The organism is Kitasatospora sp. NPDC093550 (genome assembly GCF_044764985.1).
Classification (GTDB): Bacteria; Actinomycetota; Actinomycetes; order Streptomycetales; family Streptomycetaceae; genus Kitasatospora.
Genome location: NZ_JBIWJF010000023.1, coordinates 1 through 54,173, shown reverse-complemented (window position 1 = coordinate 54,173; position 54,173 = coordinate 1). Strand labels below are relative to the sequence as shown.

General features: G+C 73.9%; 58 protein-coding genes (1 of these 58 running past the window's edge). 31 read left to right on the top strand and 27 right to left on the bottom strand.

From position 1 onward, the window contains the following. A protein-coding gene (gene ctaD / locus ACIRD3_RS30055) for a cytochrome c oxidase subunit I (RefSeq protein WP_402222907.1) crosses the window boundary here: on the bottom strand, positions 1 to 1,595 show its 5' portion. The gene continues 112 nt to the left of window position 1, outside the view; the window shows 1,595 of its 1,707 coding nt (coding positions 1-1,595); the start codon lies at positions 1,593 to 1,595; its stop codon lies beyond the left edge, outside the window. A 168-nt stretch (positions 1,596 to 1,763) separates the two neighbouring features. Continuing rightward, positions 1,764 to 2,405 carry an L-threonylcarbamoyladenylate synthase gene (locus ACIRD3_RS30050; protein WP_402222905.1) on the bottom strand — a complete coding sequence of 214 codons (642 nt, stop codon included), beginning with the start codon at positions 2,403 to 2,405 and terminating at the stop codon, positions 1,764 to 1,766. Positions 2,406 to 2,611: 206 nt separating this feature from the next. On the opposite strand from ACIRD3_RS30050, the gene ACIRD3_RS30045 reads away from it, so the two are divergent. Both ACIRD3_RS30045 and ACIRD3_RS30040 read left to right on the top strand, forming a co-directional pair. Beyond that, entirely contained in the window at positions 2,612 to 2,953 is a 342-nt protein-coding gene (locus ACIRD3_RS30045) for a hypothetical protein (protein ID WP_402222903.1), read from the top strand. Between the two features lie 79 nt (positions 2,954 to 3,032). Beyond that, positions 3,033 to 3,326 (top strand): helix-turn-helix transcriptional regulator, encoded by a 294-nt coding sequence (locus tag ACIRD3_RS30040; protein WP_402222901.1) that lies wholly within the window; start codon positions 3,033 to 3,035, stop codon positions 3,324 to 3,326. 62 nt (positions 3,327 to 3,388) lie between these two features. On the opposite strand, the gene ACIRD3_RS30035 is transcribed toward ACIRD3_RS30040, so the two are convergent. Both ACIRD3_RS30035 and ACIRD3_RS30030 read right to left on the bottom strand, forming a co-directional pair. Then, a complete protein-coding gene (locus ACIRD3_RS30035; RefSeq protein WP_402222899.1) occupies positions 3,389 to 3,544 on the bottom strand; it encodes a DUF6131 family protein in 156 nt (51 codons plus the stop codon). 137 nt (positions 3,545 to 3,681) lie between these two features. Further along, complete coding sequence (locus tag ACIRD3_RS30030) at positions 3,682 to 5,199, bottom strand: threonine/serine exporter family protein (RefSeq protein WP_402222897.1); 1,518 nt, start codon at positions 5,197 to 5,199, stop codon at positions 3,682 to 3,684. A 247-nt stretch (positions 5,200 to 5,446) separates the two neighbouring features. Here ACIRD3_RS30030 and ACIRD3_RS30025 point away from each other — a divergent pair, with 247 nt between their 5' ends. The 3 genes from ACIRD3_RS30025 (at position 5,447) to ACIRD3_RS30015 (ending at position 8,705) form a co-directional block, all read left to right on the top strand. Beyond that, positions 5,447 to 5,860 (top strand): nuclear transport factor 2 family protein, encoded by a 414-nt coding sequence (locus ACIRD3_RS30025; protein WP_402222895.1) that lies wholly within the window; start codon positions 5,447 to 5,449, stop codon positions 5,858 to 5,860. An 83-nt stretch (positions 5,861 to 5,943) separates the two neighbouring features. Further along, positions 5,944 to 6,900, top strand: a complete 957-nt coding sequence (locus ACIRD3_RS30020; RefSeq protein WP_402222893.1) for a TIGR03557 family F420-dependent LLM class oxidoreductase — start codon at positions 5,944 to 5,946, stop codon at positions 6,898 to 6,900. A gap of 17 nt (positions 6,901 to 6,917) precedes the next feature. Continuing rightward, complete coding sequence (locus tag ACIRD3_RS30015; protein ID WP_402222891.1) at positions 6,918 to 8,705, top strand: glycoside hydrolase family 15 protein; 1,788 nt, start codon at positions 6,918 to 6,920, stop codon at positions 8,703 to 8,705. A 157-nt stretch (positions 8,706 to 8,862) separates the two neighbouring features. Here ACIRD3_RS30015 and ACIRD3_RS30010 read toward each other — a convergent pair whose 3' ends face one another. The 4 genes from ACIRD3_RS30010 to ACIRD3_RS29995 are packed head-to-tail and all read right to left on the bottom strand — an operon-like array spanning position 8,863 to position 14,542. Then, positions 8,863 to 9,957 carry an enolase C-terminal domain-like protein gene (locus tag ACIRD3_RS30010; protein WP_402222889.1) on the bottom strand — a complete coding sequence of 365 codons (1,095 nt, stop codon included), beginning with the start codon at positions 9,955 to 9,957 and terminating at the stop codon, positions 8,863 to 8,865. Further along, the gene (locus tag ACIRD3_RS30005; protein WP_402222887.1) at positions 9,954 to 12,299 is read right to left on the bottom strand and encodes a GMC family oxidoreductase; all 2,346 of its coding nucleotides are present in this window, start codon (positions 12,297 to 12,299) and stop codon (positions 9,954 to 9,956) included. The genes ACIRD3_RS30010 and ACIRD3_RS30005 overlap by 4 nt, the downstream gene beginning before the upstream one ends. Beyond that, positions 12,292 to 12,750: a hypothetical protein gene (locus tag ACIRD3_RS30000; protein WP_402222885.1), complete on the bottom strand. Its 459-nt coding sequence runs from the start codon at positions 12,748 to 12,750 to the stop codon at positions 12,292 to 12,294. The genes ACIRD3_RS30005 and ACIRD3_RS30000 overlap by 8 nt, the downstream gene beginning before the upstream one ends. Continuing rightward, a complete protein-coding gene (locus tag ACIRD3_RS29995; protein ID WP_402222883.1) occupies positions 12,737 to 14,542 on the bottom strand; it encodes a thiamine pyrophosphate-requiring protein in 1,806 nt (601 codons plus the stop codon). The genes ACIRD3_RS30000 and ACIRD3_RS29995 overlap by 14 nt, the downstream gene beginning before the upstream one ends. 181 nt (positions 14,543 to 14,723) lie before the next feature. Here ACIRD3_RS29995 and ACIRD3_RS29990 point away from each other — a divergent pair, with 181 nt between their 5' ends. Both ACIRD3_RS29990 and ACIRD3_RS29985 read left to right on the top strand, forming a co-directional pair. Continuing rightward, the gene (locus ACIRD3_RS29990) at positions 14,724 to 14,903 is read left to right on the top strand and encodes a hypothetical protein (RefSeq protein WP_402222881.1); all 180 of its coding nucleotides are present in this window, start codon (positions 14,724 to 14,726) and stop codon (positions 14,901 to 14,903) included. Between the two features lie 72 nt (positions 14,904 to 14,975). Next, the gene (locus ACIRD3_RS29985) at positions 14,976 to 15,995 is read left to right on the top strand and encodes an SDR family oxidoreductase (RefSeq protein WP_402222879.1); all 1,020 of its coding nucleotides are present in this window, start codon (positions 14,976 to 14,978) and stop codon (positions 15,993 to 15,995) included. 56 nt (positions 15,996 to 16,051) lie between these two features. On the opposite strand, the gene ACIRD3_RS29980 is transcribed toward ACIRD3_RS29985, so the two are convergent. Beyond that, on the bottom strand, positions 16,052 to 16,696 hold the full coding sequence (locus ACIRD3_RS29980) for a TetR/AcrR family transcriptional regulator (RefSeq protein WP_402222877.1): 645 nt from the start codon (positions 16,694 to 16,696) through the stop codon (positions 16,052 to 16,054). Positions 16,697 to 17,061: 365 nt separating this feature from the next. Between ACIRD3_RS29980 and ACIRD3_RS29975 the strand changes: the two genes are divergently transcribed. The 9 genes from ACIRD3_RS29975 (at position 17,062) to ACIRD3_RS29935 (ending at position 22,042) form a co-directional block, all read left to right on the top strand. Beyond that, positions 17,062 to 17,235: a CsbD family protein gene (locus ACIRD3_RS29975; protein ID WP_402222875.1), complete on the top strand. Its 174-nt coding sequence runs from the start codon at positions 17,062 to 17,064 to the stop codon at positions 17,233 to 17,235. A gap of 92 nt (positions 17,236 to 17,327) precedes the next feature. Then, entirely contained in the window at positions 17,328 to 17,501 is a 174-nt protein-coding gene (locus tag ACIRD3_RS29970) for a hypothetical protein (protein WP_402222873.1), read from the top strand. A 290-nt stretch (positions 17,502 to 17,791) separates the two neighbouring features. Then, positions 17,792 to 18,259 (top strand): hypothetical protein, encoded by a 468-nt coding sequence (locus tag ACIRD3_RS29965; RefSeq protein WP_402222871.1) that lies wholly within the window; start codon positions 17,792 to 17,794, stop codon positions 18,257 to 18,259. Continuing rightward, positions 18,256 to 18,513, top strand: coding sequence for a monovalent cation/H+ antiporter complex subunit F (locus ACIRD3_RS29960; RefSeq protein WP_402222869.1), 258 nt, complete (start codon positions 18,256 to 18,258; stop codon positions 18,511 to 18,513). Before ACIRD3_RS29965 ends, ACIRD3_RS29960 begins: the two co-directional genes overlap by 4 nt. After that, positions 18,513 to 18,806 (top strand): monovalent cation/H(+) antiporter subunit G, encoded by a 294-nt coding sequence (locus tag ACIRD3_RS29955; protein ID WP_402222867.1) that lies wholly within the window; start codon positions 18,513 to 18,515, stop codon positions 18,804 to 18,806. Before ACIRD3_RS29960 ends, ACIRD3_RS29955 begins: the two co-directional genes overlap by 1 nt. Continuing rightward, positions 18,803 to 19,072, top strand: a complete 270-nt coding sequence (locus ACIRD3_RS29950) for a Na(+)/H(+) antiporter subunit B (RefSeq protein WP_402222865.1) — start codon at positions 18,803 to 18,805, stop codon at positions 19,070 to 19,072. Before ACIRD3_RS29955 ends, ACIRD3_RS29950 begins: the two co-directional genes overlap by 4 nt. Continuing rightward, positions 19,069 to 19,809 carry an MnhB domain-containing protein gene (locus tag ACIRD3_RS29945; RefSeq protein ID WP_402222863.1) on the top strand — a complete coding sequence of 247 codons (741 nt, stop codon included), beginning with the start codon at positions 19,069 to 19,071 and terminating at the stop codon, positions 19,807 to 19,809. Before ACIRD3_RS29950 ends, ACIRD3_RS29945 begins: the two co-directional genes overlap by 4 nt. After that, positions 19,806 to 20,150, top strand: coding sequence for a sodium:proton antiporter (locus tag ACIRD3_RS29940; RefSeq protein WP_402222861.1), 345 nt, complete (start codon positions 19,806 to 19,808; stop codon positions 20,148 to 20,150). The genes ACIRD3_RS29945 and ACIRD3_RS29940 overlap by 4 nt, the downstream gene beginning before the upstream one ends. After that, positions 20,147 to 22,042: a complex I subunit 5 family protein gene (locus ACIRD3_RS29935; protein WP_402222859.1), complete on the top strand. Its 1,896-nt coding sequence runs from the start codon at positions 20,147 to 20,149 to the stop codon at positions 22,040 to 22,042. The genes ACIRD3_RS29940 and ACIRD3_RS29935 overlap by 4 nt, the downstream gene beginning before the upstream one ends. A gap of 197 nt (positions 22,043 to 22,239) precedes the next feature. Here the strand turns inward: ACIRD3_RS29935 and ACIRD3_RS29930 are convergent, their stop codons facing one another. Together ACIRD3_RS29930 and ACIRD3_RS29925 are read right to left on the bottom strand one after the other, a co-directional pair. Next, on the bottom strand, positions 22,240 to 23,637 hold the full coding sequence (locus ACIRD3_RS29930; RefSeq protein ID WP_402222857.1) for a M14 family metallopeptidase: 1,398 nt from the start codon (positions 23,635 to 23,637) through the stop codon (positions 22,240 to 22,242). Between the two features lie 140 nt (positions 23,638 to 23,777). Beyond that, on the bottom strand, positions 23,778 to 24,248 hold the full coding sequence (locus ACIRD3_RS29925; protein WP_402222856.1) for a MarR family winged helix-turn-helix transcriptional regulator: 471 nt from the start codon (positions 24,246 to 24,248) through the stop codon (positions 23,778 to 23,780). A 65-nt stretch (positions 24,249 to 24,313) separates the two neighbouring features. Between ACIRD3_RS29925 and ACIRD3_RS29920 the strand changes: the two genes are divergently transcribed. Continuing rightward, a complete protein-coding gene (locus ACIRD3_RS29920; protein WP_402222854.1) occupies positions 24,314 to 24,862 on the top strand; it encodes a carbonic anhydrase in 549 nt (182 codons plus the stop codon). A 182-nt stretch (positions 24,863 to 25,044) separates the two neighbouring features. Continuing rightward, on the top strand, positions 25,045 to 26,076 hold the full coding sequence (locus tag ACIRD3_RS29915; RefSeq protein WP_402222852.1) for a medium chain dehydrogenase/reductase family protein: 1,032 nt from the start codon (positions 25,045 to 25,047) through the stop codon (positions 26,074 to 26,076). Between the two features lie 103 nt (positions 26,077 to 26,179). Here the strand turns inward: ACIRD3_RS29915 and ACIRD3_RS29910 are convergent, their stop codons facing one another. Both ACIRD3_RS29910 and ACIRD3_RS29905 read right to left on the bottom strand, forming a co-directional pair. After that, a complete protein-coding gene (locus ACIRD3_RS29910) occupies positions 26,180 to 26,623 on the bottom strand; it encodes a hypothetical protein (RefSeq protein WP_402223016.1) in 444 nt (147 codons plus the stop codon). Between the two features lie 116 nt (positions 26,624 to 26,739). Then, positions 26,740 to 27,393: a MarR family winged helix-turn-helix transcriptional regulator gene (locus ACIRD3_RS29905; RefSeq protein WP_402222850.1), complete on the bottom strand. Its 654-nt coding sequence runs from the start codon at positions 27,391 to 27,393 to the stop codon at positions 26,740 to 26,742. A 233-nt stretch (positions 27,394 to 27,626) separates the two neighbouring features. On the opposite strand from ACIRD3_RS29905, the gene ACIRD3_RS29900 reads away from it, so the two are divergent. From ACIRD3_RS29900 to ACIRD3_RS29890, 3 genes are all read left to right on the top strand, one after another. Beyond that, positions 27,627 to 28,826: a cytochrome P450 gene (locus ACIRD3_RS29900; RefSeq protein ID WP_402222848.1), complete on the top strand. Its 1,200-nt coding sequence runs from the start codon at positions 27,627 to 27,629 to the stop codon at positions 28,824 to 28,826. 134 nt (positions 28,827 to 28,960) lie between these two features. Continuing rightward, a complete protein-coding gene (locus ACIRD3_RS29895; protein WP_402222846.1) occupies positions 28,961 to 29,158 on the top strand; it encodes a ferredoxin in 198 nt (65 codons plus the stop codon). Continuing rightward, positions 29,155 to 30,429, top strand: coding sequence for an NAD(P)/FAD-dependent oxidoreductase (locus ACIRD3_RS29890; RefSeq protein ID WP_402222845.1), 1,275 nt, complete (start codon positions 29,155 to 29,157; stop codon positions 30,427 to 30,429). Before ACIRD3_RS29895 ends, ACIRD3_RS29890 begins: the two co-directional genes overlap by 4 nt. A 28-nt stretch (positions 30,430 to 30,457) precedes the next feature. On the opposite strand, the gene ACIRD3_RS29885 is transcribed toward ACIRD3_RS29890, so the two are convergent. Genes ACIRD3_RS29885 through ACIRD3_RS29875 form a run of 3 tightly spaced genes read right to left on the bottom strand, consistent with a single transcriptional unit; the run spans position 30,458 to position 33,443 of the window. Next, a complete protein-coding gene (locus ACIRD3_RS29885) occupies positions 30,458 to 31,195 on the bottom strand; it encodes a hypothetical protein (protein WP_402222843.1) in 738 nt (245 codons plus the stop codon). A gap of 41 nt (positions 31,196 to 31,236) precedes the next feature. Then, the gene (locus ACIRD3_RS29880) at positions 31,237 to 31,734 is read right to left on the bottom strand and encodes a MarR family winged helix-turn-helix transcriptional regulator (protein ID WP_402222842.1); all 498 of its coding nucleotides are present in this window, start codon (positions 31,732 to 31,734) and stop codon (positions 31,237 to 31,239) included. Beyond that, positions 31,731 to 33,443 carry an MFS transporter gene (locus ACIRD3_RS29875; protein ID WP_402223014.1) on the bottom strand — a complete coding sequence of 571 codons (1,713 nt, stop codon included), beginning with the start codon at positions 33,441 to 33,443 and terminating at the stop codon, positions 31,731 to 31,733. Before ACIRD3_RS29875 ends, ACIRD3_RS29880 begins: the two co-directional genes overlap by 4 nt. Positions 33,444 to 33,717: 274 nt before the next feature. Between ACIRD3_RS29875 and ACIRD3_RS29870 the strand changes: the two genes are divergently transcribed. Together ACIRD3_RS29870 and ACIRD3_RS29865 are read left to right on the top strand one after the other, a co-directional pair. Next, the gene (locus ACIRD3_RS29870; RefSeq protein ID WP_402222841.1) at positions 33,718 to 34,017 is read left to right on the top strand and encodes a hypothetical protein; all 300 of its coding nucleotides are present in this window, start codon (positions 33,718 to 33,720) and stop codon (positions 34,015 to 34,017) included. Between the two features lie 337 nt (positions 34,018 to 34,354). Then, complete coding sequence (locus tag ACIRD3_RS29865; RefSeq protein ID WP_402222839.1) at positions 34,355 to 35,047, top strand: ester cyclase; 693 nt, start codon at positions 34,355 to 34,357, stop codon at positions 35,045 to 35,047. 210 nt (positions 35,048 to 35,257) lie between these two features. Here ACIRD3_RS29865 and ACIRD3_RS29860 read toward each other — a convergent pair whose 3' ends face one another. The 3 genes from ACIRD3_RS29860 to ACIRD3_RS29850 form a co-directional block, all read right to left on the bottom strand. Further along, positions 35,258 to 35,953, bottom strand: coding sequence for an alpha/beta fold hydrolase (locus ACIRD3_RS29860; RefSeq protein WP_402222837.1), 696 nt, complete (start codon positions 35,951 to 35,953; stop codon positions 35,258 to 35,260). Between the two features lie 111 nt (positions 35,954 to 36,064). Next, complete coding sequence (locus ACIRD3_RS29855; protein ID WP_402222835.1) at positions 36,065 to 36,988, bottom strand: hypothetical protein; 924 nt, start codon at positions 36,986 to 36,988, stop codon at positions 36,065 to 36,067. Then, complete coding sequence (locus ACIRD3_RS29850; protein ID WP_402222834.1) at positions 36,975 to 37,499, bottom strand: SigE family RNA polymerase sigma factor; 525 nt, start codon at positions 37,497 to 37,499, stop codon at positions 36,975 to 36,977. Before ACIRD3_RS29850 ends, ACIRD3_RS29855 begins: the two co-directional genes overlap by 14 nt. 281 nt (positions 37,500 to 37,780) lie before the next feature. Between ACIRD3_RS29850 and ACIRD3_RS29845 the strand changes: the two genes are divergently transcribed. Both ACIRD3_RS29845 and ACIRD3_RS29840 read left to right on the top strand, forming a co-directional pair. Next, entirely contained in the window at positions 37,781 to 38,935 is a 1,155-nt protein-coding gene (locus ACIRD3_RS29845; protein ID WP_402222833.1) for an anion permease, read from the top strand. Beyond that, positions 38,932 to 39,231 carry a hypothetical protein gene (locus tag ACIRD3_RS29840; protein WP_402222832.1) on the top strand — a complete coding sequence of 100 codons (300 nt, stop codon included), beginning with the start codon at positions 38,932 to 38,934 and terminating at the stop codon, positions 39,229 to 39,231. The genes ACIRD3_RS29845 and ACIRD3_RS29840 overlap by 4 nt, the downstream gene beginning before the upstream one ends. Positions 39,232 to 39,330: 99 nt before the next feature. Here the strand turns inward: ACIRD3_RS29840 and ACIRD3_RS29835 are convergent, their stop codons facing one another. After that, on the bottom strand, positions 39,331 to 40,794 hold the full coding sequence (locus ACIRD3_RS29835) for an MFS transporter (protein ID WP_402222830.1): 1,464 nt from the start codon (positions 40,792 to 40,794) through the stop codon (positions 39,331 to 39,333). 48 nt (positions 40,795 to 40,842) lie between these two features. Further along, positions 40,843 to 41,793, bottom strand: a complete 951-nt coding sequence (locus ACIRD3_RS29830; RefSeq protein WP_402222828.1) for an NADP-dependent oxidoreductase — start codon at positions 41,791 to 41,793, stop codon at positions 40,843 to 40,845. A gap of 159 nt (positions 41,794 to 41,952) precedes the next feature. On the opposite strand from ACIRD3_RS29830, the gene ACIRD3_RS29825 reads away from it, so the two are divergent. After that, positions 41,953 to 42,936: a GlxA family transcriptional regulator gene (locus ACIRD3_RS29825; protein ID WP_402222826.1), complete on the top strand. Its 984-nt coding sequence runs from the start codon at positions 41,953 to 41,955 to the stop codon at positions 42,934 to 42,936. Positions 42,937 to 43,006: 70 nt separating this feature from the next. Here the strand turns inward: ACIRD3_RS29825 and ACIRD3_RS29820 are convergent, their stop codons facing one another. Both ACIRD3_RS29820 and ACIRD3_RS29815 read right to left on the bottom strand, forming a co-directional pair. After that, positions 43,007 to 44,326 (bottom strand): nucleotidyl transferase AbiEii/AbiGii toxin family protein, encoded by a 1,320-nt coding sequence (locus ACIRD3_RS29820; RefSeq protein WP_402222824.1) that lies wholly within the window; start codon positions 44,324 to 44,326, stop codon positions 43,007 to 43,009. Beyond that, entirely contained in the window at positions 44,323 to 45,039 is a 717-nt protein-coding gene (locus ACIRD3_RS29815) for a hypothetical protein (protein WP_402222822.1), read from the bottom strand. Before ACIRD3_RS29815 ends, ACIRD3_RS29820 begins: the two co-directional genes overlap by 4 nt. Before the next feature lie 179 nt (positions 45,040 to 45,218). Between ACIRD3_RS29815 and ACIRD3_RS29810 the strand changes: the two genes are divergently transcribed. Together ACIRD3_RS29810 and ACIRD3_RS29805 are read left to right on the top strand one after the other, a co-directional pair. After that, positions 45,219 to 45,854: a hypothetical protein gene (locus ACIRD3_RS29810; protein WP_402222821.1), complete on the top strand. Its 636-nt coding sequence runs from the start codon at positions 45,219 to 45,221 to the stop codon at positions 45,852 to 45,854. Positions 45,855 to 46,067: 213 nt separating this feature from the next. Beyond that, complete coding sequence (locus tag ACIRD3_RS29805) at positions 46,068 to 47,447, top strand: histidine-type phosphatase (protein WP_402222819.1); 1,380 nt, start codon at positions 46,068 to 46,070, stop codon at positions 47,445 to 47,447. 495 nt (positions 47,448 to 47,942) lie between these two features. Here the strand turns inward: ACIRD3_RS29805 and ACIRD3_RS29800 are convergent, their stop codons facing one another. From ACIRD3_RS29800 to ACIRD3_RS29785, 4 genes are all read right to left on the bottom strand, one after another. Further along, the gene (locus ACIRD3_RS29800) at positions 47,943 to 48,452 is read right to left on the bottom strand and encodes an AAA family ATPase (RefSeq protein WP_402222817.1); all 510 of its coding nucleotides are present in this window, start codon (positions 48,450 to 48,452) and stop codon (positions 47,943 to 47,945) included. 414 nt (positions 48,453 to 48,866) lie between these two features. Continuing rightward, positions 48,867 to 49,379 (bottom strand): DUF3291 domain-containing protein, encoded by a 513-nt coding sequence (locus ACIRD3_RS29795; protein WP_402222815.1) that lies wholly within the window; start codon positions 49,377 to 49,379, stop codon positions 48,867 to 48,869. A gap of 32 nt (positions 49,380 to 49,411) precedes the next feature. After that, entirely contained in the window at positions 49,412 to 50,089 is a 678-nt protein-coding gene (locus tag ACIRD3_RS29790) for a helix-turn-helix transcriptional regulator (protein ID WP_402222813.1), read from the bottom strand. Positions 50,090 to 50,208: 119 nt separating this feature from the next. Further along, on the bottom strand, positions 50,209 to 51,093 hold the full coding sequence (locus ACIRD3_RS29785; RefSeq protein WP_402222811.1) for a winged helix-turn-helix transcriptional regulator: 885 nt from the start codon (positions 51,091 to 51,093) through the stop codon (positions 50,209 to 50,211). Between the two features lie 97 nt (positions 51,094 to 51,190). Here ACIRD3_RS29785 and ACIRD3_RS29780 point away from each other — a divergent pair, with 97 nt between their 5' ends. The 3 genes from ACIRD3_RS29780 to ACIRD3_RS29770 all read left to right on the top strand — a co-directional run bounded on the left by ACIRD3_RS29780 (position 51,191) and on the right by ACIRD3_RS29770 (position 54,109). Continuing rightward, on the top strand, positions 51,191 to 52,453 hold the full coding sequence (locus tag ACIRD3_RS29780) for an MFS transporter (protein WP_402222810.1): 1,263 nt from the start codon (positions 51,191 to 51,193) through the stop codon (positions 52,451 to 52,453). A 665-nt stretch (positions 52,454 to 53,118) separates the two neighbouring features. Further along, positions 53,119 to 53,481, top strand: a complete 363-nt coding sequence (locus tag ACIRD3_RS29775; protein WP_402222809.1) for a hypothetical protein — start codon at positions 53,119 to 53,121, stop codon at positions 53,479 to 53,481. Positions 53,482 to 53,677: 196 nt separating this feature from the next. After that, positions 53,678 to 54,109, top strand: a complete 432-nt coding sequence (locus ACIRD3_RS29770) for an ester cyclase (RefSeq protein ID WP_402222807.1) — start codon at positions 53,678 to 53,680, stop codon at positions 54,107 to 54,109. Positions 54,110 to 54,173: the final 64 nt, after the last annotated feature.

Below are 54,173 nucleotides of genomic sequence, written 5' to 3'. Positions count from 1 at the left end.
TCGGAGCGGATCCGGGGCAGCGCGTGGAAGTTGTGGTGCGGCGGCGGACAGGAGGTGGCCCACTCCAGCGACCGGCCCCAGCCCCACGGGTCGTCCTCGGTCACCCGGGTGCCGTGCCGGGTGGTGGTCCAGACGTTGTAGAAGAACGGCAGGTTGGAGACCCCGAGCAGGAACGACCCGATCGAGGCGCACACGTTGAGCGCCGTGAAGCCGTCCACCGCCAGGTAGGTCGCGTAGCGGCGCGGCATGCCCTGGGCGCCCAGCCAGTGCATCACCAGGAAGGTGGTCTGGAACCCGACGAACAGGATCCAGAAGTGCACCTTCCCGAGCCGCTCGTCGAGCATCCTGCCGGTCAGCTTCGGCCACCAGAAGTAGAAGCCGCCGAAGGTCGCGAACACGACCGTGCCGAACAGCACGTAGTGCAGGTGGGCCACCACGAAGTAGCTGTCGGTGACGTGGAAGTCGATGGGCGGCGCGGCGAGGAGCACCCCGCTCAGCCCGCCGAACAGGAAGGTCACCAGGAAGCCGATGGACCACAGCATCGGTGTCTCGAAGGACAGCGAGCCGTCCCACATCGTGCCGATCCAGTTGAAGAACTTCACCCCGGTCGGCACCGCGATCAGGAACGACATCAGCGCGAAGAACGGCAGCAGCACCTGGCCGGTGACGAACATGTGGTGCGCCCACACCGACATGGACAGCGCGGTGATGGAGATGGTCGCGCCGATCATGCCGTAAAAGCCGAACAGCGGCTTGCGGCTGAACACCGGGATGATCTCGCTGACGATGCCGAAGAACGGCAGCGCGACGATGTAGACCTCCGGGTGGCCGAAGAACCAGAAGAGGTGCTGCCAGAGGATCGCGCCGCCGTTCGCCGCGTCGAAGGCGTGCGCGCCGAGCTTCCGGTCCGCCTCCAGGCAGAGCAGCGCGGCCGTGAGCACCGGGAAGGCCAGCAGCACCATGACCGAGGTGAACAGCACGTTCCAGGTGAACACCGGCATCCGGAAGAGCGTCATGCCGGGCGCCCGCAGGCAGGTGATGGTGGTGATGAAGTTGACCGCGCCGAGGATCGTGCCCAGGCCGGCCACCACCAGGCCGAAGGCCCACAGGTCCCCGCCCTGCCCGGGCGAGAACACCGGGCCGTTCAGCGGCGCGTAGGCGAACCAGCCGAAGCCGGGCGCGCCCTGGGAGGTGAGGAAGCCGCCCAGGACCATCAGTCCGCCGAGCAGGAAGGCCCAGTAGGTGAAGGCGTTCAGGCGGGGGAAGGCGACGTCCGGCGCACCGATCTGCAGCGGCATGATCGCGTTGGCGAACCCGGCGAAGGTCGGGGTGGCGAACAGCAGTAGCATGATCGTGCCGTGCATGGTGAACATCTGGTTGTACTGCTGGTTCGACAGGAAACCCGTGTCGGGTCCCAGCAGTTGACCGCGCATCAGCAGCGCCAGCACCCCGCCGACCAGGAAGAAGCCGAACGCCGTGGCCAGGTAGAGGTTCCCGATCACCTTGTGGTCCGTGGTGAACAGCCAGCGCAGCAGGGTGCCGCCCTGGCGCACCCGGGCCCGGGTACGACGCGACGCGGTGGACGTGGCGCTCATGGAACCTCCGCAGCGGAGCCGATGACGCCCCCGGGTGGCGCCGCCGACACCCCCGCGCGGCGAGGGGCCCGCCCCGGCGCGCCATCGCCGACCCTAGCGGCGGCCGTCCGGCCCGCCGGGGCGCCACGCGGTGCGGGGCCCCGGCGGGCGGGCAGCCGTGCGGCGGGCTCAGCGCTCCCGCAGGTCGGGGACGACCTCGCGCAGCTTCTCGACCTCGATCGCGCCCGCCCGCAGCAGCACGGGAACCTCCCCGGTGATGTCCACGATCGAGGACCCCACGGCCGCCTCGGTCCGGCCGCCGTCGAGGTAGACCGCCACCGAGTCGCCCAGCATGCCCTGGGCGGCGTCGCAGTCCTGCGGGGAGTCGTGGCCGGTCAGATTGGCGCTGGAGACCGCCAAGGGACCGGTGGCATCGAGCAGTTCGATGGCGACCGGGTGCGCGGGCATCCGCACCGCGACCGTCCCGTTGGTCTCGCCGAGGTCCAGCTCGACCGACGGCAGGTGCCGGGCGACCACCGTCAGCCCGCCCGGCCAGAAGGCGGCCACCAGGGCCCGCGCGCGGTCCGTCACCTCGACCAGGGCGTCGAGACCGTCCGGGGAGCCGACCAGAACGGGCGAGGGCATGTTCCGCCCCCGGCCCTTGGCCGCCAGCAGCCGGGCCACCGCCTCCGGCGCGAAGGCGTCAGCGCCCACCCCGTACACGGTGTCCGTGGGCAGGACGACGAGTTCGCCACGGCGCACCGCGGCCACGGCCTCGCGCAGCCCGGCTGCGCGCTCGGACGGGTCCGAGCAGTCAAAACGACGAGTCATCAGGGGTCTCCACCAGCGGGCCGCCGGCCCGCACCGATCATCCGGCCCGGCCACCTCACCGGCCGGGCACGACCCGGTCAGACTACCGGGCGGGCCCCGCTCCCCCGCCGGGCCCTCCGCCGCCCGGGTGGAACCCGCGGCCGCCCGGCCGCGCCGGGACGCCCACCTCGGGGGTGGGCGGGGCAGGCCGGACGTAGGTTGCCGACATGACCAGTGACGAGACGATCCCGGCCGTGGGAGTGCGCCCGCTGGACGAGGTGTTCGCCGCGATCGACACGGCCAACCGGCGCCCCCGGCCGTGGACCGGCTTCGAGCACGGCGTCCTGGGGGCCTACCGCTGGGCCGCCGGGGCCCAGATCGCGGCGCCGGTCACCGCGACCGCCGCCGTCGGCACCGCCGGGCCGTGCCGGGCGCAGCTGCTGGCGGAGTGCCAGGCCGCCGCCGTCCGGCTGCGCCGGGCCCTGACCCAGGGGACGGAGCACGCCTACGTGCTCGGCGCCCACCAGGCGCTCGCCTGGCTCTGCGGGCTGCACGAGGAGTGCCCCTGACCGCGCCGAGCCGGGCCCGCGGGCACGGTCCGGGCGGGCGCGGTTCCGGCGGGCGGCCCGGCGACCCTATCCTTGAGCCGTGGAGACCGGCCCGGCCAGGACGCGGCAGTGGACCTTCCTGACGAACCACGCCCGCGTCCTCGTCCAGATCGCGCGCGACCCCGGCATCCGGGTCCGCGACATCGCCGCCCAGTGCCTGCTCACCGAGCGCGCCGTGCAGCGGATCATCGTGGACCTCGAGGACGAGGGCTACCTCACGCACGAACGGCGCGGCCGCGCCAACCACTACAGCGTGATCGACGGCAAGCAGCTGCGGCACCCGGCCGATGCCGGCCCGACCATCGCCGAGCTGCTCGCCGCGTTGCTGCGGTGATGCGGTGATGCCCCGGGCCGGCGGCGCGTGGTGTCGAGCGGGACTGATCGGCAGGAGACGGATCAGTAGTAGTGGCGGCGTCCGCCGACGGCGTGGCCGAGGGCGCCGGCGACCCACAGGACCAGACCGATCACGAGCAGCACGATGCCGATGGTCCAGAGGATCGAGATGCCGGTGACGAAACCGATGATGAGCAGAATGACACCGAGGACGATCACGGCAGCCTCCCGGGGGTGACGTAGCGGCGGGCGTCGAACGGGCGGCCTCGGAGCCGCCCTTCTCCGCCTGTTCAGCCTCGCGTCTACCGCAAAGGCGGCCGGGCAAACCGGCCGAGCGCCGGCGGTTCGTTCCACCGTCACCGTCGGTGGCGGCCGCCCGGACGGCGGGTCGGCGGGACCGCGCGCGGGCCGGGCAGGAAGAGCCGGGCCAGCTCGCGGCCCAGGCTCACACCGACGGCGAGGGCCATCGCCATCGCGGCGGCACGTCCGATGCCGCTCAGCCCGACCTCGGGCCGGCCCCGGACGAAGGCGAGCATCCCGAAGTACAGCACCGACCCGGGCAGCAGCGGCCCCAGCGCCGCCGTAACGTGCGGCAGCACCGGGCCGCCCCGGTAGCGCGCCATGAACTGGCCGGAGAGGCCCACCAGCCCGGCGGCGAGTCCGGTGGCCAGGATCGGCTCGACACCGGCGTTGGCCAGCACCCCGTACGTCGTCCAGCCGGCCGCGCTGTTCAGCAGGACCGCGGGCAGCGTGGCGGGCTCGGTGTTCAGCAGCACCGCGAAGGTCAGCGTCAGCAGCACCGCCGCCACGAGCTGCAGCGGCGGGTTCACCGCCACCGGCGGGACGTCCTGGGCGGCGAGGTCCGCGCCGTTGTTGACGCCCACGTACAGCACCGTCATCACCCCGATCACCACGCCCGCCATCAGGTAGAGCGCTTCCAGCAGCCGCGCCGCGGCGGTGAGGTAGAAACCCGCCAGGCCGTCCTGGGCGGCCGCCACCATCGGCCAGCCCGGCAGCAGCGCGAACAGCCCTCCGGTGATCACCACCGAGCCGCGCAGGTGCAACCCGTTGAACGACAGCAGGATGCCGATCACCGCGGCCGGCGTCGCGGCCACCGCGAACCGGTAGAAGGGCGGCAGGTCGTGCCGGGCCACCAGCGCGGACAGCCGGTCGCCCGCCAGGGCCGCGACGACGGCGCTGGCGAACACCAGCCAGGCGCGGGCATCGGTCCGGCCGCCCACCAGGAGGGTCGCGACCCCGGCCAGCAGCCCGCAGCACAGCAGGAACAGCCACCCCGGGTAGCGGCGGCCACCGCGGTGCACGGCCATCAGCCGCGCGTGGGCGTCGTGGACCGCGACGCCTCCGGCCGCGATCACGGTGACCAGCCGGAACACGGCGGCCAGCCGGGCGTAGTCCCCGGCGGGGCGGCGCACCCAGCACTCGGCCGTCAGCGGCGGCTCGGGCGGGCCGGGCTGGTAGGAGACCGCCACCCGGGTGAAGGTGACCTGCGGGTCGCACGGGTGGACCCGGTAGGCCCGGGCGACGGCGAGCATGGCCGCCTCGACGTCCTCGGCGGCCTCCCCGCTCGCCAGCAGCAGCTCCCCCACGAGCAGGGCGAGGTCCAGGACCGGGCCCGGCTCGGCGGCTCCGCCCGCGCCGGGCCCCTCCGGCGCCGGACGGCGATCGGCCGTCGGGGTGCGCAGCAGCGGCAGCATCCGGTCGGGCCAGGGTCCGGCGGGATCAGGGTGCCCGGGGCCGGCCGGAACGGGCCCGGCGTCGCTCGCGGGCGGTGGCAGCTGCGGCGGCACCCGGCCGGACCGCGCCGGAGGCCCTTCCGAACCGGCACGCGTGCCGAGCGGATCCTGTTCGGACATCGTGACTCCCTGGACCACCCCCCTTCGGGCACAAACTGCGACTGATCCATTACCCGCAGTGACGGAGCGGTGAACACAACGCCCCCGGACACGCGCTCCCCGGGGAGCGCGGCGGGCCGTACACGCCCCATCGCGGCCGGTGTGCCGGCCTGCGGCGGGCGGGCCCGGCGTGGGCACCGCCCGGCCGGAGACCCGAGGAGCGTGGCCCGCAGGCGGGGGTGCGACGACGGGCCCTATGCTCTCGACCATGGCCAAGAGCGACGAGGAGCAGGTCGCGGACCTGGTCCGGAACTGGGCCGCCGCGGTTCACGCGGGCGACCTCGACGGTGTGCTCGCCGACCACGCGGCGGACATCGTGATGTTCGACGTGCCGCCGCCGTACGAGGGCGTGCGCGGCCTCGACGCGTACCGGGAGACCTGGCCGCCGTTCTTCGAGTGGCAGGCGCAGGGCGCCGCGTTCGAGATCGAGTCGCTGGAGGTGACCGCCGGGGCGGAGGTCGCCTTCGCGCACGCCCTGCTGCGCTGCGGCACCCCGCAGGACTTCGCGCAGCGCCCGGCGCAGCGGCTGCGGCTGACCGTCGGGTTGCGCAAGGAGGACGGGCGCTGGCTGGTCGCGCACGAGCACCACTCCTTCCCGGACCCGGGCGAGGCGTCGTCCTGACGCCGCGACGGCACCGGAGGTTTCGCCGGGCCCGGGCCGGTTAGCCGTTCCGTCGGAGGGTCAACCGAGGAACCGAGGCTGCCATGACCGCGTTCGGCTACTTCCTGTCCTGCGAGGAGTTCACCCCCGCCCAGCTGGTCGAGCAGGCCCGGCTGGCGGAGCGGGCCGGCTTCACCCGGCTGGCGATCTCCGACCACTACCACCCGTGGAACGACGCCCAGGGCAACAGCCCGTTCGTCTGGGGCGTGATCGGCGCGCTGTCGCAGGTCACCCGGTTGCCGGTGACCACGCTCGTCACCTGCCCGACCGTGCGGCTGCACCCGGCGGTCACGGCGCAGGCCGCGGCCACGGCGGACGTGCAGCTGGCGGGCGGGCTGCGGCTCGGGGTGGGCACCGGGGAGGCGCTCAACGAGCACGTGCTCGGCGACCGCTGGCCGCCGTTCGCGGTGCGGGCGGAGATGCTGGAGGAGGCCGTCGCGGTGATGCGCGAGCTGTTCACCGGTGAGGTGGTCTCCCATCGCGGCACGCACTACACGGTCGAGAACGCCCGGCTGTACACGCCCCCGAAGGACGGCCGGCTCCCGGTGTACGTCTCGGCGTTCGGCCCCAAGGCGGCCGAACTGGCGGCGGAGCTAGGGGACGGGCTGGTCACCATGACGCCGGACACCGAGCTGATCGGCCGCTACCGGGCGGCCGGCGGCACCGGACCGGTCCTGGGCGGGGTGAAGGTCTGCTGGTCGGAGGACGAGGAGCGGGCGGTCAAGACCGTCCACCGGCTGTGGCCGAGCGAGCTGCTGCCCGGTGAGCTCGCCCAGGTGCTGCCCACACCGGAGCACTTCGAGCAGGCCACCGAGCTGGTCACCGAGGAACTGGTGGCCCGGGCGGTCACCTGCGGCGACGATCCGCAGGCGCACGCCGACCGGCTGCGCTCGTACGTCGGAGCCGGCTTCGACGAGGTGTACGTCGGGCAGATCGGCCAGGAGCAGGAAGGGTTCTTCGACTTCTACCGCGAGCAGATCCTGCCGCAGGTCGCGGCCTGAAGCCGGGGGAGCGCGCCGTGACGGCCCACCCGCCCTGGAGCCTGCGCGAGTACGCCCTCCTCGCCGACGGCGAACGCGGCGCGCTGGTGGGACCGTTCGGCGAGGTCGCCTGGTTGTGCGCGCCCCGCTGGGACTCGGACCCGCTGTTCGCCGGCCTGGTCGGCGGCAGCGGTGTGTACGCGGTGACGCCGGTCGGCCGGTTCGTGCCCGGCGGCCACTACGAGGACGGTGGACTGATCCGCCGCAGCCGGTGGATCACCGAGGACGGGGTGCTGGTGTGCCGGGAGGCGCTGGCGCTGCCCGCGGACCCGCACCGGCTGGTGCTGCTGCGCCGGCTGACCGCCGAGGTCGCGCCGGTGCGGTTCCGGGTGGTCCTGGAGCCGGGGCAGGGCTTCGGGTCGCGCCGGTCCCGGGCCCCGGAACGGACGGCGGACGGCTGGTCTCTGCGGGCCGGTCCGCTGCGGCTGCGCTGGACCGGAGACGGGTCAGGGTCAGGGGCAGGCACAGGGGCGGCCCGGCCCGCAGCGACCGGCGGGCTCAGCGCCGAGTTCGTGCTCCGCCCGGGCGAGCGGCTGGACCTCGTGCTGGAAGCCTGCGACCACCGCCTGGACGGGCCGCCGCCGGAGCCGGAGCGCTGCTGGCGGGCCACCGAGCGGGCCTGGCGGGAGGCCGTACCCGCGCTCGGGCACACCCTGGACGACCGCGACGCCCGGTTCTCCTACGCCGTGCTGCGCGGGCTCACCTCCCCCGCCACCGGCGGCATGGTGGCCGCGGCGACCACCAGCCTGCCGGAGCGGGCCGAGACCGGCCGCAACTACGACTACCGCTACGTCTGGATCCGCGACCAGTGCCTGGCCGGGCAGGCGGTGGCGGCCTGCGGGCCGTACGGACTGCTCGACGACGCGGTGCGGTTCACCACGGCGAGGCTCGACGAGCACGGCCCCGGCCTCTCCCCCGCGTACACGGTGACCGGCGGGCGGGTGCCCGACCAGCGGACGGTCGACCTGCCCGGCTACCCGGGCGGCCACGACCGGGTCGGCAACCACATCACCCGGCAGTTCCAGCTGGACGTCTTCGGCGAGGCCCTGCTGCTGTACGCGGCGGCCGCCCGGCACGACCGGCTGGATCCGGACGCCCGCACGGCGGTCCGGACAGCGGCCACCGCGATCGCCCGCCGGTGGCGCGAACCGGACGCCGGCCTATGGGAGTTGGAGGACCGCGCCTGGACCCACAGCCGACTGATCTGCGCCGCCGGGCTGCGCGCGATCACCCGCCCGGAGGCGGCCGGTCCGGCGGCCGTCCCGGACGGCCTCGCGGCGGACTGGAGCGCGCTGGCCGACCGGCTGCTGGCCCACACCGGCCGCCACGCCCTGCACCCCTCGGGCCGCTGGCAGCGCTCCCCCCGGGATCCGTCGCCCGACCTCGCCCTGCTGCTCCCGCCGGTGCGCGGCACCCCGGCGCCGGACGACCCGCGGACGGTCGCCACGCTGCGCGCCTGCCGCCGCGAACTCACCGACGGGCACTACGCCTACCGGTTCCGGCACGACGAGCGCCCGCTGGCCGAGGCCGAGGGCGCGTTCGTGCTGTGCGGCTTCCTGCTGGCGCTGGCCGAGCACCAGCAGGGCGACGCGGTCGAGGCGGCGCGCTGGTTCGAGGCGACCCGTGGGCTGTGCGGCTCGGCGGGGCTGTTCTCGGAGGAGTACGACATCGCACAGCGCCAGCAGCGGGGCAACCTGCCGCAGGCCTTCGTGCACGCCATGCTGCTGGAGGCCGCGGCTCGGCTGGCCCGGCCGCCGGGCGGCTGAGCAGCGGCCGGGCCGGGCGGGCCCGGCTCATGAACTCGGCTCATGGGGTCCGCTCATGAACTCGGCTCATGGGGTCCGCTCATGAACTCGGCTCATGGGGTCCGCTCATGAACTCGGCTCATGGGGTCCGCTCATGAGCACAGCTCATGAGCGCAGCTCAGGCGACGCGGTAGCCCTCGGCCCGGTCGGGCGCCAGGCGCAGGCCGTGGCCGGGCGCGCCGTCGGCGCCGGGGGTGACGCTTCCGCCGGAGGGGTCGAGCGTCCCGTCGAAGAGCAGCCGCTCGATCCGGACGTGGTCGTGGAACCACTCCAGGTGGCGGCAGTTGGGGACGGCCGCCGCCGCGTGGGCGTGCAGGTGGGGCGCGCAGTGCGCGGAGACGTCCAGGCCGTGCGCCTCGGCGAGGGCGGCGGTGCGCAGCCAGCCGGTGAGGCCGCCGCAGCGGGTGGCGTCGGCCTGGAGGCAGTCGACGACGGGGACCATCCGGGCGAAGTAGGCGAGGTCGTAGCCGTACTCCCCGGCCGTGACGTCGGGCGGGACGGCGTCGCGGACGGCGCGCAGGCCGGTGAGGTCGTCGGAGGAGACGGGCTCCTCGAACCAGGTGACGCCCTGGTCGGCGAGCGCGGCGCCGATCCGGACGGCCTGCTTGCGCCGGTAGCCGCCGTTGGCGTCGGTGTACAGCTCCACGTCGTCGCCGACGGCGGTCCGGGCGGCGCGGACCCGTTCGAGGTCGCGCCGTTCGCGGGTGCCCCAGGACTCGCCGATCTTGATCTTGACCCGGGGGATGCCCAGTTCCTCGGTCCAGCCGAGGAGTTGGCGTCGCTGCCGGTCCGCCGAGTAGGTGGTGAAGCCGCCGCTGCCGTACACCGCGACCGGGCGGGCGGCGCCGCCGAGCAGCCGGGCGAGCGGCAGGCCCAGCAGGTGTCCGCGCAGGTCCCACAGGGCGAGGTCGACGGCCGAGACGGCGCCCGCGACCAGGCCGGGGCGGCCGGTGTTGCGCACCGCCCGGTTCATCGCCCCGTACGCGCCGCCGGTGTCGTGCCCGTCCCGGCCGGCGACCAGCGGGGCGAGCTCCTCGGTGATCACGGCGGCGGTGGCGGGCGCGCCGTACGTCCAGCCGAGGCCGGTGTGCGGGCCGCTGACGGCCTCGGCGAGGACCAGGGTGGTGTGGTCCCAGGCGAGGGTGCCGTCCGCCTCCGGGGCGTCGGTGGGGACGGTGAAGACGCGGACGCCGAGCCGCTCGACCTCGCTCACGGCGGTGACCTCAGTCCGGAGCGCGCGCCGGCCGTCAGCAGGCCGGCGGCGCGGTCGACCAGGGCCATGATGGTGAGCGCCGGGTTGGCGCTGCCCTGGGTGGGGAGCACGCTGCCGTCGGTGATCAGCAGGTTGGGCACGGCGAAGGCGCGCAGCCGGTGGTCGACCACCCCGCTCAGGTGGTCGGCGCCCATCCGGCAGCCGCCGACCAGGTGGGCGTAGCGGTCGATGGTGATGACCTCGCTCGCCCCGGCGGCGCGCAGCAGGGACTCCATGACCTCCCGGGCGGCGCGGATCAGCATCCGGTCGTTCTCGCACTGGGAGAAGGAGAACTCGGCGACGGGCAGGCCGCGCCGGTCGGTCTCCGCGGCCAGCGTGACCCGGTTGTCGGCCTGGGGCAGCAGTTCCGCCATGGCGCCGAGGGTGGCCCAGTGCACGTAGTCGGAGAGGTAGCGGCGCAGGTCGGCGCCCCAGTGGCCCTGGGCGATGACGTGCTCGGCCCAGGTGATGGGCAGCGGCGAGATGTTCTGGATGGTGAAGCCGCGCCGGTAGGGCTTGGCGGGGTCGGTCTCGTAGTACTGCTCGGTGGAGACCTCGGGCGGCGGGGCCTTGTAGGCGCGGATCTCCTCCTCGAAGCGGCCGGAGGTCTGCGGCGCGCCCTGCACCATGACGTAGCGGCCGACCAGGTCGTGGTCGTTGCACAGGCCTTCGGGGAAGCGGCGGCAGGCGGAGTTGAGCAGCAGCCGCGGGGTCTCGATGGCGTACCCGGCGATCGCGACGGTACGGGCGCGCTGGAGGTGTTCGCGGCCGTGGTGGAAGTAGCGGACGCCGCGGGCGAAGCCCTCGTGGTCGAGTTCGACGGCGGAGGCCATGCAGTCGGCGCGGATCTCGGCGCCGTGCGCGAGGGCGTCGGGCACGTGGGTGATCAGCGGGGAGGCCTTGGCGTTGACCTTGCAGCCCTGGAGGCAGAAGCCCCGGTAGACGCAGTGCGGGCGGCGCCCGAAGCGGCCGTTGGTGATGGCGACCGGGCCGACCCGGGCCTGCACCCCGAGGGCGGCGGCGCCGCGCAGGAAGATCTCGCCGTTGCCGCCGACGGGGTGCGGCGGGTGCGGGTAGGGGTGCGGCTCGCCCCAGGGCCAGTACTGGCCGGCGACGGGCAGTTCGTACTCCAGGCGGCGGTAGGAGTCGCGCAGGTCGGCGTAGTCGATCGGCCAGTCGGCGCCGACGCCGTCCAGGGTGTGGGTGCGGAAGTCGGAGGGGTGGAAGCGCGGCGCGTAGCCGGCGAAGTGGACCATCGAACCGCCCACGCCCCGGCCGGAGTTGTTGGAACCGAGCGGCACCGGGTCGGTGCCGGAGACGAGGCGCGGCTCGGTCCAGTACAGGTGGTGGGAGCCGGCTTCGTCGCTGACCCAGTCGGCGAGCGGGTCCCAGAACGGCCCGGCCTCCAGGACGACCACCCTCCAGCCGCGGCGGGCCGTCCGCTGGGCGAGGGTGGCGCCGCCCGCGCCGCAGCCGACGATCAGCAGGTCGACCTCGTCGGAGTCCTCGTACCGCCGCATGTCGCGGATCAGGGTGTGGTCGAAGCCGTGGCCGTCGCGGGGCAGCAGCCAGGCGGAGGCGTTGGTGCGGCGGACCTCGCGTTGGGCGGCGGCGTTGGCCCGTACCGTCTCGGCGGCGGCGCGCAGCCGGGAGTGCCGGCCCGGGTCGGTGGCGGGCGGCACCGGGCGGGGCGGCTCGTGGTCGGGCGGGCGGGGCGGCCGGGAGTGGGCGTCGGCGACCTCCCAGGGCTCGCGCAGGCCGACGCCGAGGCGCAGGTAGCCGCGCGGGTGGGCGGGGCCGCCGAAGCCGATCTCGTTCCAGGCGGCGGGGGTCGCGTAGTAGGCGGTGCAGGTGTAGCGGGTCCACAGGCTCCACACGTGCCGGGCGGGCAGGCCGTGCCAGCGTGCGCCCTGCATCTCCTGGACGCGGCCGACCAGGGCCCGCTGCTGCGCCTCGGTGAGCGCGGAGAAGGGGCCCTCGGCGTCCTCGTCCAGGGCGTGCAGGCTCTGCCGCCAGGCCTCGTCGTCCGGCGGCATGTCGGCGTAGTGCCAACCGTCGGTCTGCTGTTCGGCGAGCCGGGCGTCGATCATGGCGAGCAGCGGCACCTGCGGGTGGTCGAGCAACTGGTCGAGCAGGGCACGGGCGGTGGCCTCCTCGGCGGGCGTGAAGAAGCGCAGCGGGGGCTGGGGGCCGCCCGTCCGGGCGACCACGACGGCGGCCGTCTCCTTGTCCCAGTGCGGGAGTTGGCCGAGCACGTCGTACCCGGGGAAGCGCGGCTCGGGGCGCTCGCGGGGCTCAGGCATCCCTGGACTCCCGGCGCAGGAGGGCGGCGACCAGGCCCATGCCGCCGACCAGGCTCATCAGCAGCGGGGCGAACAGCGGCGGGCCCATCTCGACGTTGTAGCGGGCCATCGCCCAGCCGCCGGGCTTCTCGGCGATGCCGCGGACGTGCAGGTAGGTGCCCTGCAGCCCGTTGGCGGTGATCGCCGCGGAGGCGACCGGCAGCAGGGTGTGCGCGGCGCGCGGGCTGAGCGCTCCGCCGACCCCGGCGACCGCCCCGACCGGGCCGAGCCAGACCGGCCACCACATCACGCGGTTGCCGAAGCCGGCCCGGTCGTGCTCCAGGTAGATCTCGGCGGCGGTGATCACCGAGCCGGCGGCGGTGGCCAGGGCGAGCGAGCGCTGGAAGCGGCCGGTGCGCACGTTGCGCAGCGCGAGGTCGACGCCGCGCCGGGCCGGGTCAACGATGCCCATGCCGGCCTCCGAAGGAGGGCAGCAGCTCCTGCAGCTTGGCCTTGAAGCCCTGGCGGACCATCGCCGCCCGGTCGGCGTCCCCGCGCAGCACCGACTCGGCGGCGGCCTGGATCTGGTCCCAGGAGGCGTGCGGCGGGATCGGCGGGACGGCCGGGTCGGTGCGGAGCTCCAGCAGGTACGGCCGGTCGGCGGCCAGGGCGTGCTGCCAGCCGTCGGTCACCGCACCGGGCTCGTCGACGCGCTCGGCGCCGAGGCCCAGCGACCGGGCGAAGCCCGCGTAGTCGACGTCGGGCAGCTGCTGGGAGGGCAGGAAGCTCGGCGCACCCTCCATCGCCCGCATCTCCCAGGTCACCTGGTTGAGGTCGCGGTTGTTGAGCACCGCCACCACCAGCCGCGGGTCCTCCCACTGCCGCCAGTACTTGGCGACGGTGATCAGCTCGGCGAGCCCGTTCATCTGCATGGCGCCGTCGCCGACCAGGGCGATCGCGGGCCGCCCGGGGTGGGCGAACTTGGCGCCGATCGCGTACGGGACGCCCGGCCCCATGGTGGCCAGGGTGCCGGACAGCGAGCCGCGCATGCTGCCGCGGAAGCGCAGGTGGCGGGCGTACCAGTTGGCGGCGGAGCCGGAGTCGGCGGTGACCACGGCGTCGTCGGGCAGCAGGTGGTCCAGGGCGTGGATCGCGTACTCGGGGTTGATCGGGTCCGCCTCGACGCCGGCCCGCCGCTCCATCACCTCGCGCCAGCGCTCGGCGTTGTCGCACACGGTGCGCTGCCAGCCGCGGTCCTCCTTGCGGACCAGCAGCGGCAGCAGCGCGTCCAGGGTGCGGGCGGCGTCGCCGACCAGGTTGACCTCGTACGGGTAGCGCAGGCCGACCATGAACGGGTCGAGGTCGATCTGCACGCCCCTGGCCTGCCCGAAGTCGGGGAGGAACTGGGTGTACGGGAAGCTGGATCCCACGGTCAGCAGGGTGTCGCAGTCGCGCATCAGCTCGTACGAGGGGCGGGTGCCGAGCAGGCCGATCGCGCCGGTGACGTAGGGCAGGGTGTCCGGCAGCGCGTCCTTGCCCAGCAGCGCCTTGGCGACGCCCGCGCCGAGCAGCTCGGCCACCTGCTGGACCTGGCGGCGGGCCCCTCGGGCGCCCTGGCCGACCAGCATGGCGACCTTGCGGCCGGAGTTGAGCACGTCGGCCGCGCGGTGCAGCTCCGACTCTTCGGGCAGCACCGTCCAGCGGGCGCTGTCCAGGCTGGAGGGCACCATCTTGAAGGCGTGCTCCGGCGGGCTGTAGTCCAGCTCCTGGACGTCGGCGGGCACGATGACGGCGGTGACGGTCCGGCGGGCGGCGGCGGTGCGCAGCGCCCGGTCCAGGACGTTGGGCAGCTGCTCGGGGACGGTCACCATCTGGCAGTACTCGGCGGCGACGTCCTTGAACAGGCTGAGCAGGTCCACCTCCTGCTGGTAGGAGCCGCCCATCGCGCTGCGGTTCGTCTGCCCGACGATCGCGACCACCGGGACGTGGTCGAGCTTGGCGTCGTACAGGCCGTTCAGGAGGTGGATCGCGCCGGGCCCGGAGGTCGCCGCGCACACGCCGGTGCGGCCGGAGAACTTCGCGTAGCCGACCGCCTCGAACGCGGCCATCTCCTCGTGCCGGGCCTGGACGAACACGGGGTGGTTGTCGGCCCGGCCCCAGGCCGTGAGCAGTCCGTTGATGCCGTCGCCCGGGTAGCCGAAGACGTACTCGACGTCCCAGGCACGCAGCCGTTCCAGGATGTGGTCGGAAACCTTCGGGGTCACGGTGCTCCTCCTTCGTGCTTCACGCTTCGTGCTTCACGCCTACGGCCCCCCGCAGCGCGACTGTCCGCTGCGCGGCGCGGGAAACGGGGCGGCGGGCGGGAACTTCGGACCCGCCCGGGATTCGCCGCACGGCCCCCGGGTACACGCGGCGGGGCAAGGACCCCGACCAGGGAGGCGCCCGATGACCGTCCCGACACCCCCGGACCCCGACACCCAGCCGGTCCCCCACCCGAACCCCGCGCCGGGGCCCGGCGGCCCCGATCCGGCGCCGCCGCCGATCCCGCCGTTCCCGCCGCCCGAGCCGTTCCCGGCCGACCCCGATCCGGCGCCGCTGCCGCAGCCGCACCCCGGGCAGGGCTGACGGGGCCGTCGGCGCGCACCGGTTCCCCGGCGCCGGTGTTTCGGCGGGGCCCGCGCGGCTAGACGCCCCGTCATGACGATCCGAAAGCGTTCCCGCCCCCGCACCGTGGTCATCACCGGCGCGACCGCCGGTGTCGGCCGGGCCTGCGTCCGCGCCTTCGCCGCCCGGGGCGACCGCCTCGTGCTGGTCGCCCGCGGCCTGGCCGGCCTGCGCGCCGCCTCGGCGGAGGCGCAGGCCGCCGGCGCCGAGGTGCGCACCGTCCTGGCCGACGTGGCCGACCCCGAGGCCTGCGAGGGTGTCGCCGAGCGCGCCGAGGCCGAGTTCGGACCGATCGACGTCTGGGTCAATGACGCTTTCGTCTCGGTCTTCGCGCCCTTCACCGAGATCACCCCGGAGGAGTTCCAGCGGGTCACCGAGGTCACCTACCTGGGCTACGTCAACGCCACCCGGGCCGCGCTGCGCCGGATGCTGCCGCGTGACCACGGCACGGTCGTGCAGGTCGGTTCGGCGATCGCCTACCGGGGCATCCCGCTGCAGACCGCGTACAGCGGCGCCAAGCACGCGATCCAGGGCTGGCACGAGGCCCTGCGCTGTGAACTGCTCGCCAGCGGCTCCGGGGTACGGGTGACCATGGTGCAGCTACCGGCCGTCAACACCCCGCAGTTCGACTGGGTGCTCAACCGGCTGCGCGGCCGCGCCCGGCCCGTCCCGCCCGTCCACCAGCCCGAACTGGCCGCCCGCGCGGTCCGGTTCGCGGCCGACCACCCCGGGCGGCGGGAGTACTGGGTGGGTGCCAGCACGGCCGCCACCCTGATCGCCAACGCCGTGGCGCCCGGACTGCTCGACCGCTACCTCGCCCGCACCGGCATCGACGCCCAGAAGGAGGACCGCCCGCGCCGGGCGGACGACCGGCCCAACCTCTGGGCGCCGCAGGACAGCGATGAGGACCGCGGCGCGCACGGCCGCTTCGACGCCGAATCCCGCGAGCACAGCGCCCAGTTGTGGGCTTCCCAGCACCACGGGCTGCTCGCGGCGGCCGGCGGCGCGGCGCTGCTCGGCGCGGCCGCGGGGGCGCTCGCCCGGGGGCGGTGAGGCCCCCTCCTCACCGGCAGGCCGTCGGACCGGCAGGCAGTCGCACCGGCAGGCCGTCAGACCAGCAGGTCCTCCAGCTCGGCCTCGAAGAGCAGGGCGGGATCGAAGCCCATGCCGGTGAAGTGGCCGGCGAGTTCCAGGGACAGGACGCCGTGCAGGCGGGTCCAGAAGGTCAGGAAGCGGTGCAGCGCCCCGGTGGGGGCGGGGTGGTCGGCGGCCCACTCCCGGTGGGTCTCCAGGTGCGCGGCGAACGGTGTCCGCGGGGCGTCGCCGGTGAGCGGCACGCAGGCGTCGACGAGCGTGCGCATCATCTCGCCGGCGATCGCGGTGGTGTCCTCGGGCGCGTGGTAGCCGGGGACGGGCGTGCCGTAGAGCAGGAAGTAGCGTTGCGGGTCCGCGAGGGCCCAGCCGCGCAGCGCGCGGGCGAGCCCGGCGAGGTCGGCGCCGTCGGTGGCGGCCGCGGCGAGGGTGTCGGCGAGGCTCCGGTACGCGTCCCGGACGAGTTCGGTGATCAGTTCGTCGCGGCCGGCGTAGTAGCGGTAGAGGGCCGGGCCGCTCAGGCCCATCTGCTTGGCGATCGCGTTGAGCGAGAGCGCGGAGGCGCCCGCCGTGGCGATCTGCTCCCAGGCGTGCCGCTTGATCTCCTCGCGCAGCTGGGCCCGGTAGCGCTCGCGCGGGGTGTCCGCGCCCGTCTTCGCCATGGTCCGCCCGCTCTCCGCAGCATGCTGCTACTAGATGTTCACGCTTGAGTGAGAAGCTATCACGGAACCCCTTGACCACCGCTCGACTGTCGAGTTAGAGCTCCTCACGAACAATTGAGCGTCTCGCTCAGGGCTGATCGCGCCGTACCCGACGGCCCGACGACCCGTTCGCGAAGGGGAGTCCCGTGTCCGGCACGGCTGCACGACCTGAAGGCCACCGCCGAGGCCCGCACCCAATGACCTTCGCACCCCCGTGCATGGAACCCGGCCATCCGGGCAGGCGCCGTCCGGGGCGGACCGCGCCCTGGGCGTGCCGCGTTCCACGCGCGCCCCGCCCCGTCGACGAGACGAGAGGAGTGCCGACCATGGGCACCGACGACAAGATGCGCAACATGGCGGAGAAGGCCCGCGGCAAGGCCAAGGAAGCCACCGGCAAGGCCACCGGAAACCCCGCGACCGAGATCAGGGGCAAGGGCGAGCAGGTGAAGAGCGACCTGAAGCAGGCCGGCGAGAAGATCAAGGACGCGGGCAAGCACTGACCCGGCACCCGGGGGCGTCCCGGACGCCCCCGGGCACCGCGCCGCCACCGCTTCCCCACCGCTTCCGCCGCCCGGCCGAGGAGGCCGATCCCATGACCGACCAGCACGAACGCGTACCCGAGGATCCCCCGGTCCGCGTCGAGACCCCCGAGTCGCGGATGACCGGCGAGGGCTCGCCGCCGCCCGAGCACGAGGAGGAGAAGGGGCCGCAGGACGGGCCCGAGTACGAGACGACCGATCCCGCGCCGGAGGAGCCGCCGGACTGAGGCGCCCCGAGGGAGGTACGGCGCCCAGCACCCGCCACCCGCCACCCGCCACCCGCCACCCGCCACCACGGTCCGATCATCCGGTGAATCCGCTGATCTGAGGCGCAGTTGAACGCACACATCCGCTGATCGGAGGACTCGGCCCCGCGCTCCGGCGAACGGGTGGACCCGTACGGCGATCCCGCGCGCGGCGGCGTTGCGCGCGGGACGCGCTCACCCGCCGGGCGGTACACCTGGGGCCGCTCGCCGCAGCCGCGGCGCTGCCCAGCCGACCGGGACGGGGTGACGTGATGCGCACGGCGGCCGAACTGCTGCTCTGGTGGGGCGTTTTGCTGCTGCTCAACACCGTGCTGATCAGCTCGGTGTCGCCGTTGGAAATGGCCGTGGGCGGCGGCATCGCGCTGCTCGGGGCGCTCGGCGCGATCGCCGTGCGGCGTGCCTCCGGGGCCACCCCGGGTGGTCCGGCCCGCCTCGCCGGCGCGCTCTGGGCCTTCCCCCGGACGCTGCTCGCCGACACCGGTCGGCTGGCACTCGCCGTCGTCTCCCCCGGGCACCGGCAGTCCGGCTTCCGGACCGTCCGGCTCGCCCCCGGCACCGGGCCCGCCTGGGCGGCCGCGCTGCTCTCCGCGACCCCCGGCGCCTACGCCGTGGAGAGCGCCGACGGCACCCTGACCGTGCACGCCCTCGGCCGCCGGGTCTCCGCCCTGGAACACGCGCTGACGGACGGCGAACCCGCGCGGACGGACGGCGCCGAGTGAACGTCTGGCTGCTCGCGGCAGCCCTCCTGGCCGCCGGCGGGCTCGCCCCCTGCCTGCTACTCGGGCTGCGCGGCGCGGCGCAGCAGCGGCTGGCCGGACTGAACCTCGCCGCCACCGTGACCGCCGCCGTCCTGCTGCTGCTCGCCCGGGGCTTCAGCCGCAGCTCCTACACCGACCTGGCGCTGGACCTGGCCGTGCTCGCTCCCGCCGGGACGCTGGTGTTCACCCGCTTCCTGGCCGGCGAGGAGCACTGATGGACCGCCACGTCCTCGCCCTGGTCCTGCTCTGGGCGGGCACCGCCGCCCTGCTGCTCGCCGCGCTGGCGCTGGTGGTGCTGCCCGGGCCGTACCTGCGGCTGCACGCGCTCTCCCCCGCCGCCGGGCTCGGCGCGCCGCTGGTCGCGCTCGCCCTCGCGGTGGACACCGGCCCGGGGCGGGCGGCCGTCAAGCTGCTGGTGGTCGGGCTGCTGTCGGCCGTCGGCGGCACCGTCACCACGATGGCCGTCGCCCGGGCCACCCTCCGCACCGAGTCGGAGGCACCGCGGTGACCGACGCCCTCATCGTGATCGCCCTGCTGCTGACCGGGCTCACCGCCACCGCGGCCGCCCTCACCCGCGACCCGGTCCGGCAGGCGGCCGTCCTCGCGCTGCTCGGGCTCTGCCTCGCGGTGCTCTTCACCGTGCTGCAGGCCCCCGACGTCGCGCTCTCCCAACTCGGCGTCGGCAGCGCGATCACCCCGCTGCTGATCCTGCTGACCGTCCGCCGGGTGCGCCGCGACGAGCACTCCGACGACCGTACGGACCGCTCCGAGTGAGCCGCGCGACCCGGCTGCGGCTCTTCCTGGTCGCGGCCGCCGTCCTCGCCGCCGGGCTGATCACCGCCGCCGGTGAGCTGCCCGGCTTCGGCGGAGCCCGGCACCCGTACGGCGAACGCTCGGTGGCCGCCGGACTGGAGCGGCGGACGGCCAACATCGTCTCCTCCGTCAACTTCGACCAGCGCGCCTTCGACACCCTCGGCGAGGAGTCGATCCTGTTCGGCTCGGTGCTCGGCGCCGGCATGCTGCTGCGCCTGGCCCGGGACGAACGCAAGCGCCGCGCCGCCGCCGAGCCGGTGCTGCCCACCACCCGGCTGTTCGGCGCCACCCTGCTGCCCGTCACCGTGCTGACCGGCGGGTACCTCATCGCGCACGGCGCGTTGAGCCCCGGCGGCGGCTTCCAGGGCGGGGTGGCCCTCGCCACCGCGCTGCACCTGGCGTACGTCGCCGCCGACTACCGGGTGCTCAAGCGGATCCGCCCGCTGGCCGCTCTGGACGTCGCGGACGCGGTGGCCGCGGGGGCGTTCGCCGCGCTCGGTCTGGTCGGCCTCGCCTCCGGGGCCGGCTACCTCGCCAACACCCTGCCGCTCGGCACCTTCAACCAGCTCTCGTCCAGCGGCCTGGTGGCCGTGGTCAACGCGGTGGTCGGGGTGGAGGTCGCCTCCGGGGTGGTGGTGCTGCTCGCGCACTTCCTGGACCAGGCCGTCGAGGTCGTCCCCCGCGGAGGGCGCCGATGAGCGAACTGCCCTACCTGGTCGCCGGCTGGATCCTGCTCGCCGGGTTGTACGGCCTGGTGACCAGCCGCAACCTGGTGCAGGCGGTCGGCTGCCTGGCCGTCGCGCAGTCCTCGACGTACGTGCTGCTGCTCGCGATCGGCTACCGCCGCGGCGCCACCGCCCCCGTCTTCTCCGACCTGCCGACCGACGCTCCGGTGGTGGACCCGGTGGTCCAGGCCCTGACGCTCACCGACATCGTGGTCGGTGCCACCGTCACCGCGCTGCTCCTCGCCCTGGTGATCCAACTGCGCAAGCGCCACGGCACGGTGGACCCGGAGGAACTGACCGGGCTGCGCGGGTGAGTCCGTCGGAAACCTCCGATCTGCTGCCCCTGGCCGTCGCGATCCCGCTGCTGGGCGCGGCGCTCCTGGCCGTCACCGGGCGGTGGCTGCCGCGCTCCGGGCGCGACGCGCTCGCCACCGCCCTGGCCGCCGCCGACCTCGGCTGCCTGGCGCTGCTCTGGGCGCGGACCGATCCGGACGGCCGGGCCGTCTCCTGGCTCGGCGGCTGGCTCCCGCGCGGCGGGCACGGCGTGGGCATCGTGCTGGTCGCCGACCGCCTCGGCACCGGCCTGGCCCTGCTCGCGGCGGTCCTGGTGCTCGCGGTGCTCGGCTACGCCTGGCGGTACTTCGACGAACCCTCCGGCGAGCACGGCGGGATGTTCCCCGCACTGGTGCTGCTCTTCGAGGCCGGGATGTGCGGATTCGCGCTCACCGGCGACCTGTTCGACGCCTTCGTCTTCTTCGAACTGATGGGCGCCGTCGCCTACGCGCTGACCGGCTACCGGATCGAGGACCCGCGCCCGCTGCACGGCGCGCTCGCCTTCGGCCTGGTCAACTCCACCGCCGCCTACCTGTCACTGCTCGGCATCGGCCTGCTCTACGCCCGCACCGGCGAGCTCGGCCTGGCCCAGATCGGCGCCGAACTCGACCGGCTCGCCGTACCCGGGCACGGCCCGGACGCCCTGCTGGTGCTCGCCTTCGTCCTGGTCCTGGCCGGCCCGCTGGTGAAGGCCGCCGCGACGCCCTTCCACTTCTGGCTGCCGGACGCGCACGCGGTCGCGCCGAGCCCGGTGTGCATGCTGCTGTCCGGCGTGATGGTCGAACTCGGCGTCTACGGCGCGGCCCGGATCCACCGGGTGGTCTTCGCCGGCCCGGGCGGCCTGCCCGACCCCGCCGTCCGCGGCACCCTGCTGGCCGCCGGGGTGCTGACGGCGCTGGTGGGAGGGGTGATGTGCTGGCAGCAGCGGCACCTGAAGCGGATGCTGGCGTTCTCCACGGTCGGGCACGTCGGGCTGTTCCTGATCGGCACGGCCCTGCTCACCCCGGCCGGACTGTCCGGCGCGGCGGTGTACGTGGCCGGCCACGCGGGCGCCAAGGCGGCGCTGTTCGGACTCACCGGCGTCCTGCTCGACCGCTACGGCTCGGTGGACGAGCACGGACTGCACGGCCGGGCCCGTGGACTCCGGGTGCCCGGGCTGCTGTTCGTCCTCGGCGCGCTGGCCCTGGCCGGGCTGCCGCCGTTCGGCACCGGGCTGGGCAAGGCCGTCACCGAGGAGGCGGCCGGGCACCGACTGGCCTGGCTGCCCGTGGTGTTCGTGCTGGTGTCGGCGCTGACCGGCGGCGCGGTGCTACGGGCGGGCCTGCGCGTCTTCGGCGGGCTCGGTGCACCGCCGAAGGAACACCCCGAGGTGGCAGACACCACCGGCGAGGGCGAGGAACCCGAGGTCCGCGCACCGGGCCGGCGCCTGCCGCCGCCGATGGTGCTGGTGCCCGGGCTGCTGCTGGCGGGCTGCCTGGCCGTCGGCGTGCTCCCCGGCGTCGGCCGGGCCCTGGCGGCGGGCGCGGCCGCCTTCACCGACCGGGCCGGCTGCCTCACCGACGCGCTCGGGCAGCCGACCGTACCCGCGACGGCGATGACGGCGACGGCGACCACGACGGCGGCCACGACGGCTGTCGTGCCCGAGGCCTGGTGGACCGCCTCCGGCCTCGGACTCGGACTGCTCTCCGCCCTGGTGGCCGTGGCCTTCGCCACCGCGGCCCTCCACCGGGACCCGAGGCGGGGCACCGGCGGGCTCCACCGGGCGCTCGTCCTGCCGCTGCGCCGCCTGCACTCCGGCCTGCTCGGGGACTACGTGGCGTGGCTGACCGTCGGGCTGGCGGCGCTGGTCGTCGCGCTCTCGGCCCAACTGTGAGGCTTGGCCGGGCAGTTCACCGATGGTCGGTGCGCGGCGATCCGCCGGGTTCGGGGCCCGGCGGATCGCGGTGCGCGGATCGCGGTGCGCGAACCTCAGTGCGCGGACCTCAGTGCGCGGACCTCAGTGCGCGGACCTCAGTGCGCGGACCTCAGTGCGCGGACCTCAGTACGCGGTTTCCGCTGCGCGGCTCCCGGTCAGGCCGGGATGCCGCAGTACTGCTGCTGCTTGCCGATCGCGCGGTAGACGCAGTCGGCCGTCTCCACCAGGCGCAGCACCGCCTCGCGGTTGCGGCTGGTCTCGCGTCCGATCACCTCGTCGGGCGGATAGAAGCCGCCGCCGCTGCCGCTCGGGCCGGGGTACATCTCGAAGGTGTAGGCGAAGACCCGCTGCGAGCCCCACAGCCAGTCGTCGATCGCGCCGTCGGTGATGTAGAGCTCGCTGGACTGCTCGGGCGTGTAGCCGTTGGTGGCGGCCATCGAGCGGCCGAGGGTGGCGAAGGTGTCGTACTCGTCCGCGGTCATGCCGGGGACGGTCTCGGCGGTGGTCCAGCCGAACGGCCAGAGCACCAGCTGACTGTAGGTGTGGAAGTCGATGGCCGCGGTGATCTGCTGCTTGCCGCCGACGATCCGGCTGCGGACGAAGTCGGCGACCACCTTGGTCTCCTTGGCCGACTCCGGGGCACTGCCGCGGTAGGTCTCGTTGGAGGTGGAGCCGGAGGATCCGCCGCAGCAGCCCCACTTGTAGTTCCAGTTGCGGTTGAGGTCGGTGCCGACGCTGTTGCTGCCGGGGTTCGGCTGGCGGTCCTTGCGCCAGCTGCGGTAGCGGCCGGTGGCGATGTCGTACTCGCCGCCGTCCGGGTTGAGGTCGGGGATCACCCAGATCTCCCGGGTGTTCACGGCGTTGGCGATCCGGCTGTCGGTGGCGTACTTGTCGCCGAACTCGTGCAGCAGGTAGAGCGCCATCTCGACGGTGAGGTGCTCGCGGGCGTGCTGGTGGGCGGTGAACAGCACCTCGGGCTCGTTCTCGTCGGTGCCGACGTTGTCGCTGATCTTCACGGCGACGATCGGGCGGCCCTCGTAGGAGGTGCCGATGACGCGCTTGCTCATGATGTCCGGGTGCGCGGCGACCACGGCGTCGATGTCGGCGGTCGCCTCGGCGTAGTTGTGGTACCCGGAGTCGGCCTGCGGGAAGTCGTACACCGGGCCGGCCAGGCCCTCGGCGTCGGGCGCCGAGCCGGACTCGGCGCCGTAGCGGGGGCCGGGCAGCGCGACGGGCGACCAGCCGAGCGCCCGCAGCCGGGCGGCTTCTGCGCTGGTGGCGGTGACCACCACCGCGTCCGGCAGGACGGCGTCGACGGAGGCGCCGGTGGCGGCGACGGCGGTGCGATCGGCGACGGTGCGGGGTCCGTCGAGGCGGTACTGCCGGGCGCTGTCGGCGGAGAACTCGGTCCAGTCGGTGAGGTCGGTCGCGCCGGACGCGGCCGCCGGGTGGCGGTCGGGCGAGGCGGCCCGGGCGGTGATCGGGGTGGCGAGGGCGAGGGCCAGCAGGACGGCGGTGGCCGCGGCGGGCTTCCCTCGGCGGGGCAGTCGCATGACTGTCCTCCTGTGGGGGTCCGTGGGGGCGGAACGGTGGAGGAGGTGAGGCGCGCGCCAGCATGATGGTCCGTCAATGTCATGGGTTCGTCAAGACGTTGGAAAGGCCCGGGCCGCCGGAGCCCCGCCGGACGAGCGCCTCAGCGGGCCGGATGGTCGGGGTCCAGTGCGGCGATCCAGCGGTCGAGGGTCTCGCGGGCGTCCGCGCCGATCGCCTCGCCGATCCATGCCTGGCCGCGACGCCAGGCCGGCTCGGCCTCGGCGAGCGCCCGGTGCCCGGCCTCGGTGACGGCGACCCGGGTGGTCCGCCCGGTCGACGAGGTCGCGGCCACCTCCACGAAGCCGCGCTGCACCAGGAGTTCGAGGTTGCGGCTGACGGTCGACCGCTCGATGCCGAGCCAACCGGCGATGTCCGAGGGGCGCGCCGGGCCGCCGACCGATGCCAGCTCGGAGAGCACCTCGACCTGCGGGAGCGTCAGCCCGTACCGGCGCAGCTCCGCGTCGACCCGTCGACCGACCAGGCGCTGCAAGCGCGCGATCCGCCGACCCAGACACTCCTGCGACATCAGCACGGCCTTGCGGCGCGACTCGTCCGCACTCTCCTGTTGCATCTACACCTCCGGTCGGTAGAGTACCCCGGCAGCATGTGTTGCATATACAACAAATGGAGGGGCCCATGTCACAGCTCACCGAACTGCTCCACCGCAACCGCGAGTTCGCCGCGGCCGTGGATCCCGCGCGACTGGCCATGTCGAGCCGGGAGCAGCTGCCCGAGCGGATCCTCGTCGTCCTGACCTGTCTCGATCCGCGGGTCGAGCCGGCCGGATTCCTCGGCCTCAGGACCGGCGAGGCGGGAGTGCTGCGCAACGCGGGGGGCCGCGTCGACGACCGGGTGGCGGAGGACATCGCCTACCTGGCCGCACGCTTCGGACTGCGGATCGACGTCGCCGTCGTCCACCACACCCAGTGCGGCACCGGCATGCTGTCCGAGCCCGCGTTCCGCCACGACTTCGCCGACCGCACCGGGCTCTCCGACCGCGAACTCGCAGCGAGGGCCGTGACCGATCCGACCGAGACCGTGCGCATGGACGTCGCGAAGCTGCTCGGGCACCCCCTGCTGTCCGCGGACGGCCTCGGCTCGGTGTCCGGCCATGTGCTCCGGCTCGAAACGGGGCTCGTGGAGACGGTCGTGAACGCAGCCGATCCGGCCCGGTCCGCCATCTGACCGATCCGAGCCACCGCCGCTCGCCGATGCCGGCCGCGCCCGCCCGGGGCGCGGCCGGCATCGGTGTGTCGTGGCCCGCACACCCATCTAGTTAGAAGGTCTCACGATTGCTGTTGACTCTCGCGCCCGCCGTGCGTTAGAACTTATAACGAACACAACAGCTTCTACGAAAGGAGGCGGCCGTGACCAGCGAGCGCCTTGTCGAGGTCGTCCTGCCGGGTGTCGTGGACCCGGAGGGTCTGCAGATCCGCTACGCGTCGGTGCCGCAGCCCGGCCCGGGACAGCTCCTGATCGCCATGGAGGCCACCGGCGTCTCCTTCGCCGAGCAGCAGATGCGCCGGGGCCGGTACTACGACCAGCCGCCGTTCCCCTTCGTGCCCGGCTACGACCTGGTGGGCCGGGTCCTGTCGACCGGGCCGGGCGTCGACCCGGCGCTGGCCGGGCGGCGGGTGGCCGCCCTGGTGAAGGTCGGCGGCTGGGCCAGCCACGTGGTCGTCGACGCCGCGGACGCGGTCGACGTCCCCGAGGGCCTCACCGCGGCGCAGGCCGAGACCGTCGTCGTCAACGGCATCACCGCCTGGCAGATGCTGCACCGCAAGGCGCGGGTGCGCTCCGGGCAGACCGTCCTGGTGCACGGCGCGAGCGGCGGGGTGGGGTCCGTCCTGGCCCAGCTCGCCCGGGCCGCCGGGGTGCGGGTGATCGGCACGGCCTCCGCCCGGCACCACGAGGCGCTGCGGGAACTGGGCGTCACCCCCGTCGACTACCGGGCGGGAGAGGTCCCCGCGCTGGTCCGGGAGCTGGCGCCGGGCGGCGTGGACGCGGTCTTCGACCACGTCGGCGGCCGCAGCGTCATCGACTCCTGGCAGCTGCTCGCACCCGGCGGCACCCTCGTCGCCTACGGCAGCGCCTCCACCCGCGACGACACCGGGTCCAAGCAGTGGCCGGTCCTCAAGATCCTCGCCCGCACCTCGCTGTGGAACACCCTGCCCAACGGCAAGCACGCGTACTTCTACAACATCTGGGCCGGCCGCGCGCTCGCCAAGGACCGCTTCCGGGCGCAGCTGCGGAGCGATCTCACCGAGGTGCTCGCCGCCGTCGACCGCGGCGAGGTCACCGCCCGCATCGCCGCCGAACTGCCGCTCACCAGTGCTGCCGAGGCCCTGCGCCTGGCGGAGTCGGGCACCGTCACGGGCAAGGTCGTGCTGACGGCCTGAGCCCCGCCGCAGGGCCGCCCGCCCGGGCGGCGAGGACAGCGCGACGGCCCCACCGCCACCGGTGGGGCCTTCGTCAGCGACCCTCAGGACGTGGGGTCCGGGCTCAGCGCACGGTGACGGTGAAGACCGGGGAGGCGGCGCCCCCGCCGATGACGCGCAGCTCGTTCGGGCCCTTGATGCCGAGCTTCACGCCGAGCGAGTAGGAGCTGGTACGGGTGGTCCGGACGGAGGCGGGCAGGGTGACCCAGGCGCCGTGCTGCTTCTGCTGCAGGGTCACCGTGCTGCCCGCCGCGAGGCCGGTGGTGGTGCCGGTGACGCGGAACGGCTGCCACGCCTGGACGGAGGTGGCCGACGGCGTGGCGGTGATGGCGGCGCTCGCGGCTGCGGGCTGACCGGCCGGCGCCGACTGGGCGGCCGGCGCGGGCTCGGCGACGACCGCGGGCGCGGCGACGGGCGCGGCGGCCAGGGCGGTACCGGCCAGCCCGGTCGAGAGCGCGGCGAGGGTGGTCACGGCGGCCAGGCGCAGGGAGTTCCGCTTGGAGAGGATCACGGGTGCACCCCTTTCGAGGGTGGTGATGCTTCGACCCGAAGGCGGATGCCGCGCTTCGGGCCCTGCCACCCGTACGGACGGCCCCGCCGCACCGATCGGTTGTGGACGGATCGTCACTGGCCGGTAACGATGGGCGTTTTGGCCGGATCCGGGTGGGTGGCACCGTTCGTTCCGGTTTCCCCGGCCGGGCCGCCCTCGGGAACACCGTCCCCGCCCGGGCCGTCCTCCGGAACGCCGCCCCCGGCCGGGCCGCCCCCGGGAACGCCGCCCGCGGGATCGCCGCCCGCGGACAGCTCCCCGGTCCGGACCCGGTGGACGTAGCGCTCGATCAGGTGGCGCAGCACGGCGACGGTGGCGGCGACGTCCGCCTCCGGGATGCCCTGCAGCGCGTCGGCGAGCCCGGTGATGTTGGCCCGTTTCAGGCGGTCGAGCATCGCCCGCCCCTCGGCGGTCAGTTCGATCTGGCGGGCCCGCCGGTCGGCGACGTCCGGGGTGCGCTCCACCAGGCGCTGGCCCTGCAGCCGGTCGATCTGCCGGGTGACGTGGGAGGGCTTCACCATCAGGCGGGCGGCCAGGTCGCCGACCCGGCTGGCGCCCTCGGCCTCGGCGAGCGCGCGTAGCAGGTAGACGTCCGAGCGGGCCGCCGTGATGCCCGCCCGGGCGGCCTGGCGTTCGTGTTCCTGGGAGCGGGTCAACAGGTAGGCCAGCGAGGCCAGTACGGCCTCCAGGTCGGTGGTGGCGGTCCGATGGTCGGGGGCGTCCGGCATGGAGGAACTGTAGCGATCCGGTACGGGGCGTGGTGGCGGTGCGGACGCGCGACCGGTTTTCGGACAGTTTCCACCGCCACCCGGTGAGCCCTTTCATCACCACGGACCGCCAGCTAGCGTGACGGTGAGTTAGTTGCTTAGGGCATGTAAATGGTCCGGAACTGCTCCGCGGCGTCACCGGGCCCACCCGCCCGACGCCGTCGGCAGCCGACGCTCCGAGAAGGGAGCCCATGATGGCCACCGCCGCTCAGACCCCCCGGTTCACCCACCCCGCCGCCCGCGGCGGCTGCCCGTTCGACCCGCCGCCCGCCTACCGACAGGCCCAGCAGGAGGAGCCGGTCAGCCGTGTCTCGCTCTGGGACGGCGCCCCCAGCTGGCTGATCACCCGTCACCAGGACATCAAGGCGGTGCTCGGCGACCCCCGCTTCAGCTCGGACGCCACCCGCCCCGGCTTCCCGTTCATCAGCGCCGGCGCCCGGCAGCTGAGCAGCGGCCGGCGCACCTTCATCCGGATGGACGGCCAGGAGCACACCCGGCTGCGCCGGATGCTCACCGGCGAGTTCATGATCAAGAAGGTCGAGGCGCTGCGCCCGGAGATCCAGCGGATCGCCGACGACCTGCTGGACCGGATGACCGCCGGGCGCGACAGCGCCGACCTGGTCCGCGAGTTCGCCCTGCCGCTGCCCTCCCTCGTCATCTGCCTGCTGCTCGGTGTCCCGTACCAGGACCACGACTTCTTTCAGCAGTGCAGCCGGATCCTGCTGCACAACGAGTCCACGGCCGAGGAGGTGGAGGCCGCCCAGCGGAGACTGGCCGACTACCTGGTGGGGCTCACCGAGGCCAAGCGGGCCGAGCCCGACGACGGCATCCTGAGCCGGCTGGTGCAGCGCGGCGAGCTGGACTCCGAGGAGATCGGCGCGATGGGGCGCCTGCTGCTGGTGGCCGGGCACGAGACCACGGCGAACATGACCGCGCTCTCCGTCCTGGCCCTGCTGCGGAACCCCGACCAGCTCGCCCACCTGCGCGCCCACCCGGAGGCCGTCCCCGGCGCGGTCGAGGAACTGCTGCGCTACCTGACCATCGTGCACTCCGGCCTGACCAGGGTCGCCACCGAGGACGTCACCGTCGGCGGCGTGCGGATCGCGGCCGGGGAGGGCGTCATCTGCATGATCAGCGCCGCCAACCGGGACGAGCACGCGTTCCCGGACGGCGACGGCCTCGATCTCGCCCGCGACGCCCGGCTGCACCTGGCCTTCGGCTTCGGCGTCCACCAGTGCCTGGGACAACCGCTCGCCCGGCTGGAACTGCAGATCGCGCTGGACACCGTCCTGCGACGGCTGCCCGGCCTGCGCCTGGCCGTCCCGTTCGAGGACGTCCGCTTCCGCGACGAGATGCTCGTCTACGGCGTCCACGAGCTGCCCGTCGCCTGGTAGCCGGCGCCCGGTTCGCGACGCCCGGCCCGGCGCCGCGAACCGGCCCGCCCGGCCCGGGCGGGCCGCAACCGCCCATCGCCCCAGCCCAGTTCACGCCCGGCAGGCCGCGCCTGCCGCGTCCCGAGAGGAACCCCATGCTCATCCGGATCGACCAGGAGAAGTGCTGCGGCGCCGGTCACTGCGTGCTCGCCGCGCCCGAGGTCTTCGACCAGCGCGACGAGGACGGCATCGTCGTCCTGCTCGACGCCCAGCCCCCGGCGCAGTCCCACCAGGCCGTCCGGGACGCCGCCGCGGTCTGCCCGGCCGCCGCGATCCGGCTGGACGAGGCGTGAGCGCACCGCGCTCGGTGGCCGTCGTGGGGACCGGCGCGGCGGGACTGCACACCGCCGAGGCGCTGCGCCGCGCCGGGTACGACGGCCGCCTCACCCTGATCGGCGCCGAGGAGGAACCGCCGTACGACCGCCCGCCGCTGTCCAAACAGCTGCTCGCCGGGCAGTGGGAGGCCCCGCGCCTGGCACTGCGCGGGCCGCAGGCGCTGGCCGAGCTCGGGCTCGACCTGCGCCTGGGGGTACGGGCCGAGCACCTCGACCGGCGCGAGCGGGCGGTGCGGCTGTCCGACGGCCGGCTGGTCCGGGCCGAGGCCGTCGTCCTGGCCACCGGCGTGCGGCCGCGCCGGCTACCGGGCGGTGAGCCCGGCACGCCCGGCGCCCACGTGCTGCGCACGCTCGCCGACGCGCTCGCGCTGCGCGCCGAACTGCGCCCGGGCACCCGGCTGTTGGTGGTCGGCGGCGGACTGCTCGGTGCGGAGGCGGCGGCCACCGCCGTCGGACTCGGCGCCGAGGTGACCTGGCTGGTGTCCACCGGCACGCCCCTGGCCGCGGTGCTGGGCACCGAGCCGGCCGCGCTGCTGACCGGCCTGCACCGCGAGCACGGGGTGCGGATCCACCGAGGCGCCGCCACCGCGGTCGTGCGCCGCGGCGACCGGGCCGCCGGGGTGCGCCTCGCCGACGGCGGCGAACTGGCGGCCGACGTCGTACTGATGGCCGTCGGCTCCGTACCGGACACCGAGTGGCTGGACGGCAGCGGCCTACGGCTCGACGACGGCGTGGTCTGCGACGCCCACTGCGCCGCGGGCCCCGGCGTATGGGCGGCGGGCGACGCCGCCTCCTGGCCCGACCCCCGCACCGGACGCCGGCGCCGTCTCGAACAGCGCACCAACGCCACCGAGCAGGCCCTGTGCGTCGCCCGGAACCTGCTGGCGGGCCAGAGCGGCGCGCGCCAGGCGTACGAGCCGGTCCCGTACCTGTGGACCGACCAGTACGGGCTACGGGTCCAGGCCTTCGGCACGCCGGGCGGAGCCGACCGCTTCGAGGTCGTCGACGGCAGCCTCGCGGAGCGCCGCTTCGCCGGGGCCTGCGTACGGGACGGCCTGGTGGTCGGCGCGGTGGGCATCGCCTCCGCCCGCGCCCTGCGACAGCTGCGCGCACAGGTCGCGGAGTCCGGCCCCTGGCAAGGCGTCCCGATCCAGGGCGTCCCGGGGCAGGGCGTCCCGGGGCAAGGCGTCCCGGGGCAAGGCGTCCCGGGGCAAGGCGTCCCGGCCTGAGGCGTCCGCACCTGCGAGGAGGTCGTGCTCACGCGTCCCAGGGGTACTCCGGCGGCCAGCGGTAGCCCAACGTCTCGGCGGCCGTCTGCGAACCACCCCAGACCTGAGCCGTGGCACGCGGATCTTCGGCGGTCAGGCGGGCTTCGAGGTGCTCCGCCTGGCCGACCGGGTCGTCCGCGGAGATCGGCAGCCTGATCCCGAACTGGAGCCAGTCCTCCCCGCGCTCGTCACGGTCGCGGGGATGGCGCAGCACGACGTCGATCCAGCCGGGTTCCTTCCAACTGTCCCAGATCGCTTCGAGCTCGCAGTCCCATGCGGCCAGCCCGCTGCCGTCTCCCGTCAGCTTCGCTTCGAGCAGGTCGGCGACCACGGCGCCGGGCCACTGCCACCTGCGGTCCGCCTCGGCCCGGGCGACCTCGGCGTCGTACTGGGCGGCGGAGAACCGGCAGTCGGCCAGGCGGAAATCCCGGTCCATCGGATTGCGCCAGTCCGTCCAGAGCACGTGCTCCCCCTCGCGTCTGATCGTCACGTGAACAGCGCCGCAGCACTCCTCCACGCATCCGGTCCGGGCGATCCGGACCTCGCGGGGGACGGCGGTGGCCCGTAGCAGCCCGGCCGACCCCAGCAGCTGCCTCGGTCTGACGCTCCGGTAGTGGGAGTCGGCGAACACGTCCCGTCCGCCGATGATCGGGCGGACCTCCAGCCCGATCTCGGCGGTCGGCGGGCAGATGATGCGCAGTTCCAGAACGTCCACGGTGTCGGCCACCGGCCGATGATGGTCGACCGGGCCCGCCGCTGTCACCCGGATTACCGCGCGGGCTCCCCCGGCCCCTCGGGTTCCTCGGGTTCGTCCAGCAGCAGCTCCAGCAGGGGCAGCGCCGCCTCCAGCTCGCGGCACTGGCGTGCGCTGAGCCGGGTGCTGCGGCGGGTCAGGAGGGCGGAGCGTTCCCGGCGGATCCGGGCCAGCGCCTCCGCGCCCTGCGGTGCCAGGGTGAGGAGTTGGGAGCGGCCGTCCAGCGGGTCCGGCGATCTGGCGATCAGCCCGCCGGCGGTCAGCGGCGCGAGGGTCCGGACCAGGGAGGGCACCGTCACCCCCTCGCGCGCCGCCAACTCCCCCAGCCGCAGCGGTCCGTGCTGCTCCACCCGGGCCAGTGCGGAGAGCTGGGCGGCGGTCAGGTCCTGGTGGCCGGAGGCGCGGGTCAGCTGCCGGTTGAGCCGGCCGATCACCAGGCGCAGCCGGACCACCGCCTCGGCGGACAGCCCCGCGCCGTCGCGGCCACCGCGAGCCCCCGCAGCCCCGGTCACGGCGCGTCCGCCTTCGCCGGCGCCGGGTCCGCGGCTGCGGCTTCGGCCGCGGCGGGCGACCGGGGGTGTTCGCGGACCAGCGAGGCGGCCGCCGCGACCAGGGACATGGCGATCGCCAGCCAGAACACCACGACCAGGCCCTCGTGGAAGGGCCCGGAGATCAGCTGCGGGAAGAACTCCCGGCCGGTCAGCGTCTGCGCGTTGCCCGGCGGCAGTTGCCCGAGCACGTGCGGTCCGAGCAGTTCCCGGACCGGGTTGTAGCCGAGGAAGGCGGCGAAGAGGGTGCCGACCGGCGGCAGCGCGGCGATGGCCCCGGCGTCGCCGGCGGGGACGCCCTGCGCGGTGAGTCCTGCCGTGAGGGTGTGCGGCAGCGAGCCCGCCAGGCCCGCCACCATCAGCGAGAAGAAGACGCCGATCGAGAGCACCATCCCGGCGTTCTGGAAGGTGGCCCGCATGCCGGAGGCCGCGCCGCGCGCCTCCGCGGGCACGCTCGACATGATCAGCGACGTGTTGGGCGCGGCGAACAGGCCGCCGCCCAGGCCGTTCAGGAACACCAGGACGGCGAACCAGGGGTAGCCGAAGTCGGTGGGCAGCAGGAGGAGACCGGCGAAGGAGAGCGCCATCACCACCAGCCCGCCGGAGGCGAACAGCCGGGCTCCGGCGCGGTCCGAGAGGTACCCGGACAGCGGTCCGGCGGCGAGGAAGCCGACGGTCAGCGGGACGAGGTAGACGCCCGCCCACAGCGGGGTGTCGGCGTAGTCGTAGCCGTGCAGCGGCAGCCAGATGCCCTGGAGCCAGATGATCAGCATGAACTGGAGCCCGCCGCGGGCGATCGAGCCCAGCAGGGTGGCCGCGTTGCCGCCGGTGAAGACCGGGTCACGGAAGAGCTCCAGCGGGAACATCGGCTCGGCGACCCTGGACTCGACCAGGCAGAAGACCGCCAGCAGCGCCGCCCCGCCGATCATCCCGGCCAGCACCCAGGGGTTGGTCCAGCCCATGGTGTGGCCGCCGTACGGTTGGATGCCGTAGGTGATCGCGGCCAGCAGGGCGGTCAGGCCGACCGCGAAGGTGACGTTGCCCCACCAGTCGATCCGGGCGGGCCGCCGGACGCCCGTGTCGCGCAGGGAGCGGTACGCCCAGACGGTCCCGAGGACGCCGATCGGCACGTTGACCCAGAAGATCGACCGCCAGTTCCACTCGGCCAGCAGGCCGCCCAGCACCAGGCCGATGAAGGACCCGGCGATGCCCGCGACGATGTTCACCCCCAGCGCGGTGCCCCGGCGGTTGGCCGGGAACGCGTCCGTGATGATCGCGGCGGAGTTCGCCATCAGCATCGACCCGCCGACCGCCTGCACCACCCGCCAACCGATCAGCCAGAGCGCGCCCGCCCCGCCGTCCAGCGGGTCGAGCGCGAGTGCCACCGAGGTGAGGGTGAAGATCAGGAACCCGGCGTTGTAGATCCGCACCCGGCCGTGGATGTCGCCCAGCCGGCCGAGGGTCACCACCAGGACGGCGGTGACGAGCATGTACCCCATCAGCATCCAGAGCAGGTAGCCGACGTTGCCGGGCCGCAGCGGGTCCAGCCCGATGCCGTTGAAGATCGCGGGCAGTGAGATCAGCACGATCGACGCGTTGATGGTGGCGACCAGCGTGCCGAGGGTGGTGTTCGACAGCGCCACCCACCTGTACCGGGGGTGATCCGGTGCCACGCCGCCGCGGACCTGACGGACGCGTCCGGTCCGGCCGCCGCCGTCGGGGAGTCGAGTCGCCACCGCTGCCTCCTGGTGCGGGGCCCGCCGGGCCCCCGGGGGATCGAACAGGGGGATCGCGAAATCGATAGCTTGCGCTAGCTAACGATAGGCCGATCGCGGGACTGGGCGGTAGGGCCCGGGGAGCGCGCGGGGGGCAGGGGGCGTGCGCGCCGGCGCCCGACAGGGACCCCGCGCTTGACAGTTAGGCAAGGCTTACCTAAATTCAGCGTCCATGTTCCGCAAGCGCACCGCCGCCACCGCCGCCACCCGCCCGGTCACCCCCCGGATCGGCCTGCTGCCGATCGACCCGCAGGCCGACCTCGGCCGCCGCGCCTGGGGCGCCTGCCCGAGCTGCGACGACTCCCGGGGCTGCGCCGCCTGCGCCGAGGACCGCAACTGCGCCGACCACTGGCGCTACCTGCTCTCCAACACCGGCAGCCTGCTCCACCTCCAGTGCCCCGCCTGCACCCACGTGTGGGACCACGAGTCGGGCTTCGGCGCCACCCGCCACACCCACCACCGCCCGGCCTGAGCCCGGGCTGACGCGGGCCTGACCGCGGGAGCCCCGGGGCTCCGGCCCGGCCGGTTCGGTCGAGCCGCGATCCGGGCGTGTGATCCGGGCGTGTACAGCCCGCCGGTCACCCCCCACCGCGGCCAGCTGTCTGCGGAGCCGGTTCCCACGCCTGGCCTCATGGCCGTTCTCTCCGCGGTGCGGCGGTGCGGTGCCCGCTGTCTCCCGCCGGGGCGCACGGAGGAAGCGGGGCCTGGTAGCCCGACTCTCCTCGGCGCCGAAGCACGGCGTGCCACCCCGGGGCACAGTGGAGTCGCCCCGTCGGCAGGCGAGGCGTGTCAGAGGGAGAGGTTTCACGATGACCTTTGTGCAGATCGTCGAATGCCGCACCGAGCGGCCGGACGAGCTCAACCGGCTGATGGACACCTGGATCGAACAGACCCAGGGCAAGCGAACCGCGACCCACACGATGGTCGGCTCCGATCGGGAGGACGCCCGGCACGTCGTGGAGATCGTCGAGTTCCCCTCGTACGAGGCCGCGATGCGCAACTCCGCCCTGCCGGAGACCGACCGGGTCTTCCGCGAGATGGTGTCCCTGTGCCAGGAGCCGCCCATCTTCACCAACCTGGACCTGGTCCGCGACGAGCAGCTCCTCAAGGACTCGGCCCGCCGACTGCTGCTGGAACCCGCGGGCGGGGACATGTCCGTCATCGACGACCTGATCGCACCCGACTACCGGGACCACGACCCGTCGATGGACGGCGACACGGTCGGTCCCGCAGCCGTCAGGCAGATGATCGAGGGCTACCGCCGCGCCTTCGATTTCACCTTCGACATCCAGAGCCAGATCGCCGAGGGCGACCAGGTCGCCACCCGCTGGATCTGGCGCGCTACGCACATCGGCGAGTACATGGGCATCCCGGCCAGCAACAAGACGATCGAGTCCTCCGGCATGACGATCTGGCGGTTCGAGAACGGCCAGGCCAAGGAAGGCTGGTGGAGCTGGGACGCCGTCGCCATGATGAAGCAGATGGGAATGATGCCCGGCTGACCGCTGGTACGACGGGCCTGGCCGGACGCTCAGCCGCACCGGTGCGACGCCGGACCTCGACGCCGCCGTCCCCGGGGAGCACTGGGTCTTCCTCTCCACCGCCCAGGCTGCCGTCGCGTGGGGCGAATCCGTGGACCGCCCCGAGAACATGCGCCACAGCCCGTGCGGTGTCCTCCCCGCCGCTGCCGTGGGTCACTGCCGGCGCGTGGGTCACAGACCCAGCAGCAGGTCCCGGACCTCGGCAGGCCGGGACAGGAAGGGGTGGTGGCCGGCGTCCAGCTCGACGACGCGACCGGCCCGGCGGGCGAACCCCCGCTGCCGCTCCGCCGGGGTGCCCCGGTCCCGGGCGCAGACCAGGTACGTCGAGGGCACCTGCTGCCAGGCGGCCGCCCCGACCGGCTGCCCGGTCACCCGGACGCTCTGCCGGGCCAGGTGGTCGGCCGCCCGCGCCTGGTCCTCGGGGTCGCAGTCCTGCAGGAAGGTGTCCACCAGCAGCTCGGGGCGGACGCCGAAGGTCCCCGCCGCGGGGTCGACGTCGAGGAACGGCGCGGGGCCGCCGGGCCCGAAGTCCGACAGGCTCTGTCCGGCCTCGGGCAGGTAGCTGGAGACCAGCACCAGGTGACGGACCGACCCGATGCCCGCGGCGGCCTCCGCGGTGACGATGCCGCCGTAGCTGTGGGCGACCACGACGGTCGGCTCGTCGCCGTCCCCCAGGACCTGCCGCACCGCGGCGACGTCCTCGGGCAGCCCGGGACCGTCGACACCCGCCGGCCGGCCCGTCTCGCCGCAGCTCGGCAGCGCCGGGGCCACGCTCGGCACCCCCCGCTCCGCCAGCAGCCCTGCGGTGCGGTGCCACCACCACGACCCGTCCCGTACGCACGCCCCGTGCACGAACACGACCCTCATCGACCCGCCCGTCCGCTTCGGTGAGCGGGGCCGGCGGCGGCCCCGCTCTGTTCCCCCATGCTCGCCGAAGCCGCGCCGACCCGTTCGGTCCGGCGGGGAACCGGAAGCGGCTCAGTCGCCCGTGGCGTACGGCGAGCGGCTGAGCGTCGGGCTGGGCCGGGTGGAGTCGTACACCCGCTGCACCTGCCGCAGCGTCTCGTCGGACGGTTGCCGCAGGCAGGCCGTCATCTCGACCACCGCGCGCGGGCTGCCCTCGACGATGGTGCGCACGCCGAACTGCCGACGGGTACCGCCGAAGCCCTCGCACTCCTTGTCGGGCCCGGTTTCGACGAGCCCGGTCTGGTCCCAGCCGGCCTTGTCGACCAGCGCCGGGTCCACCAGGCGGAAGGTGAGCACCGCGCCACCGTCGGCCAGTCGCAGCGGGACGGAACAGCCGACGGCGCCCTCCACGCAGGTCGGCGCCCGGTCGAACGGCTGGGTGGCGAGGTAGCCGAAGCGCCCCGCGGAGTCGAGGGCCGGGGTGGCCACCGCGTGCCAGTCCGCCGGCGCGTCGACGAACATCACCGGGAACAGCGGGAAGAAGACCGTCCCGGCCGACGTGCCGGGGGAGCCTGACGCCCCTCCGGACACCCCTCCCGACGGCACGGACGGCACGGACGGCACCGGCGCGACCGGCGGCACCGGATCGACCGGCGGCACCGGATCGACCGAGGGCGACGGAGAGGCCGAAGGAGACACCGCGGGGGTCTGCGCCGCCGCGGAGAGCGACCCGGCCGGTGGCTCCGCTCCCCGCCCGGGTGCGAGCGCGGGCGCGGCGGCCAGGACGGCGGCGGCGAGTCCGGCGCCCAGCCCGGCCGCGAGCCCGGCGGCCCGGCGCCGGCGCTTGGCCCGGTCGACGCGGGCGAGGACGCGTTCCATCCGGTCGTCCGGCGAGGCCAGGACCGGAACGGCGTCCCGGAGCAGGATCCGCAGCTCCTCCTCGTCGCGCCCCTCGCCGGTCGGCCCGTCCGGGTCGAGAAGGTCAGTTCCCCTCACGGCGTCCCCCCTCCAGCAGGAGTTCCCGGGCCGGAAGCCGGCCGCGCAGCAGGGCGAGCGCCCGGTGCGTCTGGCTCTTGACGGTGCCCGTGCTGCAGCGCAGCGCCTCGGCGGTCTCCTCGACGCTGAGGTCCTCGAAGAAGCGGAGCACCACCACGGCCCGTTGACGGGGCGCCAGGGAGCGGACGGCCTCGGCGACCACCTGGCCGAGCACCACCCCGTCGAACGGGTCCGCCACCGGCGGCGGCTCCGGCAGTTCGCCGTGCGGCAGCTCCCCGGTCCAGCGCCGCCGCCACCAGGAGACGTGGCAGTTCACCATGACCTTCCGCAGGTACGCCTCGGGCCGGTCGGGCGCGATCTGCCGCCACTTGGGCCAGACCTTGGCGAGTGCCGTCTGCAGCAGGTCCTCGGCCTGGTGCGGGTCGCCGGTCAGCAGCCAGGCCACCCGCAGGAGCTTCGGGCCGGCGCCGGCGACGAACTCCTCGAAGTCCGGTGGTGTCGCGTTCGTCATCCTGCCGTCGTCCCCGCCATGGTGTCCGTGCCGTTCCCATCTGCCGCAGCGGCCGGTCGGACCGCGGTCTCGTCGTTGCTCTCACGGCTGCTCGACGCGGTGGGGGGCGTCCCGGGTTGCCTGCCGGCTCGAAGATACGGCCACCCTTCCGGGGGCCGTCCGGCGCACCCCGGGACACCTCGCCGGTCGATTGGTCCGAACGGATGATCCCCCGCGGCGCCTCCCCCGTCCGGGGGGCCGGGGACGGGGGCGGCAGCGGCCCTCAGGCTAGGTTCGTTCCCGTGACCAGCAACGACGTGGTTCTGGCGCTGGTGGTGGCCACCGCGCTGGCTTTCGACTTCACCAACGGGTTCCACGACACCGGCAACGCCATGGCCACCTCGATCGTCACCGGAGCCCTCCCTCCGCGCGTCGCGGTCGCCGTCTCGGCGGTGCTGAACCTGGTGGGCGCCTTCCTGTCGACGGCGGTCGCCGCGACGATCGCCAGCGGCCTGGTACAGAGCCACGACGTGACGCTGACCGTCGTCATGGCGGGCCTGACCGGCAGCATCCTGTGGAACCTGACGACCTGGTACTTCGGGATCCCGTCCAGCTCCTCGCACGCGCTGATCGGCGGGGTGGTCGGGGCGACGATGGCGGCGGCCGGCACCTCCGCCGTCAAGTGGCACGGCCTGGTCTCCAAGGTGATCGTGCCGGCCGCCCTGTCACCGGTCATCGCCGGCACGATCTCCGCGATCGGCACCTTCCTCGTCTACCGCCTCACCCGCGACGTCGCCGAGGGCCCCCGCACCCGCGGCTTCCGGACCGGTCAGATCGGCTCGGCCTGCATGGTCTCGCTCGCCCACGGCACCAACGACGCGCAGAAGACCATGGGCGTCATCACCCTGGCCCTGATCGCCAACGGCACGCTGAGCGCCGGGGCCAAGGCCCCGACCTGGGTGATCACCTCCTGCGCCGTGGCCATCGCCCTGGGCACCTACATCGGCGGCTGGCGGGTCATCAGGGCGCTGGGCAAGGGCCTGGTGGAGATCGAACCGCCGCAGGGGATGGCCAGCGAGTCGGCCTCGGCCGCCGTCATCCTCTCCTCCACCGACTTCGGCTACTCGCTGTCCACCACGCACGTCGCCACCGGGTCGATCCTCGGTGCCGGGGTCGGCAAGAAGGGCGCGGTCGTCCGGTGGAACATCGCCAACCGCATGGTGGCGGCCTGGCTGCTCACCCTCCCGGCCGCGGGCCTGGTCGGGGCACTGGCCTACTGGGTCGCCGACGGGATCGGCGGCACCGCCGGGGTGGTGGTCGTCTTCCTCATCCTGGTGCTGGCCTCGCTCGCCTTCTTCGTCGTCTCCCGCCACCCCGCCGTGACCCCGGAGAACGTCAACGCCGCCTGGACCGGCTCGATCGTCCCTCCGCCTCCCTCCGACGAGGTGACCCTGTGAAGTCCTGGATCGACCTGCACGCGCTCTGGAAGATCATCGTGGTCGGCCTGCTCGCCGGCGCCGGCCTGCCCGCGCTGTTCGCCATCGGCGTGCGCGCCCTCGTGCCACCGAGCGGGACCGGGCCGGCAGGGACCGGACCCACAGAGACCGGACCGGCAGGAACCGGACCCGCAGGAACCGGACCCGTAGGAGCCGCCCACCCCGGGGTGGGCGGCTACGCCGTCGCCGTGATGTGCTTCGCCGTGGTGCTCGCCGCGATCGGCTGGGGCATCTTCGTCATCGTCGACCACAGCTGACCGCGCCCACCGGGGCGGATCGGCCCAGCCGCCCGAACGCCCGGGCGCGCTGGACGTCCGGGCGGTGGACGTCCGGGCGGCCGCCCCACTCGTCCGAGTTCACGGCCGGGCGGACGGCGCCTTCGGCAGCAGGAGGACGACGACGCCCGCGAGGACGGCGATCGCGAACACCGCGAAGGACGCGACGGCGAAGGCGTGGCCCGCGGCGGCGACCCGGCCCTCGGCCGCGGCCGCCGGGTGGAACGACCCGAAGAAGACCGCCCCGACGACCGCCACGCCCAGCGCTCCCCCGCACTGCTGGGCGGTGGACAGCACCCCCGAGGCCACCCCGGCCGACTCCGGCTCGACCCGGCTGAGCACCGTGTTGAGCGCCGGTGTGATGACCAGTCCGCCGCCGACGCTCTGCAGGACCAGGGTCGGGATCACCAGCAGCGGGGTGATCCGGGGGCCGGACACCAACAGCAGGCCGGTCGCCAGGTAGCCGGCCGCAAGGACCACCGACCCGATCTCCAGCACCCGCCGTCCGTACCTCGGGACGGTCCGGCTCGCCACCAGGCTGAACACGAAGAACGCGGCGGCCGCGGGCGCGTGGACCAGGCCTGCCCCGAGCGCAGAGAGGCCGAGGCCCTGCTGCATCGTCACCGACAGCGCCAGGTAGTACGAGTAGATCAGCGCGTACAGGGCGAGGACCAGCACGAGCCCGAGCGAGAAGGAGCGCTGGCGGAACAGCGTCAGGGGGACGAGCGGGTCCCCGCCCCGGCGCTCCAGGCGCCGCTCGACCGCGACGAACAGACCGAACGCGACCGCACTGCCCGCGAAGCAGGCCCACACCCACCGGGGCCAGCCCGCCTCCTGGCCCTGGATCAGCGGCAGCACCAGGAGGAACAGCGCCGCGCTCAGCACCACGACACCGGGCAGGTCCAGTCCGCGGGTGGCCGCCGGGCCCGTCCGCGGCACGTGGCGCAGGGCGAGCAGGAACAGGGCGAGCCCGATCGGCACGTTCACCCAGAAGACCAGGCGCCAGCCGGATCCGAAGAGGTCGGCGCCGATCAGCAGTCCACCGACGAGCTGCCCGCCGATGGTGGCCAGCCCCATGACGACGCCGAGCACGCCGTACACGCTGTGCCGTCGCGCCGCCGGCACCAGCACCGTGACGTAGGCGAACACCTGGGGGACCATCAGGGCTGCGCCGAGGCCCTGGGCGACCCGCGCGGCGATCAGACCGCCCGCGTCCGGGGACAGCGCGCAGGCGATCGATGCCAGGGTGAACAGGGCCACCCCGAGTAGGAAGATCCGCTTGCGCCCGTACAGGTCGGCCAGGCGGGTGGCCGTGATGATGAAGACCGCGTAGCTCAACTGGTAGCCGGCCAGGATCCACTGGACGTCGCCGGCGGACGCCCGCAGGTCCACCTCGATCGCGGGGCCGGCGACCACCACGATGAAGGAGTCGAGGACCGCCATGAACAGGGCGGCCAGGACGACCGCCATCGTCGTCCAGGGGATGGTGTCGGGATTCGCGGTGACCGTCGACGGACCGGCTGTCCGCTGGTGGGTGCTTGCCACGGTGGGAGACCTCGTTCGCTGTGCTCGTCGGGGGGCGTTCGGAGTTCGTCAGGGGTGGTCGACGGTGAGCACCAACTTCCCCGTGGTCCGGCCGGTTTCACCGAGTTCGTGGGCCCTGGCGGCCTCGGCCAGCGGGAAGACGGCGTCCACGTGGACGTCGAGCCGGCCGGTCTCGACCAGGTCCGTGACGGCCAGCAGCGCCCGCCGGTCGGGCTCGACCAGCATGAAGCCCGAGCGGATCGACCGGGCCGTCGCGGCCGCGGTGAGCGCCGCGCTCTGGCGGGCCGAGAGGGTGATCAGCGTGCCGCCGTCCCGCAGCACCGCCAGCGAGCGCTCCTGGTAGTCCCCGGCGATCGCGTCGATCACCACGTCCACCTCGGAGACCGCCGAGGCGAAGTCGACCGCCGTGTAGTCGATCATCTCGTCCGCTCCCAGGCCCCGGACGAAGTCGTGCTTGGCCGGGCCGGCCGTGCCGATGACGTACGCGCCGTACGCCTTGGCGATCTGCACCGCCAGGTGGCCCACGCCACCGGCCGCGGCGTGCACCAGGACCCGCTGTCCCGCGCGCAGGTCCGCCGTGTCCACCAGGGCCTGCCAGGCCGTCAGCGCGGCCAGGGGCAGGGCCGCCGCCCGCACGTGGTCGAGGCCGGCCGGCTTGGGGGCGAAGTGACGTGCCGGGGCGGCCACGTACTGCGCGTAGCCGCCGACCATCCGCGGGAAGCCCGGCATGCCGTACACCTCGTCGCCCGGCCGGAAGATCGTCACGCCCAGGCCGACGTCCTCCACCACGCCCGAGACGTCCCACCCGACGACGCCGTCACCCGGGAGGTACAGGGCGCCGACCGCCCGGGTCTTCCAGTCCACCGGGTTGACGCCGGCGGCGTGCACCCGGACCAGGACCTCCGCCGGGCCGGGGACCGGCCGCTCGCGTTCCACGACCTTCAGGACCTCCGGTCCGCCCGGCTCCTCGAAGGCCACGGCCAGCATCTTCTCCGCCATCCCGTTCCACTCCCCGTCTCGTCGTCGCGTTCGCGGTCGCGTCCGTGTTCGCGTTTCACACCCGTGTTCGCGTTCGCGTTTCGCGTTCGACCGACAGCCTCCCGCCGTCGATTTCGCGAAACGAGTGGCCAGATGGCCACCAAGTGAGAGGATCTGGCCATGCAGCGACCCGTGCACCGCGTCGTCGTCCTCGCCCTCCCGGGCGTCGTCCCCTTCGAACTCGGCATCCCCGGCAAGGCGTTCGGCCTCGCGCTCGGCCCGGACCGCCGGCCGCTCTACGAGGTGCTCACCTGCACCCCGGACGGCCGGCCGGTGCCCACCAGCCAGGACTTCTCCATCGCCGTCGCCCATGACGCGAGCGTCATCGCCAGCGCCGACACCCTGATCGTGGCGGCCACCGCGGAGCCGATCAGTGACGACGACCCGCTCCCCGAACCGGTCACCGCCGCGCTGGCCCGGATACGGCCCGGCACCCGCCTGGTGTCCATCTGCACCGCCTCCTTCATCCTCGCCGCCGCCGGACTGCTCGACGGCCGGCCGGCCACCACCCACTGGGCGCACGCCGAGCGCTTCCGCCGCCGCTACCCGCGGACCCCGCTCGACCCCGACGTGCTCTACGTGGACGACGGCGACGTCCTCACCTCGGCCGGCGCCGCCGCCGGGATGGACCTCTGTCTGCACCTGATCCGCCACGACCACGGCAGCGAGGTCGCCAACCGGGTCGCCCGGGCATGCGTCGTCCCGCCCTGGCGTGACGGCGGACAGGCCCAGTACATCGCCCACCCCGTCCCCGAGGCGGTCGGCAGTGACACCGCCGGGGCCCGCGAGTGGGCCCTCCGTCAGCTCCACCAGCCCATCCAGCTCACCGAGTTCGCCACCCGGGCGGGCATGAGCGTGCGCACCTTCAGCCGCCGCTTCCTCGCCGAGACCGGCCAGACCCCCGGCCAGTGGCTGACCTCGCAGCGGCTCGAACTCGCCCGCCGGCTCCTGGAGTCCAGCGACCTCCCGGTGGACCGGGTCGCCGAGCGCGCCGGGTTCGGCAGCGCCTCCTCCCTGCGCCAGCACCTGGCCGCCGCCATCGGCGTCTCCCCCGCCGCGTACCGCCGCACCTTCCAGGGCCGGGAGACCGCCCTCCGGCCCTGATGGGAAGGGCTCAGCACCGCAGAGAAGCGGTGCTGAGCCCAGGGCTCCGGCAGGCGGAGCCGGCCCGGGGTCAGCTGTCGGCGCCACCGGAGGGGCCACCGGAGGGGCTGCCGCCGTCGAGCTCCGCGGCGTAGCGCCCGGCGGCCTCCGCGAGCTTGCGGGTCATCCGTTCCGCGCCGCCGCCGAGGCTGCTGCCGAGGTGGTCGCCGATGGTACGGCGGGCGCCGTCGAGGTCGCCGCCGAGCAGCTCCCGGGTGATCACCAGGGAGTTCTCCGGCGTCACGTACCGCTGGCGGAACCGCTCCTGGACCTCCGCCATGCCCTCGTCCGCCAGCACCTTCCGTAGCTCCTCGGTCATCGGGGCCAACCAGCGGGCGCGCAGCTCGTACTCGCCGAGTTCGCCGAAGGTGGGGCGCAGCGCGGAGAGCAGCTGGCCCGGGTACTCCTCGACGGGCTCGGCGAACTGCGCGTGGTCCTTGGCGAATTCGTCCCAGTCGACGTGGATCCCGCCGATCTGCTCCGGGAGGACCGGCCAGCGCGACCAGTTCTCGTCGGACTGGACGAAGACCTGGCGCAGCAGCTCGTACGGCACCTCGGCGGTGCGCGAGAGCAGGACGGCGTCGTAGAGGTCCTTGCCCTGCGGGTGGTTGTCCGAGACCAACCAGAGGATCTTCCAGGCGAGGGAGAGCTGCGGGGTGGCCCCGAGCAGCGCGCCGCCGACGCCGGGCAGCCGGTAGGACTGCGGCGGGACGGGCAGGTGCTCGGTGAAGACGAAGTCGAGCTGGACCGTCCCGCCCGGGACGCCCGGCGCCGACCAGGGCAGGACGAGCCTGCGCCCGGGGACCCTGCTGTACGTCCAGATCTCGTCACTGACCGCCTGGTCGGCGTGCAGACGCACCGTGCCCGAGAGCCGTTCGGCGCCGGCGGCGAGCTCCTCGAACATCCGGTCCGTGCGCGCGTCCTCCAGCGTCCAGTCGGTCGGCCGGACCACGAAGTCCAGGTCCCCCGGCTCCCGCGCCGCCTCGCCGTACCAGGCGCGCAGCAGGATGCTCCCGCGCAGCACCAGGTGCTCGGCCCAGGGCGACCCGGCGACGGCGGACAGCGCGGTGTTCAGCGCCTCGCGCCGCGCGGCGAGCCAGCGTTCGGCGAGCTGCGGGTCGGCGAAGGCGGGCTCGCTGGGCCGCAGGGCCATGCTGTACCCGGCGAGCGCGGGGTCGAAGACCGGCTGCTGGCTGACCGCCTCGTCGTCGATCGGCCGGATGCTCCTCGGCAGGTCCCGGTCCTCGCGGACCTCCTCCGAGGGGGGCTGCTTGGGCAGCACGACGCCCTGCCACGGCCCGTACTGCAGTTCCTCCCACGCCACCGGCGCCTGGGACTGGTCCTCGGTCATCTCGCGTCTTCCTCTCCGTACGGCCCGGCACCGTGCGCGTGCTCGGTCATCCACCCCGCGTCCAGGGCCTCGTCACTGTCCACCACGACGAACTCGCGTTCCACCGACACCACCTCGCGGCCCTCGGCGGCGAGCTCCCCCAGCAGCGCCGCCAGCCGGCGGCCCGCGGTGTCCAGACCGACCAGGCGGCACCGCTGCGTCACGAACCACTCGCGCCGGCCGTCCTCCCGCACACGGCGCGGATTGCGCGACAGGTGCGCACCGTGCCGGACGGCGAGCCGGGCGAGGCCGTCCGTGGAACCTGTGGAATCCGTGCGGTCCGCAGGACCCGTCGAACGCGCGGGATCCGCCGAACCCGTGGGATCCGTCGAACCCGTGGGATCCGCGCCCGGGAGCAGCAGCTTGACGTGGTGCTCGAAGTAGCGTCCGGCGCCGTGCGCGACGGCGTCCTCGTCCGAGGCCGGGACGCCCTCCGCCCACGGCGCGGCCTCGATCTTCGCCCGCAGCACGGTGAAGCCGGCCCTCCCCAGCCGGCCGGTGACCCGGGAGGCCTCCGCGGCGACCTCCGCCAGCGTGCCGTCGGCGCGCAGCGTGAGCATCGGCTGCGAGGGGGCCACCCCACGTGCCAGCAGGATGTGGGTGAACTTCAGGCCGCGGCCCTCGGCCCACCCGGCCAGCGCCTCGGCGGCCCCCGGCCCCACGGTCAGGTGCACCTCGAAGTCACCCCGGACATCGGGAGGAGCGGTCCGGTCGGGGCGTTCATCACGGCGTTCATCAGGACAGATGGCGAGCATGGGCGGCATCCTGCCAGGCCCCACCGACAACGCGCCGCCCCTGACGGGCGGGCGAAAGTCGTGTGCGCGGCCCGGTTCGGACCCGGCATGATCCCGCCATGGGAACGACCGTTCATGGATTCGTGGAGTGCCGCACCTGGGGTCCGGGCCTCGGGGTCGAGGAGACGGCGTGGTACTCGGCGATCGAGCTGTCCATGCTCGGGATGACCCGGGACTACGAGGCCTTCGCCTGCCTCTTCGGCGTCCGGGACCTCGGCCGCCACTGGCGGCCGGTCGCGGCCGACCGCGGCCTGCCGCCCGACGCCTCGGAGAACACCCGTGCCGAGCACGCCCGCTGGGGCGACAGCGCGTTCGCCGCCAGCTGGCTGGACTGGACCGAGGTCCTCGCCATCGACTGGGACGAGCCGGCGATCCCCCCGGCCACCCGGATCGCGCGGTACCGACGGCTGCCGGACGGCGACCTCGAACCGGTCCGGCGGTCGGACTGGAGCCGGGCGTTCGGACGGGCGAGCGGCGTCAACACCCTGACCGCCGACCCCGACCGCGTGGGCGAGCTCTGGGCGGAGGGCACCGAATGGGACACCGGCACCTGGGTCTTCCGAGCAGAACGCGACCGCCGCTGCGACGCCGTCCCCGCCACGGGCTCGTGGCAGCCGGTGTGGAGCGTCATGCGCGCGCTGGCCGAGGTCCACGGCGAGCGGAACGTCCGTCTGGTCGTCTGGTTCGAGGAGTAGCCCGTCCAGGAGTCCGCCGGCCCCGCCTTCGACACCGGCCCGCGCGCGCGGGACAATCGAGGGGAGCGCTCCCCTCCGGGCGCCGTCGCATGCCGTTCGGCCGTCCTTCATCCCGTCCACCGCCCGGTGTCAGCGGTGGTTCCCGTCGCTGCGCGAGCCTGCGGGGCGACCGAGGCTACCGACCGGTAGTCCGCTGCGACCGAAGGACCCGCGTTGAAGCGCACCGCTCCGCTCTCCGTCGCCATGGCCGCCTCCCTGGCCGTCGGCGTGCTGTACACCGCAGGAACCGCTTCCGCCCGGGAGACGGTCACCGCGCGGCACGCCGGCCGGGACCTGTACGGCACCAAGACCCCCTACGCGCCGCCGGAGAGTGCGAACCACTACCAGCGCCCGCCCAGGGGCTTCAGCCCGGTGTTCACCGAGAACGTCGCCCGGCACGGCTCCCGGGCCATGTCGGACGGCAAGGACGGCGAGGCCGTGCTCGCCCTGCTGCGCAAGGGCGAGGCGCAGGACGCCCTCACCGGTCTCGGCGAGGATCTGGGCCCGCAGGTGCGCTCGCTGCTGGACGCGGCCTCGGGCCTCGGCTTCGGCAACCTCTCCGCGCGCGGGGCGCAGGAGCACCGGCAGACCGCGCTGCGCATGGAGCAGCGCCTGCCCTCCCTGTTCGAGAAGATCGCCGCCGAGCACGAGCCCGTCGTCGTCGAGACCTCGGGCGTGGCGCGGGCCGTGGCGAGTGCCGGTGCCTTCACCGGCGGTCTGACTGAAGGGGATCCGGCGCTGGCGGGCCTGATCAAGCCGCCGGTGACCGACAGGAACCTGCTGTACTTCCACAAGCAGCCGCAGAACGCCGACTACCAGGCGTACCTGGCGAGCGACCCCGATCTGGCCGCGGTCCTCGCGACGATCGACGCCGACCCGCGCACCGCCGAGGCGGCGCAGCACGTCGTCGCGCGCCTGTTCCAGGACGACTTCGCCACCGCGCTGCCGACTGCCGACCAGATCTCCTTCGCCCGCTCGCTCTACCAACTGTTCGCCTCGGCACCCGATTTGAGCGTCGAGGCACCGGACGTCGACCTCACCCGCTTCCTCGCCCCGCGCGACGCCCGGTGGTTCGCCTACCTGGACGACGCCGAGGAGTTCTACCAGAAGGGCCCGGCCTTCGGCGGCCGCACGATCACCTACAAGATGGCCGGCGTGCTGCTCGACGACCTCCTCGCCCAGGCCACCGCGAAGGCGGACGGCTCCAGCGACAAGGGCGCCGTCCTGCGCTTCACCCACGCCGAGGAGATCGAGCCGCTCGCCGCCCTCATGGGCCTGCCCGGCAGCACCGAGCCCGCCGAACCCGCCGGGTCCGGGGAGCCGTACTCCTACCGGAACAACCCGTGGCGCGGCGCCGAGGTCGCGCCGATGGCCGCGAACATCCAGTGGGACCTGTTCGCGAACACGCCCGCCGACGGCCGGCCGGCGACCTACCTGGTGCGGATGCTCTACAACGAGCGGGAGACCGCCTTCGGGCCCTCCTGCACGCCCGTCAGCCGGGGCAGCCACTTCTACGACCTCGACGAGCTCAAGCGCTGCCTCGCCCACGGCTGAAGGCCCCTGCCCGCCCCGCTCCCCCGCCGGGCCGTCAGCTGGAGCTGTCCATCGCGCGCGGGCCGGCCGGTACACGCGCAGGGCGGCCGCCCGGCCGAACCGCGGCACAACGGGACGGCCCGCCGGTCGGCCACAAACGGGCAGGGCCCGACAACGGACCGGCGGAGTGAAACCGCGTTTCTAGCTGCGCTTCTATTCACGGCCACGGACTATGAGTAACAGCAATGGCCGAATCGGCAGTGTTGGCCCCGAAGTAAGTGCCGCTGGGCGCGGATGTCTGCCCAAAAACAGCCTCGGCGAGACGGCGACGGATTCGTCGTTCAAACGCTGGGGCAGAGCCGACAGGGCCTGATGAGAGGCCTGGCAGCACAGTCTCAGTGGGCGGTTCGCAAACGATTGTCCGTTTCGGGGCTGGGCTTGGGTGAGGTGGGCCGGTTGCGGGCCTGTACCGCCAGGGCTGGGTGAACAAGCCGGGTTCGGGCTCGGGTCGGCACCTCAGCTTGGCCGGGACTGCGGCGGTATTGGCAGCGTACGGCACAGGATCGCGTCCACCACCTGGTCGAGGGGCCGCCTGGCGTCGATGACGATCGCACCCGATGAGCGCAGGTGGTCTTGCAATACCGTCAGCTTGTGACGCAGGTACTCGCGAGTTTCCCCGATGCGGCCCCAGTCGTGATGCTCCTGGCGCGTATCCAGTCGTGCCAGCATCGTCGGCTCGTCGATCTCCAGCAAGAACACCTGAGTGAAGCGGTCGGCGACAGCTTGCTGGTTGTCCGCACCGCTACAGACATACAGAGTCGCCGGCGCGGCGGCCCGAATCAGTTCGTCCAAGCGGGCCGGATCCCATGTCGGCTGTTTCGCCACAGCTGCGCCGCTAGGATCAACGAACCGGGCAAGCAACGGGTCGGCGTCGGCGTCGATGGATACCAGGCCTCGACGGGCCAACATGGCTGCGACCGTGGACTTCCCGGCGCCAGAACAGCCTGCGATCTGGACAGCACTCATAGGCGCCTATCGTCGACCAGCTTCAGGGCGGGGGCAATGCGCCCACTGTGTTAGACGAGGCGGACGGGTGGGGGCGCGTCCCGCTCGACGGGAGGCACCTGGTCGGCTCCGGTGATCTCCAGCAGCCGCGCCACCTGCTGGTGGGGCGAGCGGCGTGGACGCCGGTGCCCTGGCGGTGGGCCTGGTTCGGGGGCTGCAGCAGTGCGTTCAGCCCGGCGGAGGCGGAGTTCCCGGCTCTGAAAGAGTCCGTCGGCCGCGGCCTGGTCGAGTCCTTGGTCCGGGAACCGATCACGGCCGTGACACCCCGGTCCCGTCCGGCGCTGGCGCCCGCGGCCGCCAGCCGTTCTTCAGCGGGCCCGGCCACCGCAGCGGCCGGTCGAGCGGGCCCCATGACCGATCACCAGGACCCGTGGATCAGTTGACCGCTCCAGCTCGCGTGGGCGGGGTGCCCTGTGGGTGCTGGAGGGCCTCGGCCGCGGTGTACGAGGAGGTGAAGGTGAACGCGCGGGGGGACGGCCCGTGCGCCCGAAGGTCCGCGAGCCGCTCCAGTGCCTCGTCGACGGTCGGCAGGTGGCCGGCGGGGACCCACCAGAGCACCAGGTGCGCCTCGACGTGCCGTTCGAACCAGTCCCGGCGCTGCCGCATCACCTCCAGGTGGCCGCTGCGGTAGGTAAAGTCCCACAGCGCCTCCTGGGTCTCCCACACCGACATGTTGACGATGACGTCCTCGCCCGCCGGGCGCAGCCCGGTCGCATCGGCAGCCCCCTCCTCCGCGAGCCGCCAGACGAAGCCGGGCGTGCCGTCGGCGGCGGCGTTGACCGGGTCGAGCATGTCGACGAACGGTGCGATGCGCGGGTCGTCGAGGGGGAAGCGGAGCGTGGCGACGTTGAGCTGGGCGAGGTGGAAGGCGGGCACGGTCGAGGTCATGGCCTCATCCCAGCACGGCCCCGTTTTCTATGTCAATCAGCATTGTTTTTAGAATTCTCGACCACCACACAGCACTCCCCCGGCCGGGCGTCCATGCGGGCGCGGACGGGACCGTCCGCCCCGAGCAGCCCCTCCAGCAACGCGAGGTTCATGCCGCAGACCAGCGGCGGGAAGCGTTCGGCGACCGCATGGAAGGGGCAGTTGCGCATGCGGACGACGCGTGCGCCCCCTGCCGCCCCGTCGGCGTCCTCCATGCGCGGTTCGTACCCGCGGGCTGCGAGCAGGTCCACGGCCTCCTCGAGACCGCCGCAGGGCGCGGACGAGCCGCGCAGGGCCTCGCCCCGGCGACGCGCGGCCGAGCGGAGCCCGGCGTCCAGCCCGGCCTGCTCGGCCGCCTCGGCGAGCAGCTCGGCCGCGGTGCGGTAGTCGCGGGCGGGCAGGGAGACCGACCGCTCGGCGCGCACCCGCGCGTACACCTTGGCGGGACGGCCGGCACCCGGGCCCGAACGGTCCGTCAGGCGGCGGCTGCCGACCTCCAGCAGTCCGGCCTCGGCCAGCTTGTCCAGGTGGTGCGCGGCCAGCGTGCGCGCCACCCCGGTCGCCTCGGCAGCCTCATTGCGGCCGACCTCGCGCCCCTGCGCCGCGACGTACTCGTACAGACGGCGCCGCACCGGATCCCGCAACGCCGCGATCGCGTCGATGTCTTCCATCCAGCCATTCTAGGAACAACACACGTTGGAGATAGAAGGAAGGCCCTTGGGAGACCCGTCAGTAGCGGCCGGTGCGGTAGGCGTCCGACCCCGCCCTGCACGCCGGCGGCGCCTTCGCCTCAGCGGGCCGCGAGGCCGTCGAGGATCGCCAGGGCGTCCTCGACCGAGCCGGCCGGGTCGGCGACCGGGTAGAGGACGCCCCGGACGGTGCGGTCGGCGTCGAGGACCAGGGTGAGCCGCTTGAGGCGTTCGGCGCCCGCGGCGCGGAAGGTGGGCAGCCGCAGGGCCGCGGCCAGTTCCAGCCCGGCGTCGGACAGCAGCGGGAAAGGGATACGCGCGTGCTCGCCGAACGCCGCGAGCTGGTCCGGGCGTTGGGTGCTGACGCCGTAGACGGCCGCGCCCCTGGAGGTGAACTCCCCCATCCGGTCACGGTAGGTGCACGACTCCAGCGTGCAGCCGGCCGCGCCCGGAATCTCGCCCCAGCCGGGTGGGTGGCCCGCGCTGCCGGGCGCGTAGGCGCCGGGGTAGCAGTAGAGCACCGTCCAGGCGCGGTCGGCCGCGACCGGGTCCGTCCGGCCTCCGGAAGCGGTGGCGAGGTCCAGGGCGGGCAGGCGGTGGCCGATCAGCGCCGTCACCCTGCGGCTCTCGGCGGAGTCGGCGGCGCTGGTGGCGGAGAGCGTGCCGTCGCCGAGGACGTACCGGTCGCCCCAGTCCTGGAGGGCGACCAGGACGGGCAGCAGCGCGCGCCCGCGCTCCGTCAGGTGGTACTCGTAGCGCGGCGGGTGCGGATGGTAGAGCCGCTTCTCCAGCACCTGGTCGGCGACGAGGGCCTTGAGGCGTTCGGTGAGCACCTTGCGGCTGATGCCGAGCGCGTTCTGCAGTTCGTCGAACCGGTGCATGCCGCCGGCGACGTCCCTGATCAGGAGCAGCGTCCAGGTGTCCCCGACGACGGCCAGGGCCTGGGAGACGGCGCAGTCCGGGTCCGCCGCTTGATGGTGCCGCATGATGGTCGATTATAGTGAGTTCCCAATAGGAACTCACTCACTCGTCGACGCACGCGCCGGACTCACCCGGCGGGCTCAGGGACACGGGGCGGCAGGCATGGCGACCAGAACAGCGGCGGACACAGCGGACGTGGCCCAAGCGGTACGGCCGGACGGCGCGGGGCTGTTCTGGCGCTACTGGACGGCCTCGACGGTCAGCCGGCTCGGCAGCCAGGTGACGACGGTGGCCCTGCCGCTGATCGCCGTGGTCGCCCTGCACGCCTCGGCCTTCGAGGTCGGCCTGCTCACGGGCGCCTCCTTCGTCGCCTGGCTGCTGATCGGCCTGCCGGCCGGCGTCCTCGTCCAGCGTCTGCCGCTGCGCGGTCTGCAGGTCGCGATGGACCTGGTGCGCGCCGCTGCCGTCGCCTCGGTGCCGCTCGCGGCCGCCCTCGGTGTGCTGGGCATGCCGCAGCTGGTGGCGGTGGCGCTGGTGGTCGGCCTCGCCAACGTCGTCTTCGACGTCGGGAACTCCGCCTTCCTGCCCGCCGTCGTCCCCAGGGAACAGCTCACATCCCGCAACAGCCTGGACTCCGCCAGCCACGCGGCGACCGACCTCGCGGGGCCGTCCCTGGGCGGTGTTCTCGTCCAACTCCTCGGCGGCGCCGGCTCGATGCTGCTGGACACGGCCAGCTACCTGATCTCCGCGGCGCTGCTGCGCAGCCTGCCGCGCGGCGAGCGGACGCCGCGCGGCCGCGAGGGCGACACCGGCATGCGCGAACAGATCCGCGAGGGCTGGCGGTTCGTCGCCCGGCACCCGCTGATCCGGCCGTGCGTCGCCTCGGCCACCGCCGTCAACTTCGTCTGCGGCGGGCTGATGACCCTCACCCCGGTGTTCCTGGTCCGTACCCTCGACGCGCCGGCCGCCGCGGTCGGCGCTCTGATGGCCACCGGCGGCCTCGGCAGCCTGCTCGGCGCCGCCCTCACCCCTCGCGTCGTCTCCCGGGTCGGCAGCGCCGGCGCGGTGCGTTGGGCGGCCGCCCTCGCCGCCGCGTTCGCCGTCCTGCTGCCGCTGGCCGGGTCGGGCTGGGCCACGCTGGTCTTCGCCGTCGGCAACGCCGGGTTCTCCGGGGGCGTGGTGATCTTCAGCATCGTCACCCGGACCCACCGCCAGACACACACCCCGCCGGACCTGCTGCCCCGCGTGATGGCCACCGTACGGTTCGTCTCCTGGGGCGCCATCCCGGTCGGCGCCCTCACCGCCGGCGCCGCCGCCTCCGCCTGGGACACGCGCACCGCGCTGCTCGCGTTCGCGCTCGCCAGCGCGGCCTCGCCCGTCATCCTGCTCACCGGCCCCGTCCGCCGGGCGCGCGAACTGACCTGACCGGCGGCACCACATGACCCACAGTCCATCGGCCGTCCGCAGGACATCCGGGATCCCATATCCGACCGCCGCCCGCTCCCGCCTCGGCCCGCCCGATCTCGCCCGCTACGTCTGCCCGCGCTGTGACCGGGCCGTGCGTTCGGTGACATGAGAGCAGGTCAACGGGTGGTTTATAGATTCCTGCCCGCTTCGGCAAGGACGCCCGGCGGCGATGGCCCGTGGTTGTGCGTCCCGGGTCCGGCGGGCGCCCCGGGGGCAGCGTAGCCGGGCCCGGTCCCAGGTCAGTGGTCGCCCGGCCGGTGGCGCGATGGCATCCGATGCGCTGCTGGGCGTGACTTCGAGTCCGGCGGTCCGATTCACCGGCTATGACGAACCCCTATCCCCTGCACTGCACCGCGATCCGCCTCGAGCGAGTTCTTCACGTGGGTCGAACGCCACGCGCAGGACATACGTGGTCAGCGGACGTGATGTCCTCAGGGCGCGCCTTTTCGATACTCGCTGACACCCCACGGATGCGGAGTGTTCACTCGATCTCCGATGTTCGCCCGGTCAGGCCCCGCCGGTCGGCCGCGCGCCCGCAGCACAACAGCACCCGGGCGGCGCGGATTCATGATCAAGGGGACGGCGAAGCCCAGCATCGCCCCGACCAGTCAGAATTGGACCCCGTGACGTTGGACCACACGAACCACACGAACCACTCGGACCACTCGGACCACCCGGGCTACTCGGGCCGCGAAGACGACGTCGTCCTCCAAGCCCTGCAGGCGACCCTCGGCCTGATCACCGAGAACGTCAACGCAATCGCGGTTCAAGCCGCCCCCGACCGGATCGTCCTGCACTTCTCGATAGCAAGGAACTCTCCTGAATTCGAGGAGGACATCGAGGACATCGAGTTCGACCTGGATGCGATTCTCGAAGGGAGGGTCCTCATCGAGTCCCAGGTCCATCTCGGACCGCCGGACGACAGCTGGCCCGGCCGCGCCTGGCGGTTGATCTACCTGGCAAACTCCCGCAGGTCCCGCGAATAGGTTCCACCCGATCCGCCCCGTGAGGCCACCGGCCCACAAGGGCACACCGTCTGCCCGCCAGTCCTGCCGGCGGGCAGAGCGGCTTTCATGAGGCAGACCGCGGAGAATTACCGCCGGACACTGCGTCCGGGTGAAGCCCCTGCTGATCCGGCGTGCCGGACGGACGGCTCACCGCGTGAACGCCACGCTTTCGGCCATGTCGACAGAAGACAACAAGAGCCTGGTCCGACGCTTCTACCAGGAGATCGACGCCGGCAACCTGGACGCCATGGACGAACTCGTCGCCGACGACTACCTCGACCACCACCCGCCGCCCTTCCCGGTCTCGCCGGGCCGGGAAGGGCTCAAGGAGGCGTTCCGGCTGTTCTGGGACGCCACCCCGGGCACCCACCGAATCGAGGATCAGATCGCCGAGGGCGACAAAGTGGTGACCCGGCTGACCGCCACCGGAGTCCACCGCGGCGACCTCCCCGGAGCTCCCGCGACCGGAAACCCGATGAACATGACCGCGGTGGTGATCCACCGGATCGAGAACGGCAGGCTCGCCGAGAAGTGGTCCGACAAGGACGAACTCGGCCTGCTCCAACAGATCGGCATCATCCCGCCCCGCTCCGGACCGGCCGAGTAGGGCACGCTCCGCTTCGGTGACCATCTGGTCGTCACCGCGGGGTCGGCCTGCAATCCCCCCGGCC

Coding starts and splice junctions, on each gene's coding strand:
- ACIRD3_RS29920 (WP_402222854.1), top strand. CDS start 24,314: ATGTCACAGCTCACCGAACTGCTCCACCGCAACCGCGAGTTCGCCGCG.
- ACIRD3_RS29810 (WP_402222821.1), top strand. CDS start 45,219: ATGGGAACGACCGTTCATGGATTCGTGGAGTGCCGCACCTGGGGTCCG.
- ACIRD3_RS29780 (WP_402222810.1), top strand. CDS start 51,191: ATGGCGACCAGAACAGCGGCGGACACAGCGGACGTGGCCCAAGCGGTA.
- ACIRD3_RS29825 (WP_402222826.1), top strand. CDS start 41,953: ATGCAGCGACCCGTGCACCGCGTCGTCGTCCTCGCCCTCCCGGGCGTC.
- ACIRD3_RS30045 (WP_402222903.1), top strand. CDS start 2,612: ATGACCAGTGACGAGACGATCCCGGCCGTGGGAGTGCGCCCGCTGGAC.
- ACIRD3_RS29850 (WP_402222834.1), bottom strand. CDS start 37,499: ATGACGAACGCGACACCACCGGACTTCGAGGAGTTCGTCGCCGGCGCC.
- ACIRD3_RS29830 (WP_402222828.1), bottom strand. CDS start 41,793: ATGGCGGAGAAGATGCTGGCCGTGGCCTTCGAGGAGCCGGGCGGACCG.
- ACIRD3_RS29965 (WP_402222871.1), top strand. CDS start 17,792: ATGCGCACGGCGGCCGAACTGCTGCTCTGGTGGGGCGTTTTGCTGCTG.
- ACIRD3_RS29900 (WP_402222848.1), top strand. CDS start 27,627: ATGGCCACCGCCGCTCAGACCCCCCGGTTCACCCACCCCGCCGCCCGC.
- ACIRD3_RS30050 (WP_402222905.1), bottom strand. CDS start 2,405: ATGACTCGTCGTTTTGACTGCTCGGACCCGTCCGAGCGCGCAGCCGGG.
- ACIRD3_RS29820 (WP_402222824.1), bottom strand. CDS start 44,326: ATGACCGAGGACCAGTCCCAGGCGCCGGTGGCGTGGGAGGAACTGCAG.
- ACIRD3_RS29790 (WP_402222813.1), bottom strand. CDS start 50,089: ATGGAAGACATCGACGCGATCGCGGCGTTGCGGGATCCGGTGCGGCGC.
- ACIRD3_RS30000 (WP_402222885.1), bottom strand. CDS start 12,750: ATGGGCATCGTTGACCCGGCCCGGCGCGGCGTCGACCTCGCGCTGCGC.
- ACIRD3_RS30005 (WP_402222887.1), bottom strand. CDS start 12,299: ATGCCTGAGCCCCGCGAGCGCCCCGAGCCGCGCTTCCCCGGGTACGAC.
- ACIRD3_RS29970 (WP_402222873.1), top strand. CDS start 17,328: ATGACCGACCAGCACGAACGCGTACCCGAGGATCCCCCGGTCCGCGTC.
- ACIRD3_RS29980 (WP_402222877.1), bottom strand. CDS start 16,696: ATGGCGAAGACGGGCGCGGACACCCCGCGCGAGCGCTACCGGGCCCAG.
- ACIRD3_RS30025 (WP_402222895.1), top strand. CDS start 5,447: ATGGCCAAGAGCGACGAGGAGCAGGTCGCGGACCTGGTCCGGAACTGG.
- ACIRD3_RS29905 (WP_402222850.1), bottom strand. CDS start 27,393: ATGCCGGACGCCCCCGACCATCGGACCGCCACCACCGACCTGGAGGCC.
- ACIRD3_RS29975 (WP_402222875.1), top strand. CDS start 17,062: ATGGGCACCGACGACAAGATGCGCAACATGGCGGAGAAGGCCCGCGGC.
- ACIRD3_RS29930 (WP_402222857.1), bottom strand. CDS start 23,637: ATGCGACTGCCCCGCCGAGGGAAGCCCGCCGCGGCCACCGCCGTCCTG.
- ACIRD3_RS29800 (WP_402222817.1), bottom strand. CDS start 48,452: ATGAGTGCTGTCCAGATCGCAGGCTGTTCTGGCGCCGGGAAGTCCACG.
- ACIRD3_RS29785 (WP_402222811.1), bottom strand. CDS start 51,093: ATGCGGCACCATCAAGCGGCGGACCCGGACTGCGCCGTCTCCCAGGCC.
- ACIRD3_RS29985 (WP_402222879.1), top strand. CDS start 14,976: ATGACGATCCGAAAGCGTTCCCGCCCCCGCACCGTGGTCATCACCGGC.
- ACIRD3_RS29955 (WP_402222867.1), top strand. CDS start 18,513: ATGGACCGCCACGTCCTCGCCCTGGTCCTGCTCTGGGCGGGCACCGCC.
- ACIRD3_RS29860 (WP_402222837.1), bottom strand. CDS start 35,953: ATGAGGGTCGTGTTCGTGCACGGGGCGTGCGTACGGGACGGGTCGTGG.
- ACIRD3_RS29990 (WP_402222881.1), top strand. CDS start 14,724: ATGACCGTCCCGACACCCCCGGACCCCGACACCCAGCCGGTCCCCCAC.
- ACIRD3_RS29870 (WP_402222841.1), top strand. CDS start 33,718: ATGTTCCGCAAGCGCACCGCCGCCACCGCCGCCACCCGCCCGGTCACC.
- ACIRD3_RS29895 (WP_402222846.1), top strand. CDS start 28,961: ATGCTCATCCGGATCGACCAGGAGAAGTGCTGCGGCGCCGGTCACTGC.
- ACIRD3_RS29865 (WP_402222839.1), top strand. CDS start 34,355: ATGACCTTTGTGCAGATCGTCGAATGCCGCACCGAGCGGCCGGACGAG.
- ACIRD3_RS30030 (WP_402222897.1), bottom strand. CDS start 5,199: ATGTCCGAACAGGATCCGCTCGGCACGCGTGCCGGTTCGGAAGGGCCT.
- ACIRD3_RS29940 (WP_402222861.1), top strand. CDS start 19,806: ATGAGCGAACTGCCCTACCTGGTCGCCGGCTGGATCCTGCTCGCCGGG.
- ACIRD3_RS29795 (WP_402222815.1), bottom strand. CDS start 49,379: ATGACCTCGACCGTGCCCGCCTTCCACCTCGCCCAGCTCAACGTCGCC.
- ACIRD3_RS29925 (WP_402222856.1), bottom strand. CDS start 24,248: ATGCAACAGGAGAGTGCGGACGAGTCGCGCCGCAAGGCCGTGCTGATG.
- ACIRD3_RS30020 (WP_402222893.1), top strand. CDS start 5,944: ATGACCGCGTTCGGCTACTTCCTGTCCTGCGAGGAGTTCACCCCCGCC.
- ACIRD3_RS29770 (WP_402222807.1), top strand. CDS start 53,678: ATGTCGACAGAAGACAACAAGAGCCTGGTCCGACGCTTCTACCAGGAG.